Origin of the sequence: Thalassobaculum fulvum (assembly GCF_014652915.1) — a bacterium.
GTDB classification, from domain to species: Bacteria; Pseudomonadota; Alphaproteobacteria; order Thalassobaculales; family Thalassobaculaceae; genus Thalassobaculum_A; species Thalassobaculum_A fulvum.
The window spans coordinates 282,484-338,647 of record NZ_BMZS01000006.1 but is presented as its reverse complement, the minus strand read 5'-3'; the positions used below and the strand labels follow the sequence as shown (position 1 = coordinate 338,647).

Below are 56,164 nucleotides of genomic sequence, written 5' to 3'. Positions count from 1 at the left end.
CGCTTGATGAGGTTGGCTTCCTCGTAAATCAGGCAAGGCGCGGTCGACTGCAGCGTGGTCTCGCGGATGTCGTCCCACAGCCGCAGCAGGTACTCGTAGTCGCGCTTGATCTCGGTCTTGGTGCGCTCGCTGCCGGCGGTCCGCACGATCACCGCCATGCCGTCCGGCACGTCCAGGCCCTCGACGATCTGCTTCAGGCGCTTGCGGTCGCCGGCGTGGGTGATCTTGCGGCTGACGCCACCGCCGCGCGCGGTGTTCGGCATCAGCACGCAGTAGCGGCCGGCCAGCGACAGGTAGGTGGTGAGCGCCGCACCCTTGTTGCCGCGCTCCTCCTTGACGACCTGCACCAGCATGATCTGCCGGCGGGCCACCACTTCCTGGATCTTGTAGCGCCGGTTGACCGACGACTTGCGCTTGCGCCGGACCTCCTCCACCGGGTCGCCGCCGACCGTCTCGGGGCGGGCCTGGGGTTCGCCGGCGGCCTCGTCCGACTCGGCGTCCTCGCCCGAGGGCTCGTCCGGGACCTCCGGCTCGTCGGCGTCCTCGTCCAGCTCCTCGGACGCACGGGCCTTCTCCTCGCGGAGCAGCGCCTCGCGGTCCTCGATCGGGATCCGGTAGTAGTCGGGATGAATTTCCGAGAACGCCAGGAAGCCGTGCCGGTTCCCGCCGTACTCGACGAACGCGGCCTGCAGGGACGGCTCCACCCGGGTGACCCGGGCGAGGTAGATGTTACCCTTGAGCTGCTTCTTGGTGGCGGTTTCGAAGTCGAAGTCTTCGAGGCGGTTCCCGTCGACCACCACGACCCGGGTCTCTTCCGGGTGGGTGGCATCGATGAGCATGCGCTTGGTCATCGAGGCAAATCTCCGTGGCGCGCCGCCGCCCGGGGCCGATCGGCCGGGAGCGGAGGAACGCGGCGGCGCGTGAACGCGCGGCCGCGGGCGCGGTGCATAGGGTTGAAGGCAGTCCGGCCATGAGCCGGGTCCGGACCGGAGAGCGCACACCGCTCCGCGCGCCGAGATCGGTATCGATCAGGCTCGTCGGCGTCGGCGCGGGCGACGGGGTTGAGGTCGTCGCCGTCCCGGTCGGAAGTGCAGGTGTCACTCGGTTTGGCCCTGCGCCGGTGGAGCGGCGACGCCGTCCAGCCGGAGTTCGAAAAGATCTGTCGCTCGTCCCGTGGGTCTGGCGACCGCCGAGCCGACCGGTCGGGTCAACCCAGGTCGCGCAGTCTTCCGGAACGATTGCAACATACTGTCCAGTCCGCACCCGAACAACGGTTTCTTTCGCGACCGCGGCAAGCGGCTGCTGCATGGCTGCCGGTCCCGTCGACCGGGCATGGTTGAAGTGTAACCCAAAGGAGCGGCTGTAATCCAATGAAACTCAACTCTTTTCGTTGCATCACATGTCGACCGTCGGCTAAACTGCGGCGAGTTTCTGTCGGAGGAGCGGACGGGTGGCGGCAGTCGGCCGGTTTCTCGCGGTGTTCGCAGTCGCGGTAGCGATCGCGGCCGGGACGCTCGCAGTCGGGGCGCACGGCTCGGCGGCGCGGGCCGAGCCCGGCGTGACCGATCTGCGGGTCGGCGTGCACCCGGACAAGATCCGGTTCGTGCTCGATCTGTCCGAACGGCTCGACTACTTCATCTTCCAGCTGCCGGATCCGTACCGGATCGTCGTCGATCTCCCGCAGGTCGACTTCGCGCTGCCGGATGGCGGCCATTCGCGGCGGGTCGGTGCGATTACCGGTTGGCGCTACGGGCTGTTCGAGCCGGGCACCTCGCGGGTGGTGATCGACGCGGCGGCGCCGCTGGCGGTCAAGTCGTCGTTCATACTGCCGCCGTCTGGCCGCAACCGGCATCGTCTGGTCGTCGATCTGGTGCCGACCGATCGCGAGGCCTTCCTGACGGCGTCGAACGAGTCGGTCGCCAAGCGGGTGGCCCTGCGCGCCCCCTCGATCGAGGCGCCGGCGCAGGGACCGGCTTCCGCACGGTCCGCGGATCCGCGCAAGGTCATCGTCATCGACCCCGGGCACGGCGGCGTCGACCCGGGGGCCCTCGGACGCGGCGACTACGAGAAGAACATCGTGCTGGCGACCGCCAGGACCCTGGCGCGCCGGCTCGAGGAGACCGGCCGCTACAAGGTCGTGATGACCCGCGACCGCGACGTGTTCATCCGGCTGCGCGACCGGATCGCCATCGCCCGGCGCGCCGGCGCCGACCTGTTCATGTCGCTGCACGCCGACTCGATCGACGACAAGTCGCTGCGCGGGTTGTCGGTGTATACCCTGTCGGAGACCGCGTCCGACGATGAGGCGGCGGCGCTGGCCGCCAGCGAGAACAAGGTCGACATCATCGCCGGCATCGACCTGTCGGACCAGGCGCCGGAGGTCACCGACATCCTGATCGACCTGGCGCAGCGCCGGACCAAGAACCTGTCGGCCCGGCTGGCGGCCTACGTGGTCGAGGAGATGGGGCACGTCACGCCGCTGCTGCGGCGGCCGCACCGGTTCGCCGGGTTCGCGGTGCTGAAGGCCCCGGACGTGCCGGCGGTGCTGGTCGAGCTCGGCTTCCTGTCCAATCCTATCGACTACAAGAACCTGAGCAGCGCCGCCTATCGCGACCGGATCGCCGAGGGCCTGGCGCGCTCGATCGACGACTACTTCCAGGGCATCCAGGCAGCGTTCCGCTGAACGCGGTGCCCGAGCGCCCCGGCCCCGATCACCACAGCTCCGTCACAATCCTGGGATAGCGATGCGGTCGACCGTCCGATCTGCTAGATTTCCCGCGGGTGAGGACGACGGGCGGGGATCGGCGGGCCGGCGGCGACCAACCGGCAAAGGGACGTGACGCAGAATGCGGTGGCTCCTGGGACTCCTGGCGACGGTGTTCATCCTGGCGATCGCCGGTGCGGGCGCGGTCCTGTACGGCTTCTATCACTTCGGCAAGGGCCTGCCGGACTACGACTACCTGGCCGACTACGAGCCGCCGGTGGTCACCCGGGTGCACGCCGGCGACGGCCGCCTACTGGCCGAGTACGCCCGCAACGAGCGGGTGTTCGTCCCGATCGAGGCGATCCCGAAGCGGGTGATCAAGGCGTTCCTGGCGGCCGAGGACAAGAACTTCTACGAGCATCCCGGCGTCGACTTCGTGAGCCTGGCCTCGGCGATCGTCATCAACATCCGCAACTACGGAACCGGCCGCCGCCCGGTCGGGGCTTCGACGATCACCCAGCAGGTCGCGAAGAACTTCCTGCTGACCAACGAGGTCTCGCTCGACCGCAAGGCCAAGGAAGCGATCCTGGCCTTCCGGATCGAGCGGTCGCTCAGCAAGGACCGGATCCTTGAGCTGTACCTCAACGAGATCTACCTCGGGTACGGGTCCTACGGCGTGGCGGCGGCGGCCCTGAACTACTTCGACAAGCCGCTGTCGGCCCTGACGATCGGCGAGGCGGCGTTCCTCGCCGCGCTGCCCAAGGCGCCCAACAACTACCACCCGGTCCGCCGCCACAAGGCCGCGGTCGAGCGTCGCAACTGGGTGATCGAGCAGATGCGCCGCAACGGTTTCGTCAGCCAGGCCGAAGCCGATACCGCCGTGAACGAGCCGCTGGTCAGCCACGGCAACACGGCGAGCGACGTGGCGTCGGCGGACTATTTCGCCGAGGAGGTGCGCCGCGACCTGCTCCGGCGGTTCGGCGAGACCGCGCTCTACGAGGGCGGCCTGTCGGTCCGCACCAGCATCGACCCGCACCTGCAGGTGATCGCCGAGAACGCGCTGCGGCAGGGCCTCGAGGAGTACGACCGCCGGCACGGCTGGCGGGGGCCGGTCGCGACCGTGCCGGTGCAGCCCGGGTGGGGCGATGCGCTCGCCAAGGTCGAGCCCCCGAAGGGGCTCGGGGCGTGGAGGCTGGCGCTGGTCCTGAAGTCGGACGGCAAGGAGGCAAGGATCGGCTTCGCCGACGGCTCGCTTGCGAGCATTCCGTACGCCGGAATGAAGTGGGCCCGGACCTGGCTGGAGGACCAGCGTTTCGGACCGGCCCCCAGGTCGGTCGACGAGGTGCTGAAGCCGGGCGACGTGGTGCCGGTCGAGCCGGTCACCGTCGACGAGGACGGCAAGGAGGTGGCGCCCGGCAGCTACGCGCTGCGCCAGATCCCGGACGTCGGCGGCGCCATCGTCGCGCTCGACCCGCACACCGGCCGGGTGCTGGCGATGAGTGGCGGCTACGACGCCAAGATGAGCGAGTTCAACCGCGCCACCCAGGCCAAGCGGCAGCCAGGCTCGGCGTTCAAGCCGTTCGTCTACCTGGCGGCCCTTGACTCCGGCTACGCCCCGAACACGCAGATCCTCGACGCGCCGTTCGTGATCGACCAGGGCGCCGGCCTCGGCAAGTGGAAGCCGGCGAACTACACCAACAAGTTCTACGGCCCGACCCCGATGCGGATCGGCATCGAGCATTCGCGCAACCTGATGACCGTGCGGCTGGCCCAGACCATCGGCATGGAGAAGGTGGTCGATTACGCCGAGCGGTTCGGCGTGGTCGAGGGCATGCAGCCGCACCTGTCCTACTCGCTGGGCGCCGGCGAGACCACGCTGCTGCAGATGACCGCGGCCTACGGCATGCTGGTGAACGGCGGCAAGAAGATCGAGCCGAGCCTGATCGACCGCGTCGTCGACCGGCACGGCCGGACCCTGTGGAAGCACGACGACCGCCCGTGCGAGGGCTGCGGCGAGCCGGCCTGGAACGGCGGGCCGCCGCCGGCGATCCCGGATACCCGGGCGCAGCTGGTCGACCCGGCCTCGGCCTTCCAGGTGGTCTCGATGCTGGAGGGCGTCGTGCAGCGCGGCACCGGGCGGCGGATCGCCGAGCTGGGGCGGCCGCTGGCCGGCAAGACCGGCACCACCAACGACAACGTCGACACCTGGTTCGTCGGGTTCTCGCCGAACCTGGCGGTCGGGGTGTTCGTCGGCTTCGACCAGCCCCGGACGCTCGGTGCGCACGACACCGGCTCCAGCGTCGCCGCGCCGATCTTCAAGCTGTTCATGGGCGAGGCGCTGAAGGACCGGCCGATCGTGGATTTCCGGATCCCGCCCGGGATCCGGCTGGTGTGGGTCGACCACGACACCGGCATGCGCGCCGCCCCGGGGGCGCGCGGCGCGATCCTGGAGGCGTTCAAGCCGGGCACCGAGCCGACCGGCGTGCCGGCGGTCCTGGACGGCGGCGTGCCGGTCGCCGGGGGCGGCGGCGAGGCGAGCGTCGGCACCGCTCCGCGGCCGCCTGTTGCGACCGGCGGTTCCGGCCTCTATTAAGGCGTCCCTGACCAACCCGCGTGACGGAGAGCGCCATGCGCGCGGAAACCACCGCGACCGCCGAAGAGATCAAGCAGTCGATCGAGCTGCTGAGGAGGCATCTTTGACTGGGATGCCGCGGTTACCCGACTGTCCGAACTCGATGCGCTGACCCAGGACCAGTCGCTCTGGGACGACCCTGACCGGGCGCAGAAGCTGATGCAGGAGCGGACGCGCCTGGAGAAGCAGCTGGGCGAGGTCAAGGCCATGACCCAGGGCTTCGACGACGCGCTCGCGCTGATCGAGCTCGGCGAGGCCGAGGGCGACGATGCCATCGTGGCCGAGGCCGAGAAGGATCTCGAGGCGATCCGCGCCAAGGCCGAGAAGATGCAGATCGAGAGCCTGCTCTCGGGCGAGGCCGACGCCAACGACTGCTATCTCGAAGTGCACGCCGGCGCCGGCGGCACCGAGGCCCAGGACTGGGCCGAGATGCTGCTGCGTATGTACACCCGCTGGGCCGAGCGGCACGGCTACAAGGTCGAGTGGCTGGAAGAGAGCCAGGGCGAGGAGGCCGGCCTGAAGTCGGCGACCGTCAAGATCACCGGCCACAACGCCTATGGCTGGCTGAAGACCGAGAGCGGCGTGCACCGGCTGGTCCGGATCTCGCCATACGACAGCCAGGCCCGCCGGCACACCAGCTTCTCCAGCGCCTGGGTGTATCCGGTGATCGACGACTCGATCGACATCGTGATCGAGGACAAGGACCTCAAGATCGACACCTACCGCGCGTCGGGCGCCGGCGGCCAGCACGTCAACCGGACCGACTCGGCGGTGCGCATCACCCACATGCCCAGCGGCATCGTCGTGCAGTGCCAGAACGACCGGTCGCAGCACCGCAACCGCGACACCGCCATGAACATGCTGAAGGCCCGGCTGTACGAGGCCGAACTGCAGCGGCGGGAAGAGGCGGCGGCGGCGACCGAGGCCACCAAGTCCGACATCGGCTGGGGCCACCAGATCCGGTCCTACGTGCTGCAGCCCTACCAGATGGTCAAGGACCTGCGCACCAGCGTCGAGTCGGGCAACCCGACCGCGGTGCTGGACGGCGACATCGACGACTTTCTGGAAGCGTCGCTGGCGTCGAAGGTCGGCATGACCCGCGACGGTGACTCGGCCGCGGCGTCGTAGCCCCGAGCCGCATGGCGATCCTGCGAGAGGCCGGGCCCTGTGCCCGGCCTTTTTCGTCGGCGACGGGCAGGTTCCGAGTCGCCTCGCGATCGCTCGCTCCGGCCCGGCACGGGGGGATCGGTCACGGCCGGAGAAAGGCTCGCCGGGCCGGCTTTCCCGCGGGTCGCGCAATCCCATCTCGGCCAAAATCAAGTGGTGTATGATCATGCTTTCTACAAAACCTTGTGGGGAGTTTGGTCATGACCAGCCATCTCGAACTTGCTCAGCGCTACATGACGGAGTCGATCGGCCTGCTGCAGCGCTCCGGCTACCGGCTTTCCCTGAACTTCGACCTCAGCGGCTGGGCGGCGCTGCTGCGTTCCGCCCCGAAGATCGGCATCGTCAATCCCACCTTCGACCCGGCCCACAGCGACCTGAAGCCGAACGAGGCGTTCTGGCTGCAGCTCAACGACGACGTGGGGGTGGCGGCCTGCATCGCCGACCGGCTGTTCACCACCGACGACTTCATCGCCCGGGAGATCGCGACCGGCCATGTCTGGTATGCGCACCCGGGCGAGGGCGATCAGCCCGAGATGCTGCCGTCCCTGCCGGTCGGCCGCTACGCCGGCCGGGTCGGGCATGCCGGCGGCCTGTGGGTGCACCCGCGACGCCGGAAGGACGGCCTGTCCTGGCTGCTGCCGCGGCTGGTCCGGGCGCTCTCGATCATCAACTGGAGCGTCGACCGGCACTGCGGGCTGGTGTTCGAAGGCATCCACGACTCCGGCCTGTCGGCCCAGGCCTACGGGTTCCCGGAGTCGCACATGGTGGTCGAGGGCTATTTTCCACCGGTTCGCGGCAACGCGCGGGTGTTCGTCATCCACATCGACCGGGAGCAGATCGCCGCCCAGTTCGAGGAGGACCTAATCCGGATGACAGACGGCGACTGCCAGATGCGTGACGTTGCGACCATCGTCGGTCAGCGGGTACACGAGCCGGTGGTACGTCCCCGCGTAGTCCAGGTGGGTGGTGGCGATGCGTGACAGGGCCGGGGTGCCCGAGGCCTTCACCATCGAGTAGGAGTCCTGGACGAAGGAACGATAGCCGGGGCAGGGGATCTCTCCGAGGCGGCGACCGGTGAAGTCCGCCGCCTCGGCCACTTTCGCGCGGAAGCCGTAACTCTGGAAGAAGAACCGGTCGGGGGCGTCGGACTGTACGTCGACGATGTGCATGTAGCCGATCAGCTCGGCCAGCAACGCGTCCGTCAGCAGGACCTGGTTCTCGTAGAGCAGCGGTCCGCGGCGGCGGTCCTCCCAGGTCCGGAACAGCCGGATCAACGGCGTGTCGGGCCCGACCACGAAGCCGTCGGTGCCCATGAACCGCGCCCGGGTCACCTCTCCCAGACCCGAGTAGACACGCACCGACATAGGCCTCACCAGTCGAACAGCACCACCACGACCTGATGGGGATGACCGAACGGCAGCACCAGCGAATTCACGGACTGGTCGAGGCCCCATTCGTGGGTGAAGGCGATCGGCGTCGCTAGGCTCACCACTCGGAGGGTTTCGGCCGCGATCGCCTCGTGCGTCCGCGTCAAGTCGTTCCCCACGAGGATCGCCTCGTCCCACACCGTCGATCCGGACCGGGCAAACACGACGCTGCGATCGTTCACGATCTCTCGCATATCGAGGATACAGGCTTCGCGATCTTCCGGCGACCGTTTATGCAGCAGGTCGAACCAGGTCGCCAACGCCGCCTGCAGGCTCTGTCCGGCAGCTCCCATCCGCAGGAAGCTCATGCGGACCGACTCGACCCGCCGGAGAGGAACGACATTCGAAGGCATATCTGGATCGATCCCGACTGATGACCAGCGTTGGTTGTATACACGGTCGTTCGATGTCCGTCGAATCTCAATTGCGGCGAGCGGAAAGTTCCGCCGCCGAGAATGGGGTGGGCAGTGCGCGCGATCGTTGCGTTTCCCGCCTCAGGGCAGGGCCATCCGGATCATGCCGCCGTCGACCGGGACCTGGGTGCCGGTGATGTAGCCGGCGATCTCCGACGACAGGAACACCGCCAGCGCCGCCAGTTCCTCGGGTTCGCCGAACCGGCCCATCGGGATCCGCTGCTCGATCTCGGCCTGCCGTGCCTGATCGGTCGGGAACAGGCGCTCGACGATCTGCGGCGTGTTGATTCGGCCGGGCGCGATGCAGTTCACGGTGATGCCGTGCGGCGCGAGCTGGGCCGACAGGCTGCGCGACCAGCTCCACAGCGCCGCCTTCGCCGGCCCCGCGGCGTTGACGCCCGGTTGCGTCAGCGCCCCGGTCAGGGTGACGATCCGGCCCCACCCGGCAGCCTTCATGGCCGGCACCAGGCCGTCGGTGATCCGGCGGGCGGCCGTGAAGTTGAGCGCGAACGACTCCGCCCACCACTCGTCCTCGGTCAGGCCGGCGTTGGCGGAGTCCCGGGGCCGCGAGGCGCCGGCGTTGTTGATCAGGATGTCGACGGGGCCCAGTTGCCGAAGGGTTGCGTCGACTGCGCTTGCGGCTCCATCGGCGGACGCGATGTCGGCGATGACGACGACGGGGCGAGGCGCCCCGGTCGCGGCGATCTCGTCGGCGAGGGCGTTCAGCTTGGCCTCGTTGCGCGCGGAGACGGCGAGGTGCACGCCTTCGGCGGCCAGCCCCAGGGCGATAGCGCGCCCGATCCCCGTGCTCGCTCCGGTCACGAGCGCGCGACGGCCGGCGATCTTCAGGTCCATGGCATCCTCCTGTAGCGGTTCGGCGAGAAGCTAATTGTCCTCCGGCGCGGCACCAACCGGCGGCGCGGCACGACAGCCATCGCCGGTCGACGCGATGCCGACCTGCCCGGGCTCAGGTGCCGGCCAGCGAGTACCGGCCGAGCAAGGTCTCCTCGAGCGCCGGGTAACGGGTCTCCAGCACCAACCGCAATTCGTCGATCGGCCAGGTCAGGGCCGGGCCGTCGAGCCAAGTGCCGAGCGGAGCCACCGATGGCTCCGCGACCGGCTCCGCCAGCCGGGCGACGGTCGCGTGCGTAGTGGTGGCCCGAAACACCGGGGCGATGCCCGCGATGGCGAACTCGACCCGGTCGCGGATCGCTTCCAGCCGCGGATCCGGCTCCGCCTGGACGATCACCGCGTCGCCGCGCAGTCCGGCTCGGTCGAAGGCCAGCGTGAACGGCGCGGTATCGCGCGCCGTCGCCTCGAGCGCAGCGCGCACCGGATGTTCGAGGCTGGCCCAGACGGTCTCCGGCGGCGTCGGGTAGACCGCCCGGACGTAGACGATCGAGAACACCGTCAGGTGAAGCGTCTCGGCCGGCGCGAAGTGCATGGCCAGGCCGGTCGCTGCCGCCATCCGCGCCCGCAGATCGACCAGCGCGGCACGGGTGGCGTCCGGCGGCCGGATCTGCAGGTTCACGGCATAGCAGGCGGCGCCGAACGGCAGCTCCCGCGTCGGCGGCCGACCCGCCGGCATCGCCGTCAGGCCCTGGGGAAGTTCTCGCCCAGGTCCCAGAACAGTCCGGTCGCCATGCGCAGCCCGTCGCGCATCAGCGGCGCCAGAACGTGCTCGTCCGGGGCGTGCTGGGAGCAGCCGGGATAGCTGTGCGGCACCCAGATGGTCGGCATGCCGAGCAGGTCGAGGAAGATGTCGTTGGGCAGCGAGCCGCCGGAGTTCGGGATCACCCCCGGCTTGACGCCGAGGGTCTTCTCGATCGAGCGCTGCGCCCAACCGACCGCCGGATGGTCGGGATCGAGCCGCGAGGCCCGCATGATCTCCTGGCGCATGCCGTCGATCTCGATGCCTTCGTAGCCCTGGTCGGCCAGGTGCTTGCGGATCGCCGGCAGGAAGGTGTCGGGGTCGGTGTCGACCACGAAGCGGATCTGGCAGACCGCCTCGGCGAACGGCGGCACGGCGTTCTGCGGCTTGTCGGGGTTGCCGCTGATGAACGACAGCACCTCGAAGGTGTTCCAGCCGAACACCTTCTCGGCCGCGGTGAAGCCGCGCTCGCCCCACCACGGGTCGATCGCCGGATCGTCCGGTCCCGGCACCACCTCGATGTTGCCGAGCGCGGCGCGCACCGAGTTCGGCATCCGCTCCGGCTTGATCGCCTGCAGCTTCACGTGGCCGTCGCGGTCGATGATCGAGGTGATGGCGTGCATCAGCACCACGGCCGGGTTGGCCAGCAGCCCGCCCCAGTTGCCGGAGTGGTGACCGCCCTCGCGGTACTCCAGGCGCAGCCGGAAGTTCATCACCCCGCGGGTGCCGAGCTTCATGTCCGGCAGCTCGGCGCGCAGGCGCGGCCCGTCGGAGGCGATCAGCAGGTCGGCCCGCAGCGCGTCCTTGTGGGCCGTGCAGAACTCGCGCAGCCCCGGCGAGCCCATCTCCTCGGCCATCTCGATCAGGAAGGTGACGTTGTAGCCGAGCCGGCCCCGGGTCTCGAGGACGTGGCGCAGCGCTTCCATGTTGATGGCGTGCTGGCCCTTGTTGTCGGCGGTGCCGCGGCCGTACCAGCGCTCGCCCCAGCGCTCGTCGGCGGCGACGTCCAGCGTCCACGGGTCGCGGCCCTGCTTCCAGCGCCCCTCCTCGCCGGGGACGGTGTCGCCGTGGCCGTAGCAGAACAGGGTCGGCAGCGCCGGGTCCTCGACCCGCTTGGCCACCAGGAACAGCGCGCGCGGCAGCGCCGGGTTGGCGTGGATCGCGACCTCGAAGCCCATGGCCTCGAAGCGCGGCGCCATCAGCTCTTCCAGATAGGCCCGCAGGTCCTTGCCGTGCTCCTCCTCGCGGGACGAGCTCTGGACCGCCACCCGGGCGGCCAGTTCGTCGCGGAAGCCGCCGGAATCGAAATACCGCTCAACCGCCTCGATCGCCGCCTCGCGGGTGCCCATGGCCTTCTCCTCGCTGCCTGACTGCCGGGGCGGATCGCGGCCGCCAGCGCGCCCGCGGCCCCGATGGGATCACAGGCCGCGACAGTGCCGAAATCCGGCGGCGGAGGGAAGCCCGGATGCGCCCGCCCGTGACCTTGGCCCGGGCGGGCGCGAAGCCGGTCGGTGCGACCGGGCGGTCAGTGCGACATGAGGGTCAGTGCGACATGAACAGCGGCACGGTCATCGAGCGGAACATCTCGCGGGTCACGCCGCCCAGCACCATCTCGCGCAGCCGGGCGTGCCCGTAGGCGCCCATCACCACCATGTCGACGCCCTCGTCGGAGATCCGCGACAGGATGACGTCGGCCACCGACAGGTCGCGCTGGGTGTACACCTTGACGTCGACCTTCACCCCGTGGCGGGCCAGGTGGGTGCCGATGTCGGCGCCTGGCTCGGCGCCGTGCGCCGAGGCGCCGCGCTTCGGGTTGACGATCAGCACCACGACCTGGTCGGCCGCCTCCAGCAGCGGCATCGCGTCGTTGACGGCGCGGGCGGCCTCGCGGCCGGCGTCCCAGGCGACGACGATCTTCTTGCCGGGCTCCTGCATGACGCCGATGTACGGGATCATCAGCACCGGCCGGCCGCAGGCCAGGATCACGTCCTCGCTGAGCTCCGGGTCGGCCGACATCGGGTCGTCGGGGTCGGACTGCCCGAGGATCGCCAGGTCGGCGTAGCGGCTGTGGCGCGAGATCAGGTCGGCCAGCGGCTCCTGCGCCAGCTCCTTGCGGAATTCGTAGGAGATGCCGGCGGCCTTGGCCTTCTTCTCGAAGGTCGCGCCGATCTCGTCCAGGCCCTCCATCAGCGCGGCACGGGCCTGCTCGAACACCGCGGCCGGGATCTGGGCTTCGACGTAGGACGGGACCGACGGGGTCGGGGCGGCCGCCAGCGCCGTGAGGTGGGCGCCGTGCTTGGCCGCCAGGGCGACCGCGGCGTCCGCGCGCTTGGCAGACGACTTGGAGGGGTCCAGGTGGACCAGAAGGTTCTTGTAAGCCATTGAGCTCTCCCTTGTCTCGCGGACCCTGTCCGTCGGCCGCTAAGCAATCACCTTGCGTGGGAGAGTAGCATTGACATGAATCAGTGGGGGAGGGGCGGAACCGCCGGGCTGCTATGGTCCGCGACGCCGCTCCCGCGAGCCGTCGACGAAGGAGGCCACCGTCCATGCAACCCTGCCCCTGCGGTTCCGGCGCCAGCCTGGCGGCGTGCTGCGGGCCGATCCTCGCCGGTGCCCCGGCCCCGACCGCCGAGGCGCTGATGCGCTCGCGCTACACCGCCTACGTCCTGCAGGACCTCGACCACATCGAGCGGACCCAGGCCGCCGAGACGCGGCTCGGGTTCGACCGGCGGCGGGCCGAGAGCACGGCCCGGGCGGTCGAGTGGACGGGCCTGGAGATCCTGGCGACCAGCGGCGGCGGCGCCGCCGACGAGGCCGGCACCGTCGAGTTCGCGGCACATCACCGGGAGGGCGGCCGGTCGCACGTGCTCCGCGAGGTCTCCCGGTTCCGGCGCGAGCGGGGCCGCTGGGTCTACGTCGACGGGCAGGTCAGCGTCGTGGACCAGCCGCGCCGGGCCGCCAAGGTCGGCCGCAACGACCCGTGCCCTTGCGGGTCGGGGAAGAAATACAAGAAGTGCTGCGGGGCGTGAGCGGCGTGGATGCGGTCAGGCGGCGACCGTCAGGTGCCCCGGCTTGTCGTCCGAGGCGGCGTCGCCGGCCCGCTCGATCCGGACGGTCACGTCGAGCCCGAGCAGCGTGGTGAACCGCACCAGCCGGTCCAGGCTGTAGCTCGACCAGTGGCCGCGCAGCAGGGTCGACAGTTTCGGCTGCGGCAGGCCGATGATTGTCCCGGCCTCGCGCTGCGACAGGCCGCGGCGCTCGATCTCGTCGGCGATGGTCTGCACCATCCGCGCCTTCGCCAGCTCCAGCTCGGCATTCGCGAAGCCGAGGTCGGCGAACACGTTGCCGCTGGAGGCGGTGACGGTCGTGTCAGATCGGGGGCGCATACGGGATAAGGTACACGATCGGGATCGGTGGAGCCGAGGAGGATCGTTGCGCTCTACCACTTTCCCTCTCTTTCAACCGATATCAGATGGTTAGGAGTCCTCGCGTCTGCTGATTTGCGGCTTTGCTGTACCTCGGATGTACCCGGGGCTGTACCTCGACTCCTGAGGTTTGCAGGTCGCCGTCTGCTCCGAAAACCCTTGGTCTCCGTGCGAACCGTATGTCTCGGCGTGGCCGCCGTGTGCATCGGCAGGCGAGGTGGTGCATCCTTCTGCGTCTCACGCATTATCATCGGCCTGGCCGAACGAGATTTTGCTATGATTGATCAAAATTTGCGCCTGGCACATTTTTTCATTGACCAGGCGTCATATATTGTCCATTTTTCGAGCATGTGCTCGGATGGTCCGGGCCAATTTCTGAAGGAGTTGCCGGATGTCTCCGAGTGATGTCGAGGTCAATAGCTCTATTGCGCCCGAGCAGACGCTGGGCGACCTCTTCGGTGCCAGCGAGTCGCATGGCGAGCCGTTCCGGGTGATGCTGGGCCGCAATCTTGGTCACACCACGCTCAATATGACGCTGCCAATGCATCGGTTCTTTGACCTGTCCGAGGTCGCGAACGAGAGGGCGATTGCCGAGCGAGGCGGTGATAGCTCCGAGGTGGCGCAACGGAAGCTGGACATGAGCCACGCCAAGGGGATCGCGACCTATCTACTGAAGGGCCTGGTGAAGCACGCGAAGATCATGCAGGTCGAGGCCGGCAATGGGATCAGCGAAGCGCATGAGCGGCTGGTCAACGATCTGGGGGATCAGCCATATCAGGGTATGGCCGGGATCGTGGCGAACATCCGGAATTGCCGGCCGAACGGAACGGACCTTCGGGTTCGCCAGGTGGACGGCAGTGGGACCATCGTGTTCTTGAATCAGTCGCACATTCTCTGGGTCGTCGACGGTCAGCACCGTCGAGCGGCCATGGACATCGTGTTCGACTTCTTGAAGTCAGTACTGAGCACGCACCGATACCCGAAGAAGGGGCTGTTCCTGCCGGCCCACAATTCGCTCGAGGTCTCGCCACAGGAGGCCGACGTCTGGGGACTTGCACTACAGGCTGCCAAGACATCCTGCACGGTCGACATTCAGGTGCACCTCGGGTTGACCGCCAAGCAAGAACGGCAGCTCTTCCACGACCTGAACAACCTCGCGAAGCCGGTCGAACGGAGCGTCGCGCAGAAATTCGATGCCGCGAATCCGGTCAATCAGTTCGTGTCCCGAGTTCTTGAGGGCGAGGGACTCATCCGCGCGACCGTCGTTGATCACGACACGGCTCACGTCTGGAACAGAAATGATGGGAGCATCTCGCGCAAGGATCTTGTTGCAGCCAATGCCATGCTCTTTGACGGCAAGTCCGATCCCAAGAAGGTCATGGCGACGAAGGTCAACAACCATGTCGAACTCGGCCGGCGGTTCTGGAGCGCCGTAAACAATCAGCCGCACTTCGGCGAGCCTGGATCGAACACGAAGACCATCCTGGCCGCGCCAGTTGTGCTGAAGGGGCTTTGCACGCTTGTGTACACCTTCCACGACTCGCGCGAGGCTGATCCGCAGCATCTGGAGCGGCTGCTGACTGCACTGGAGAACGGCGAGATCGACTTCGCGCACACCAATCCGATGTGGCGGGTCTTCGAGATGAGCAAGGCGGAGCGCGAAGCGGTCTGCCCCGGTATCAGTGCGGCGATTACCCCGCCGGAGAGCGGCTTCGCCAACTTGACTGTCGGCACGTGGGACGAAAAAGCCAAGGTCATGCGGTTCGCCAGTAACAGCCGGGATGTTGCCCGTCACCTCGGCGACATCATCAGGTGGAAGCTCAACTTCCCGATCCGGGCCGCCTTGAAGAAGATCTTCGATCAGATCGAGGAAAATCGAACCGAAGCGGCCTAATATCAGTACTCTGGCGGAAGGGACTGCAGGGAAATCTGCAGCCCCTTCTGCTTTTTGTTCGAGCGTTCCGATCAGTTCATCGGCGTTCAGGTGCGCGTGCCGGGCTGCCTCACTTGAGGTTCTATATCGGCCTTGATTCCATGGTCCGTATCAAACAGTAAACCAACGTCACTGACCGGTACGCGTCTGCGTTCCCGCCAGGGGCGCCACGGCTGATCGTCGCGGTTGACGCCGCCGCCGCTGCGCCGCACACCCTCCCCATGGACCGTACCTCCGACATCGCCACCGCCGCCCGCGCGGTGCTGCTGACCGCCGACGCCCGGGCCAAGGCCGAGGCCGGGCGCGCGGTCGCGGCGGCGTGGCGGGCCGGCGAACTCGCCATGCCCTTGGCCGTCGACCTGCCGGACCGCCCGGCGCGGCCGGACGCGCCGCCGCTGCTGCCGCCGCGTGCAGTGAAGAAGCGCAAGATCACCGCGGCCCCGGCCGGCCGGATCGCGCTGCTGCACGCGCTCGCCCATATCGAGCTGAACGCGGTCGACCTGTCGTGGGACGCGGTGGCGCGGTTCCCGGAGGCCGGCTTCCCGCGGGCCTATGTCGACGACTGGGTGCGGGTGGCCGACGAGGAGTCCAAGCACTTCCTGCTGCTGGCCGACCGGCTGGAGCGGCTCGGCTCGCGCTACGGCGATCTCCCGGCCCATGACGGGCTGTGGCAGGCGGCGGTCGAGACCATGGACGACCCGCTGGCCCGCCACGCCGTGGTGCCGCTGGTGCTGGAGGCGCGCGGCCTCGACGTGACGCCGGCGATGATCGCGAAACTGCGCGAGGTCGGGGACGACGCCTCGGCCGACATCCTGCAGGTCATCCACGACGACGAGATCGGCCACGTGGCGGTCGGCAAGCGCTGGTTCGACCATCTGTGCGCGGCGCGCGGGCTGGCGCCGGTCGCGACCTGGCAACAGATCGTGCGGGCCCGGTTCCGCGGCGGGGTCAAGCCGCCGTTCAACGTCCCGGCCCGCGAGGCCGCCGGGTTTTCGGCGGCGTTCTACGGTCCGCTCGGCGAGGAGTACGAGGCCGAGCAGCGGCGGCGCCGCGGCTGATCGCCGGTCAGGCGGTCGCGGCCCCCCGGACGATCCGCTCGGCCGGGAATTCCACATGGACCGCGGTGCCCTCGCCCTCGACGCTCTCGATCAGCAGCGCCGCGCCGTGCAGCTCGCTCAGCAACCGGACGATGTGCAGGCCCAGGCCGATGCCCTGACGGCGGCGGCTGACATGCGGGTCGCCCTGGACGAAAGGCTCGGTGATCCGGTGGATCCGGTCGGCGGGGATGCCGCGCCCGCGGTCGCGTACGCCGAGCGCCCAGCGGCCGTCCCCGCGGGGGCCCCACGAGACCACGATCTCGCTGCCGGGCTCGCTGAACTTGGCCGAGTTGCCGATCAGGTTGGTGGCGATCTGCGACAGCGCGCGGCGTTCGGCCCGCAGGCGCGGCGCATCGGCCGGGATGTCGAGGCGGATCGCATGGCGGCCGAGCGGCGTGTCGCGATCGTAGCCGAGGCAGATCTCGGACAGCAGCGGCCGGAGCTCGATGAGCTCCTCGTCGAGCTCGTAGCTGCCGCTCTCGATCTTCGAGACGTCGAGGATGTCGTTGATCAGGTCGACGAGCTGGGCGCCGCTCTTGCGGATCGCCTCGGTGTACTCGGCGTATTTCGGATTGCCGAGCGGGCCGAGGGTCTCGTGCCGCATCATGTCGCTGAAGCCGATGATCGCGTTCAGTGGCGTCCGCAGGTCGTGGCTCATCATCGACAGGAAGTCGGACTTGGCCTGGTTGGCCTGCTCGGCCGAGCGCCGGCTCTCGCGCGCGACCTCCAGGGCGTCCTGCAGGTCCAGGTAGGGCCGGCGCAGACTGCTGGCGACGATCGCCTGGAAGATCATCCAGAACGAGAACAGCTTGAAGACGTGACCGACCAGGTTGGCGAGCCCGTACGGGTCGTCATAGACGGTGAACGCCAGTTCGGCGGCGATCGTGAGCAGCACGGACGCGATCAGGATCGTCGCCTCCTCGCGATCCAGCAGCGTCCGGCGGTAGGTCAGGAGGGCGACGACCGCGGCGATCAGCACGGCGATGATCACGTACTCGCTGTAGATCTTGAAGGGGGTGAGCCCGGTACCCTCGACATAGGTGTCCGGCATGTGGCCCGACACCACCCAGGCGCCGAGGCCGACCGCGATCACCCCGTTCGCGGCGAACAGCCACTCCTTGCGTAACGCCCGGCCGGCGAGGATCGGCGCAAGCAACAGCAGAACGGATTCGAAATACCGGGTGACGATCCAGAACTGCGAGGTTGCGTTCGTGCCAGTGTAAGGAAGGATCGCCAAGCCCTTGTAGGTCAGGGCGTGCGCCAGATCGAGCACCGCGACCCAGAAGTACCCGCTGGCCAGGAACAGCAGGAACCGGTTCCGGCTGAAGTCGCTGGTATACCAGGAGAACGAGAACATCACCAAGGCGACCGAGATCGCGAAGAACTCCGCCAGGGTGTGGAACGTCAGAAAATCGAAATAGGCGATGACCAGCAGAATGCCGGTCAGGGCGATCGGAAAGCCCCAGAGCCGGGGATTCGCCAGGGGGTCGGCGGCCAGGCGCGAGCCGAGCGCGGCCGGGCGCGACCGGCTCGCGTCGCCGACAGTCGCTGCCCCCCAGCCCTGGTTCGGCGGCCCCGACGACGGTGGTTCGTCGCTGGCCGGCGATCCGAACGCCATGGTGGTTGGAAGGATCGCTCGTCGGGCTGTCATTTCGTGGCGAGTTTCGATTTCGAAGGGCCGGGCGAGAGGGCTCGACGATGATCGAGCGGGGATCTGTCGAGTTGCGCTGACCGTCGTCCCGAAGGCTTCTGAGCATCGCAATCGCCGTAAAAGTTAGATTTCCGAGAGTAAACAAAGCATGAAGGGCCGCGTGGTCGGGGCGCCGCCGGATCGATACTCCGTGCCGGACGACCGTCCAGCAGAACCGGCGATACCTCGGCGGCTGATGCTCTGGCACTCTCTCCGCATCCGGGGCCGGCCGAAAGCCGTATCAAGGGAAGGTCTGCACCATGAGTTCAACCCCGGCGCGGGCCTGGCACGGGCCGGGTGCCCGGGCGCGAGGCGGGGACCGCGGAGGGAGGCCGGCCATGGCCGAGCATACCGTCGAGTGGGAGTTCGACCACCCGCCGTCGGCGGTGTGGCCGCTGCTGGCCGACACCGCCCGGTTCAACGAGGCCGCCGGCCTGCCGAAGCACGCGGTGCGCCGCGAGGAGCAGCCGGACGGCTCGGTCCGGTTCTTCGCCGAGGCCCGGATCGGCCTGGTCGACCTGGCCTGGGAGGAGATCCCGGTAGAGTGGGTGAGCGAGCGCTGGTTCCGGCACGAGCGGCGGTTCTCGCGCGGGCCGCTGGCACGGCTGACCGCCGTGGCCGAGCTGCGGCCGTCCGCGACCGGGACGGTGTGCCGCTACACCATGGCGGCGGAGCCGGCCGGGCCGTTCGGCCGGCTGCTGCTGGCGGCCGGTTTCCTGCGCCGGGCGGAGAGGTCGCTCGCGACGCTGGTCGACCGCGTCCGCGAGCATCTGGCCGGTCGCCGGCCGGTGGCCTACGCGCCGCCGCGGCCGCCGCTCGACGCGGCCCGGCGCCGGCGCCTCGAGCGCCTGGTCGAGACGGTCGAGGCCAGCGGCAACGGGCACGGCCTCGCCGACCGCCTGGCGGCGCTGATCGCCGACGGCCAGGACCTGGACGTCGAGAAGATCCGGCCGAGGGCGCTGGCCCGGCGCTGGGGCGTGCCGGAGCGCGAGGCCGTCGAGCTGTGCCTGCAGGCGGTCCGCGACGGCCTGCTGGAGTCGCGCTGGGATGTCCTGTGCCCGCGCTGCCGCGGTGCCCAACTGGCTGCCACCGCGCTCGACCGGCTGCCGACGAGGGCGCACTGCGACAGCTGCAACATCGGCTACGACCGCGACTTCGCCCGCAACGTCGAGCTCAGCTTCCGGCCGGCCCCCGGCATCCGGCCGCTGGCGGATGGCGAGTTCTGCCTGTTCGGGCCGATGTCGACGCCGCACGTCGCCGCCCAGCTTCGCCTGGAGGCCGGCGAGCGCCGCTCGGTGCCGGCCGGTCTGGCGCCGGGGCCGTGGCGCTACCGGACGCTGGAGCCGGGCGGGCAGGCCGACGTGACGGTCGACGATGCCGGCATGCCGGCGGTGATCGTCGGGTCCGAGGGTGTCGGGGCCGGGCCGCCGTCGCCCGGCGGGACGCTGAACCTGGAGAACCGGGACGATCGCCCGCGGCTGGTGGTGGTGGAGTCGCGACGCTGGGTCGAGGACGCCCTGACCGCCCATCGGGTCACCACCCTGCAGGCGTTCCGCGACCTGTTCGCCGGCGAGGTGCTGCGGCCGGGCGACGAGGTGGCGATCGCCCAGATCGCGCTGCTGTTCACCGATCTGTCGGGCTCGACCGCGTTGTACGAGCGGATCGGCGATGCCGCGGCCTATCACCTGGTGCGCGAGCATTTCGCGTTCCTGGCCCGCACGATCCGGGACAACGACGGGGCGATCGTGAAGACCATCGGCGACGCGGTGATGGCGGCGTTCGCCGAGCCGGCCGACGCCGTGCGCGCCGCGGTCGCCGTGCAGGCCGGGGTCGCCGAGTTCAACGGCCGGCAGGACGGCGAGGCGATCGCCATCAAGATGGGCGTGCACGCCGGTCACTGCATCGCGGTCACCCTGAACGACCGGCTCGACTATTTCGGGCAGATGGTCAACCTGGCGGCCCGGCTGCAGGGGCTGGCGCGATCGGGCGAGGTGCTGCTGTCGGAAAGCCTGGCCGACGATCCGAAGGTGCTCGAGGTCCTGGCCGACGTCGCGCCGGGGAGCGCCGAGACGGTCGCCGTCCGGGGGGTGGAACGGCCGGTCGCCGTGCTACGGTTGGCCGGGCCGTTCGACCGGCAGGAAGTCGGCGGGCGCGGAACGGGCAAGGGAACGGGGCATGAGCGACAAGCCGCTGCTGGTGCTGTGGATCGATAGCGCCGAGCCGTATCTGGAGGCCCTGGCCGCGGCCGGGCTGGCCGACGGCGTCGACGTCGCCGTGGTGCCGATGGCGGAGCCGGTGCCGGAGCCGCTGGCGGCCCGGGCGGCGGCGCTGGTCGCCTGGCGCAGCCCGCCGGGGGCGCTTGCGGCAATGCCGAACCTGCGTTGGCTGCAGGCCATGAGCGCCGGGGTCGAGATGTGGATCGGCCGGCCGGACCTGCGCGACGACATCGTGCTGACCGCCGCGCGCGGGGTCCACCGGGTGTCGATGCCGGAGAACATCCTGGCGGCGTTGTTCCACCTGACCAAGCCGATCGTCGCCGCCGCGCTCGACCAGCGCGAGGCCCGCTGGACCCGCCGGACCTCGGTGCCGCTGGCCGGCAGGACCCTCGGCATCCTCGGGATCGGCACGATCGGGGCCGAGCTGGCCCGCAAGGCCGCCGCGCTGGAGATCCGGGTGATCGGCACCCGCCGTTCCGGCGTCGCGGTGCCGGGCGTCGACCAGGTGTTCACGCCGGACCGGACCGACGACGTCCTGGCGGAGTCCGACTTCGTCCTGCTGCTGATGCCGTCGACCGGCGAGACCCGCGACTTCATGAACGCCCGGCGCCTGTCGGCGATGCGCCGCGACGCCTACCTGCTGAATTTCGGGCGCGGCGACGCCGTGGTCGACGCCGATCTGGTGGCGGCGGTGCGCGACGGCACCATCGCCGGGGCGGTGCTCGACGTGTTCCGGCAGGAGCCGCTGCCGTCCGACCATCCATTCTGGACGACGCCGGGCATCAGCGTCTGGCCGCATGTCGGCGGCCTGCACCCGTATCGCGATGCGCTGGTGGCCGAACTGGTGGTCGAGAACCTCCGGCGGTTCCTGGCCGGCGAGCCGCTGAGCCAGGCCGTCGACCGGGCGGCCGGCTACTGAGCCTCGGCGGGCGCCCGGGCCGGAGCCGCGGCTTCCGGACCGGCCGCGGGGGCCGGCAGGACGATCCTGACGACCGTGCCGGCGTCCGGCGTGCTGTGGATCCGCAGGATGCCGTCCTGACGCTCGACGAGTTCCCTGCAGATGTACAGGCCGAGCCCGGTCCCGCTTTCCCCGAGCGTGCCCGGCCGGGTGTTGCGCCGCGACAGGTCGAACAGCCCGGCCAGCGTCTCGGCGTCCATGCCGATGCCGTCGTCGGCGATCTCGATCTCGGTGCGACCGCCGGTGGCGACGGCGCCGACGCGGATCCGGCCGCCCGGCGGGCTGAACTTCACCGCGTTGACGACGGCGTTTCGAAGGACGGTGACCAGGGCGGTCTGGTCGGCGACGACCTCGAGCGCGGGCTCGATTCCGGCCTCGATCGCGATGTCCTTGGCATCGGCGTCCCGTCGGCACTGCCCGATCGCCTCGGCGACCACGGCGGACACCGACAAGGTGGTGGTGTGGAAGCTCACCGCGTTCATCTGCAGCCGCGACCAGTCGAGCAGGTTGTTCAGGAGATCGAACAGCGTCTTGCTGCTCTCGTGGATGTGCGTCGCGAACAGCTTCAGCTTCTCCGGATCCGCCCGGTCGGCACGCTCCATCAGAATGGCCGAGAACCCGAGGATGCTGTTGAACGGCCCCCGCAGATCGTGGGCGACGATCGAGAAGAACCGGTCCTTCTGGGCGTTGATCTGCCGTAGCTCGTCGGTCCGCTGGGCGACCACGGCCTCCAGGTTGTCGCGGTGCGCACGCAGTTCGGCCTCGACCGCCTTGAGGGCGCCGATGTCGGTGTTGATCGTCCCGATCGCGAACATCGCGCCCGTGTCGTCGCGGATCGGGAACCGGGTCGTCAGCAGGTCCATCGCCGTGCCGTCGCGGCGGGTGGCCCGTACCTCGTTCTGGGTGGTGGCGCCGGCGGCCAGCATGCGGCGGTCCTGCTCCTGGAAGAAGCGGACCTTTTCGGGCGGGTACAGGGCGGCGATCTCGGTTCCGGCGAGCTGCTCGGGCGTCAGGCCGTGGATCTCCGCGAACTTGTCGTTCGTCAGCACGAACCGACCGTTCAAATCTTTGACCGCCACCGGGCCGGTGGCGTTGCGCAGGAATTCGCGCAGGATCGTGAGCGCGGTGTCCGCCGGAACGCCCGGAAGCGGTGCGGCCGCCGGTCCGTCGCCGGTCTTGCGGCGGCGGCCGAGCAGGTAGCCGGTCAGCAGTCCCGCGACGGCAGCGCCGACGGCGATGCCGACGGTCACGAGGATGCTGCCTGGATCGAGGGATGGGACCATGGTGATGAGCCTGCCGGTCGGGCGCTCGCCGTCGTTGTCCGGTGCTCCCCTCCGCCGCGACGACTCGCTCGACGACGGACTATCGGCCGACAACCCCAAGAAATGGTTAATACCGCCCAGGGCCCGCGGGGTTTCCTTCTCGGGCGGCTTCGCGCACCATGGCCGGGGGCGAGAAGCTGCAGCCGAAACCTTCGCGGTAGGGGCGGGGCATCGGGAATGCGGTCGTTTATGCCCTGGCGAGACTGGGGGCGAGACCGGGGGGAATGGCCGTGCCCGAGATCTTCAACTGCTTTCCGCTGACCGTCTTCAAGGACAGGCTCGGCCTGCCGCAGGCGTACCGGCACCGCCTGGGCGAACGCGTGGTCGAGGCCTGGCAGGCGGGCCCGAAGGCCGGCCAGGACCGGCGCAACGCGTGGACCGGCGACCGCAACGGTGCCGAATGCCTGCACCACGACCCGGAGTTCCGGGACCTGTTCCAGGCGCTGCACCTGAGGCTTCGCCAGTACCTCGACGCCCTGTCCGTGGACAACAGTCGGCTCGACCTGTTCTACACCCGGGCCTGGGGCACCCTCAGCGAGCGCGGCCAGAGCATCCGCCGGCACCGCCACAACCAGTCCCACATTTCGCTGGTCTACTATCCGCTCAAGGGGCCGGGGACCGGCAACCTGGTGTTTCACGACGCCGAGCCGGCCAACGAGTTCACGCCCGGCCTGTTCGAACCGCACGCCCAGTCGGCGGGCCTGCTGACCGCCAGCAGCATCCTGAACTCCGAGATGGTCAATCTGCCGGTCGCCGAGGACGACGTGGTCATCTTCCCGTCCAAGGCCTATCACGCCACCGAACCGAACGAGACCGAGCTGCCGCGGGTGTCGATCTCGACCGACGTCGTGGTGGCGCTCAAGGATGCGGCCGGCATCGAGTACGTGATGCCGCCGGTCCGGCACTGGCGAAGCGCCGCGGCCTTGTGAGCCCACCGTTTGCGCGGCTCTTCCCGCAGGCATGCGTGCCATGCCGCCGGACGGATTGACAGACCGCCCCTCCGGCAGGGAAATGTGACCTTCGGTAACGAAACGTTAACCAGCCTCCGAGGGAGAGACGCGAGATGTTCCTGACCAAGCTCGGCCGAGCGGTCGGCCTGGCCGCGGTGGCCCTGCCGCTGATGGCCTTCACACCGGAAAACACCGAGTGCATCGCCCCGGCCAACCCCGGCGGCGGATGGGACTTCACCTGCCGGACCGTGGGCAAGCTGCTCGTCGAGGAGAAGCTGCTCGCCAACCCGATGCAGGTCACCAACATGCCGGGCGGCGTCGGGGCGGTGGCCTTCGCCAACGTTGCCGGCAAGCGCAGCGACGACCCGAACCTGATCGTCGCCGCCAGCACCGTCGGCATCACCCAGATCGCCCAGAATAAGTACCCGGCCGGTGTCGACACCATGCGCTGGGTCGCCATGCTCGGCGCCGATGTCGGCATCGTCATGGTGAACAAGGAGTCCGAGATCAAGGACCTGAAGACCCTGCTCGAGATGCTGAAGAAGGACCCGACCTCGGTGGTCGCCGGCGGGTCGTCGGGCGTCGGCGGCTGGGACCACCTGCGGCTGCTGCTGCTGGCCAAGAAGGCCGGTATGCCGACCGACGACCTGAAGAAGATCCGCTGGGTCCAGTACTCCGGCGGCTCCGACGCCGTCACCCAGCTCATGGGCAAGCACATCGGCGTCGTGCTGACCGACATCGGCGAGATCGCCGGGTTCCTGGAGTCGGGTGACGTCCGCCCGCTGGCGACCATGTCCGACGAGCGCCTGCCGGCGTTCAAGGACCTGCCGACCGCCAAGGAGCAGGGCTACGACGTGACCGGCTACAACTGGCGCGGCTTCTACATGCCCGGCAAGGTCAGCGACGAGCAGTACCAGGCCTGGGTCGACATGCTCGGCAAGCTGTACAAGTCCGACGCCTGGCAGCAGGAAGCCACCGCCAAGGGGCTGACCCTGATCTGGCGCGGCGGCAAGGAGTTCGACGGCTTCGTGCGCCAGTCCGAGGCGGACATGCGCGACGTCTCGAAGGCGATCGGGGTGATCAAGTGAGCGACCGGCTGACCGGCCTGCTGATCGCGGCGCTCGCGATCTGGTACGGCTGGACGGCCAACAACTTCGAGGAGGGGTTCGGCGATCCGGTCGGCCCCTCCGCCTTCCCGAAGCTGCTGGCGGTCCCGATGGGGCTGTTCGCCCTGTACCTCGTGATCCGCCCGGACGCCGATCCGGATTGGCCGCGGGGCAACCCGCTGATCCGCCAGGGCGTCATGCTGGCGGCGCTGGTCGTCTACCCGCTGATCCTCGAGCCGCTCGGCTTTCCGCTGGCCACCGCCCTCGCGATCTTCATCATGGCGGTGCTGCTGCGCGGCACCCGAAGGGCGGCAGGGGTCGCCGCCGTGGCGATCTCGCTGGGGCTGTTCGTGACCTTCGATCAAATCCTCGGCCTGCATCTACCGATGCTGCCGTCGCTGCAGTAGGCTGCCGTGGAAATCCTCTCGTTCCTCGCCCATGGCCTGACGGTCGCGCTGACGCCGACCAATCTGGGCCTCGCCGTGTTCGGCTGCGTGGCCGGCACGATCGTCGGCGCGTTGCCCGGCCTCGGCCCGGTGAACGGCGTCGCCATCCTGATCCCGCTGGCGTTCACCCTCGGGCTCGACCCGGCCTCGGCGCTGATCCTGCTGGCCTGCGTGTACTACGGCACCATGTACGGCGGCCGGATCTCGTCGATCATGCTGAACATCCCGGGCGACGAGCCGGCGATGATGACCTGCCTCGACGGCTATCCGATGGCGCGCAAGGGCAAGGCCGCCGAGGCGCTGGCGATCTCGGCCGTCGCGTCGTTCGTCGGCGCCACCCTGTCGACCATCGGCCTGACCCTGTTCGCACCGCTGCTGGTCAAGGTGGCGATCCATTTCGGTCCGGCCGAGTATTTCGCGCTGTACGTCCTGGCGTTCGCCACCATCGGCGGCGTCACCGGCGCCAACCCGGCGAAGACCCTGATGGCCGCCGCCTTCGGGCTGGCGCTGGGGACCGTCGGCCTCGACCCGGTCAGCGGCACCGCCCGCTACACCTTCGGGATCTTCCACCTGTTCGACGGCTTCCACCCGATCGTCGCGATCGTCGGGCTGTTCGCGATCAGCGAGATCCTGGTGTACCTGGAGCATGCCCACGGCACCCACCCGGGGGCGGTCGCTGTCCACCGCGCCTATGCCCGGCTGTCCGACCTCGCGAAGGCGGGCGGCGCCATGGTCCGCGGCTCGCTGATCGGCTTCGTCTCCGGCGTGCTGCCGGGGGCCGGGGCCTCGCTCGGCAGCTTCCTGGCGTATGCCATGGAGAAGCGGGTCTCCGACAAGCAGGGCAGCTTCGGCCACGGCGACCCGCGCGGGGTCGCCGCCCCCGAGGCCGGCAACAACGCGGCGGCCGGCGGCGCGCTGATCCCGATGCTCAGCCTCGGGGTGCCGGGCAGCGGCACCACGGCGGTGCTGCTGGCGCTGCTGATCTCGCTGAACATCACGCCGGGCCCGCTGCTGTTCCAGAAGCAGCCGGACGTGGTGTGGGGGCTGATCGCCTCGCTGTACATCGCCAACGTCGTGCTGCTGCTGCTGAACGTGCCGCTGGTCGGCCTGTTCACCCGGCTGCTCACCCTGCCGATGTGGTTGCTGCTGCCGACCGTGGTGATGGTCAGTTTCGTCGGCGTGTACTCGATCAACCACTCGACCTTCGACCTGCTGGTGATGGTCGGGTTCGGCGTGCTCGGCTACCTTCTGCGCAAGCTCGACATCCCGCTGGTGCCGATCGTGCTCGGCCTGCTGCTGGGCGCCGAGATGGAGAACAACTACCGGCGCGCCCTCAGCATTTCCGGCGGCGACGCGTCGATCCTGTTCGACAGCACGATCGCGGTGTCGCTGTACGCGGCGACCGCGGCGCTGCTGGCTATCGCGGTGGTCTCGGCGATCCGCCGCCACCGCCGCCGCTGAACCCGTTGGCGGCCGGCGCCCGCCTGTTCAAGGCGCCGGCCGGACCCTAACCTGTCGATGCCGTCCCGGCCGGGCCGATCCGGCCGGGGCGTCGTGGTGACCGTCTCCGGAGAAAGGAGCCGCTGACATGTCCGACCTGCCGAGCCGAGTCGACATCAACGAGGAGGGCCCGCGCGAGGGCTTCCAGATCGAGCCCGGCCCGGTCGCGACCGCGGACAAGATCGCGCTGATCGACGCGCTGTCCGCCACCGGGATCCGGCACATCCAGGTCTGCTCCTTCGTGTCGCCGAAGCTGGTGCCGGGCTGGGCCGACGCCGAGGCCGTGGTGGCCGGCTTCGCGCCGCGGGCCGGCGTCGACTACACCGCCCTCTGGTTCAACGCCAAGGGGCTGGAGCGGGCGCTGGCGTTCCGCGACCGCCTGCAGGTCACCGGCTCGATCGCGCTGGCGGCGTCCGAGCTGTTCTCGCAGAAGAACCTGAACCGCGACCGCCAGGGCAACATCGAGGCCATGCGCAAGCAGACAGAGGCGCATCTGGCGGCCGGGGTGCCGGTCACCCGGATCGGCGTGATGGCGGCCTTCGGCTGCAACTTCGCCGGCGACATTCCGGTCGCGCGGGTGCTGGAGACCGTGCATGACGGGCTCGGCATCGCCGCCGAGGCCGGCGTGACGATCACCGATCTCGGGCTCGCCGACACCATGGGATGGGCGACGCCGGACCGCATCGAGCGGGTCGTCGGCGCGGTCCGGAGCCGCTGGCCGGAGCTGCGGCTGACCCTGCACCTGCACGATACCCGGGGTCTGGGCATCGCCAACGCCCATGCCGGCCTGCGGATGGGAGTGGCTAGTTTCGACACCACGGTCGGCGGGCTCGGCGGCTGCCCGTTCGCCGCCCACAAGGGCGCGCCCGGCAACATCGCCACCGAGGAACTGGTGCTGCTGTGCGAGGAGATGGGGATCGCGACCGGGGTCGACCTCGACGCCCTGATCGACGTCGGGCACCTGGCCGAGCGGATCGTCGGCCACCCGCTGCCCAGCGCCGCGCTGCGCGGCGGCAGCCTCACCGGTTTCCGGAACCGCGCCGCATGACCGGGCCGAATCCGCTCCAGGGCCTGAAGGTCCTGGAGTTCAGCCACACCATCATGGGGCCGTGCGCCGGCCTGGTCCTGGCCGACATGGGCGCCGACGTGATCAAGGTCGAGCCGGCTCCCGGCGGCGACCACACCCGCCGGCTGCCCGGCTTCGCCGCCGGGTTCTTCGCGACCTTCAACCGCAACAAGCGAAGCCTGGCGATCGACCTGAAGAGCCCGGACGGCCGGGCGACCGTGCACCGGCTGGTCCGTGATGCCGACGTCGTGCTGGAGAACTATGGCCCCGGGACCATGGAGCGGCTCGGCTGCGGTTGGGAACAGCTCAGCGCGATCAACCCTCGGCTGGTGTACCTGGCGCTGAAGGGATTCCTGGCCGGCCCGTACGAGGACCGGCCGGCGCTCGACGAGGTGGTGCAGTTCCAGTCCGGCCTCGCCCACATGACCGGGCCGCCGGGGCAGCCGCTGCGGGCCGGGGCTTCGATCATCGACATCCTGGGCGCGGTGTTCGGCGTGACCGGCGTGCTGGCGGCCCTGCGCGAGCGCGACGGCACCGGCAAGGGCCAGCGGGTCGGCAGCGCGCTGTTCGAATCGGCGGTGTTCCTGGTCGGCTCGCACATGGCCGGCACCGCGGCCACCGGCGAGGCGCCGCCGCCGATGCCGGCGCGGCGCGGCGCCTGGGGCATCTACGACCTGTTCGAGACGCAGGACCACCGGCAGCTGTTCGTCGGGGTGACCAGCGACCAGCAGTGGAAGCGGTTTTGCGCCGAGTTCGAACTGGCCGGGATGGCGGCCGACCCGGAGCTGGCGACCAACGCCCTGCGCGCCAAGCACCGGCCGACGCTGATCCCGCATCTGCGCGAGCTGATCGGGGGCATGGCGTACGAGGACGTCCGGGCGCGCTGCAACGCCGCCAACATCTCGTGGGCGCCGGTCGGCCGGCCGGCCGACATGTTCGACGATCCCCACCTGCTGGCCGGCGGCGGGCTGCTGCAGACCGCGATCTCGGCGATCGGTGGCGGCGACCTGGTGCCGCTGCCGGCCCTGCCGCTGGAGTTCGGCGGCGACCGGCAGCGGGCCCCGCTGCTGCGCCAGCCGCCGCGGATCGGCGAGCACAACCGCGAGGTCCTGGCGGCCGCCGGGCTGGATGCCGCCGGCATCGATTCCCTGTACGCCGCCGGAATCCTGGTCGAGGGCTGACGCCCGCGTCGCCCGTCGACCGCGAACCACCGGGCCATAAACCGAAACCTCCCCGCATCGGGGCGATGCGGGGAGGTCGGCAGGGTGTCGCGTCGGCTTCCGTCAGCGGGCGGTCGGCCGGCCGGTCACTCCGGGCCCTTCCAGGCGTCCAGCTTGTCCAGCTTCATCTGGCGCTTCTCGCCGTCCGAGAGCTTCCAGTTGAAGCCGAACGCCGCGCCTTCCCACGAGCCGTAGGTCGGGTTGGCGATCATGATCCACTGCTTGCCCCACATGTCCTGGTGCTTCTTGTAGACCGCGAGGCGCTCGTCCGGCGTGCCGTCCGACTCGTCGGTGAAGTCGCCCAGGTTGTCGCCGATGTTCAGCAGCACCCGGTGGGTGGCGCCGACCGCCATGCGCCGCGGGCTCTTCGCCGACTTCTTCCACTCCTCCTTCTCGCCGCGCACCAGCACGTTGCTGCCGTCGTCGGCGACCGGATAGCCGAGGCTCTTCAGGTTGGCGATCGTGGCCTTCTCCTCGATGTCCTTGCGGTTCGAGACGTAGAAGATCGCCACGCCCTTCGACTGGGCGTACTTGATGAACTCGAGCGAGCCGGGGACGGCACCGGAGGTCTCGGTGTTCACATAGGCGGTCCAGGTCTTCGAGCTGAAGCCGTTGCCGCTCTTCACGGTCCAGGCCTGATAGCCCGAGTTGTCCATCACGGTCTCGTCGAGGTCGAGGATGACCGCCGTCGGCAGGCTCTCGTAGCCGGACGCCTGCTCGCCCGGCAGCGCCGTCCAGCTGTTGTCGGCCAGGGCCTGGTCGAGGCGCAGCTCCGCCAGCTTGTAGAGCCCGTAGGCGTTGGCCTTGAACTCGACGGCCCGCTGCGTCCAGTAGGTCGCGTTCAGGCCGTCGTTCGGCGCCGGGTCGGCGGCGAGGGCCGACGTGGACCCCGCCGCGGTCAGCGCGAACAGTCCAGCCGCGACCAGCCCGGCGAGCGGGCGGCGGTGCATGGTGTCGAACATGGTGTGCCTCTCTGTTTCCCTGTGATCCCGAACGCACTGCTGGCGGCGGCCCGATGCGCCCCCCTGTGCACCCTTCGGGCCGCGACTCATGTTCGGTTCCGAACATGTTGCCGGCGGTCGGCCCGCCGGCCAAGCGCAATCGCGCCCGGCCCGTCGCGGCATCCCCTCTTTGCGGTATGCGCGCGATGCTGGTGCGCGGCTAGGGTCGACCCCGCAATGCACGTGTCGCAACGGAGGTGGCCATGGGCGTGCTCGACAGCTTGCCGCAACCCGAGCTGATGGCGATCGGGGACTCGATCTACAACGGCGTCCGCTCGCTCTCGATCAACAACGAGCTGTCGCAACTCAGCGCACCGTCGCTGGTCGCCGAGGGGCTGGGAATCCGCCGGCGCTTCGCCTGCCCGGACTACGGCCGGCCGATGCTGATCGACTTCGAGAAGTACGTGCACATGCTGCCCGACGTCGGCGGCATCAAGGCGGACATCCTGGACAACTTCCGTTACTGGCTGCCGGCCCCGGCGCCGCGCTCCGGCCTGCCGGTGTTCGACAACCTGTCGATCGCCTCGACGGTGTACCGGGACCTCATCGAACGGACCGCCGAGACCGCCGAGGTCGAGCTGCACGCCATGAACGCCGGGCAGATCGACGATGCCGACGGGGTGATCGCCCGGCTCGCCGGCCTGTACTTCGCGCTGAACACGCGCTTCGTGCTCAACCCGCGCGGCCTGGACGAGCTGATGGGGAAGACCGCCGTGGAGATCGCGGCGATCCGCAGGCCGAAGGCCCTGCTGGTGAACATCGGCAGCAACGACGGCCTGTACGCCATGGCGTTCGACGCCCGCGCCGACATCCGCTACGCGAACGCCCGGCCGGCGCTGCGGGACCTGGTCGACGCGCTGGCCGCCCTGCCGGCGGAGACCGAGATCTACTTCAACGGCCTGGTGCTGCCGAGCACGGTCTCCAACCTGATGCCGGTCGACTACTACGCCACCAACAACCGGCCGCCGGAGGGCGGCTACTACGCCGAGTACGAGAACGCCTTCAGCCTCGGCAGCTACGGAACCATCAGCGCGGCCCAGATGGCGGTTCTCGACCAGGACGTCGCCGAGCACAACGCCTACACCCTCGACTACATCCGCTCGAAGAACCAGGCGCGGTTCCATTTCGTCGACGTCGCCGCGGTGCTGAAGCGGCTGAACGCCAAGCATGAACCCGACACCCCGACCAACGGGTTGCGCATGGCCGACCGCAAGCGCTTCACCAACACCATCCTCGAGGCCGCGCCGTTCCCGTTCCCGGCGTTCCGGAGCGGCGGGCTGCAGAGCCTGGACGGCATGCATCTGAGCACCCTCGGCTACGGGGTGCTGGCACAGAGCGTGCTCGACGCCATGGGCAGCGGCCGCCGGCTGAACCTGGAGGGTGTGTACCAGCGCGACACCCTGCTGCAGCAGATGCCGCGGATCTGGAGCGTGGCGCTGTGGCTGTGGCTCGACATCCGCCGGGCGCGGTTGCTGGACCAGCCCGATCCGGCGGCGGCCGGCCACGAGGAGGCCGCGGTCGCCGGCCTCATGGACGCCGCCGCCAAGTTCAAGATCGACTGAACGCCCGAGCGCGGCGGCGGCGCGCGGACGCTCAGGCGGTCGCCCGCCGCACGATGGTGAAGCCGAGGTCGAGGATCGGCGTCTCGACCGGCTCGCCGCTCTTGCGCGCCAGCAGCATGCGCCCGGCCTCGGCGCCGATCGCGCGGCCGGGGATGCTGACGGTGGTCAGGCCGAGGCCGAGCTCGCCGGCGAACTCGAAGTCGCCGAAACCGGCGATCGCCAGCCGGTCGGGCACCGCGATGCCGCGGCGCCGGGCCTCGCTGACGGCGCCCAGCGCCGCGGAATCGCTGGAGCAGAACACCGCGTCGGTGTCGGGCCAGCACTCCAGCAGGGCGGCGAGGTCGCGGGCGCCGCGCTCGACCATCGAGCCGTCGGCCGGCTCCGGGACCACGCGCGGCGCGCCGAGGCCGAGCTCGGCGAGTGCTGCCTCGTAGCCCCGGCGGCGCAGCCTGCCGCGGCGATCCCCGTCGGCGGCACCGCCGCCGGCGGCTGGCCGGCCACCACCCCTGCCGGCTTGCCGGCCACCACCCACGAAGCCGATGCGCCGGCGGCCGGTGGCGTGCAGGTGCCGGGTCATCGCCCGGCCGGCCTCCTGGTTGGAGAACCCGACCGCCATGTCGACCGGGTCCTCGGGCAGTTCCCAGACCTCGACCACCGGGATGCCGGCGCCGGCCAGCATGCTGCGGGCGGCCGTGGTGTGGTCGCCGCTGGTCAGCACGATGCCGTCCGGCCGGCGGCTCAGCGCCGTGGCGACCAGCGCCTCCTCGGTGGCGCTCGAGTACTCGGTGGTGCCGAGCAGCAGCTGGTGGCCGGCCTCGCGCAGGCTCTGCGCCAACCCGTCGACGGTCGAGGCGAAGATCGAGCCGGACAGGGTCGAGACCAGGGCGGCGACCAGCCGGCTCTCGCGCGACGACAGGGCGCCCGCCCCCTGGTCCGGGACGTAGCCGAGCTCGCGCACCGCCGCTACTACGCGCGCGCGGGTCGCTGCCTTGACCTTCTCGGGCGTGCGCAGCACCCGCGACACCGTGATGGTCGACACCCCGGCGGCCCGCGCGACGTCCTGCATGGTCACCCAGCGGTGCGGTGGGGGAGCAGCGTCGTTCATCGTTCAACCGTCGCAAAGACCGAGAATGACATCGATAACATTCCGCGTTGACTCCTCGATGTTATCGATAACATAGTGACGCCGGTTGGAGAAGCCGGGCTGACGCTGCCGTACGATCATGGCGCGGGCGGACCCGCTGCCAGGAGGAGCCGCCATGAACGTCCAGGCCGCCGCCGCCGCGTTGACCGACGACCAGATCACGTTCTACCGCGACAACGGCTACCTGCTGGTCGAGAACGCCATCACCCCGGCCCAGCTCGACGCGATGCGCAAGGTCACCTACGACCTGATCGACCGGTCGCGCGCCGTGACCGAGAGCGACGACGTCTTCGACCTGGACGAGGGGCACACCGCCGAGAACCCCCGGCTGACCCGCATCAAGCTGCCGCACAAGCAGCACCCGATCTACTGGGACACCCTGGTCAACAGCCGCATCACCGACGTGCTGAAGGCGCTGCTCGGCCCGAACATCGCGCTCAGCACCGCCAAGCTGAACACCAAGGCGCCCGGCGGCGGTGCTGCGGTCGAGTGGCACCAGGACTGGGCGTTCTACCCGCACACCAACGACGACCTGCTGGCGGTCGGGCTGATGCTCGAGGACGTCGACGAGGCCAACGGCCCGCTGCAGGTCATACCCGGTTCCCACAAGGGCCCGGTACTGGCGCACACCAACAAGGACGGCGTGTTCTGCGGCGCGGTCGACCCGGACGACGCCGACTTCCACCAGGACAGGATCGTCACCCTGACCGGCAAGGCCGGCTCGATGACCGTCCACCACGTCCGGCTGCTGCACGGCTCGGCCCCGAACATGAGCGACCGCGCCCGGCTGATCCTGTTCTACGAGTGCCTGGCGGCCGACGCCTGGCCGCTGGTCGGCGGTGCCTCCTACTATCAGCGCCTGCCGCAGCGCCAGCTCTGGGAGGATCTGGTGCAGAACCGGATGATCTGCGGCCAGCCGACCACGCAGCCGCGGGTGGTGGCCAATCCGGTCCGCATCCCGCTGCCGCCGGCACCGGATGCCGGGTCGATCTTCAAGACCCAGAAGACCGGCGGTGCTCGCAGCGCTTTCGCCTCGATGATGGGGTGAACGCCGTGGCGACTGTCAGGGCGGCCGCGGCGAAGGCGCTGCCGATCGGCATCCAGACCAACGGCATCAAGCACACCCATGCCGAGGCGATGCCGGACGTCGACACCCGGTTCCGCATGGTCCGCGACGCCGGCGTGTTCGACTACGTCGACAAGACCCCGGACCCGGACCAGATCGAGGATTTCGCGCGGGCCAGCGAGAAGTACGGCATCCCGGTGCGCTGCGGCGGCTGGTTCTACGCCCTCGGCGAGGACGAGCCGCTGCTGCTGAAGAACCTGGACACCGCCCGCCGGCTCGGCTCGACGATCCACAACGTCCAGGTCAAGACCCTGCGCGCCGACGGCCGGCCGGCGACCGACGAGGACGTCGCCGAGTTCTACGCCTTCGCCTTCGAGGAGGGCGCCAAGCGCGGGGTCGAGCCGTGCTTCGAGATCCACGTCAACATGTGGTCGGAGGATTTCCGGCGGGTCGAGACGGTCGCCCGCCTGGTCGAGGGGCGCGGCCTGCCGTTCCGCATGACCCTCGACCACAGCCACGTGATCTTCAAGATCGACCATCCCGACGAGCAGGACGTCTCCGGCATCCGCGAGGACGTCGCGGCCGGCCGGCTGGTGCTGGACCCGTATCGGCCGGGCCACGTCTGCGGGACCTGGATCGAGGCCGGCTGGGTCCGGCACTGCCACGCCCGCGCGGCGGTGCCGAACAACCCGCGCAACACCGCGGCGACCGGCCCGGACGGCAAGCCGGGCCGCGGCATCCAGTACCCGTTCGTCGATCCCGGTCCGGGCAACTACGACGCCGCCTGGGACGGCGCCCTGCTGGAGCCGTGGAAGGAAGTGGTGCGCCAGCTGATGCGCCACCACGCCGCCGACCCGGAAAGCCGGCTCGGCCAGATCAGCACCGAGTTCATCCCCAACCTCGACTACGGCGAGGGCTGCCGCTACTCGCTGTTCGAGCAGTCGATCGCCTGCGCCGGGTGGCTGCGCGAGACCTGGGCCGAGATATCGGCTTCCCGGAACGGCTGACCGCTACCCGGCGGCCGCCGCCCGCTCGATGGCCGGCCGCCAGCCGGGCTCGACCGGCAGGCCGAACGTCTCGACCAGGGTGCGCTCGATGCCGCCGGCGTCGAGCTGGTGCTGTTCCTGCGCCCGGCCCGGCCGGCGTACCGTGTAGCGGGAGTTGAACAGGGTGTGGCGCGCCTCCGGCGTGACCCGTGTCACCAGCAGGTTGCGCCGGAAGTTCGACTCCGGATGGGTCGAGGTGAACCAGTTGGCGGCTTCCAGGTCGGCGTCCTGCACGGCGTCCTGCGAGATCTGGTAGACCGACAGCCACACGCCGTCGCGCCGCGCCTGCAGCAGCAACTCGGTGCCGAACGGGATGACCCGGAAGGTCTCGTGCCGGGTCTCCTGCGCCTCCTCGGTGTCGAGGCGCAACGGCTCGGTCGGGACCACGCTGCCGAAGCCGACGTCGACCAGCCAGGGCACGCCGTCCAGCTCGGTCCGCAGCACCTGGTGGGTGCGCGGCTGCGGGCGCGCACCCGGCGGCATGTTCCAGAGCACCCGGCCCATCATCGGCGTCACCGGGTAGCCCAGCGTGGTCAGGACGCGGCGGAACAGGCTGTTCTGCTCGAAGCAGTAGCCGCCGCGGGTCGAGCCCAGCAGCTTGCGGTCGACTGCGCCGGGGGTCAGGTCGATGCCGCGGCCGAGCAGGGCGTCGATCCCCTCGAACGGGATCGCCGCCGGCTGCAGCTCGTGCAGCGCCTTGAGGGTGGCGAGGTCGGCGGTCCGCGGTCCGCGGTAGCCGACCCGCGCGAAGTACTGGTCCAGGTCGACCGCCGGCGCCGCCTCCGTCCCGGCCAGGGCCGCCAGGATCTGCCGGACCGCGACCGGGGCCTGGACGTCGACCAGCCGGATCGACGGGTGGCGTGCGGCGAAGGCCTGCTTGACGGCGGCCCGGGTCGCGCCGTCGACGCTGCCGCCGATCGCCACCAGGTCGAATGCGGCCGGATCGAAGTCGGCGGCCGCCTGCTCGGGCCGGCTCGACCCCTGGGCCGCGTGGCCGAGCTGGGCCAGTCCGTGCAGCACCGTGTCGATGGCGTTCTGCGAGCGGCCGAGGACCAGGATACGGGCCGGCGAGGCGGCCGGGGCTTCGGGTTGTCGGGTCATGCCACGGCCTTCGCATAGGGGGTGAACTCGCGGGCCCGGCGCAGGGCGCTCGCCCACCAGGACAGGCGGGCCAGCATGGTCGCCGCCGCCTTCTCGGCACCTTCCGGGTTGCGCAGCCGGCCGTCGCCGAACTGGCCGGCCGCGTTGGCGAAGGCCACGCCGTCGCGAGTGCCGACCGCATGCAGTTCGGCGAACACGTGCCGCAGGTGCTCGACCGCCCGCAGGCCGCCGGATACCCCTCCGTAGGACACGAACGCCACCGGCTTGGCCTCCCATTCCTGCTTGGCGGAGTCGATCAGCGCCTTCAGCGGCGCCGGGAAGGAGTGATTGTACTCCGGGCTGACCACCACGTAGGCGTCGGCCCGGGCGATCCGCGCGCGCAGGGTGGCCCGCGCCGCCGGGTCCTTGCCGTCGATCCCGCGGGCCACGTCGGCGTCGGCCGGGTCCAGGACATCGACGGCGAAGCCGCCGGCCGCCTCGATGCGGGCGATGGTCCAGCCGGCGACGGTGTCGCAGAGCCGCCCTTCGCGGGCGCTGCCGTAGATGACCGCCACATCGATTGGCGCCACGTCGATTGGCGCCGCGTCGATGGTCGCGCCGGCGGGACTGGGGGATGGGTTCATGCGTGCACTCCTGGTGTTCCGATACCATGAGTGCGAGGATATGGAACCTCAAGTAAAGTTCAGGTCAAGAGGCATGGCGAAGAAATTTCAGGGGCCGGCCGATCGGCAGCTCACCGTCGGCGAAGTCGCCGCGCGCAGCGGTGTGGCGGTGTCGGCGCTGCACTTCTACGAGACCAAGGGGCTGATCCGCAGCCAGCGTACCGCCGGCAACCAGCGCCGCTATCCGCGCGCGGTGCTGCGGCGGGTTGCGGTGATCAAGACGGCCCAGCGGGTCGGCATCCCGCTGGCCGAGATCCGCGAGGCCTTGAGCGGCCTGCCGGAGGACGCGACGCCGACCACCGAGGACTGGCGGCGGCTGTCGACCCATTGGCGCGGCGACCTGGACGACCGGATCCGCCGGCTGACGCGCCTGCGCGACCTGCTGGACCTGTGCATCGGCTGCGGCTGCCTGTCGGTCGGCGCCTGCCCGCTGTGCAACCCGGACGACGTGCTGGCCGGCCAGGGGGCGGGGGCGCGGCTGCTCGATCCGGACTAGCGGGGTTTCCGGGGGCGGAACGCCTTGCGGCCCTTCCCCGGCGGCCTAATATGCCGGTCCTTCCGAACGCCAGCCGACTGGAGCACCCGATGACCGACGCGGCCGCACCCCGCGAGAACGAGCCCCGTATCGACGCCGAGGAGATCCTCGAGGGCATCCTCGACTGGGTCGAGGTCGAGACCCCGACCTACCACGGCGCCGAGGTCAACAAGCTGGCCGACAAGGTGCAGACGGTCTGGTCTGACGTCGGCTGCACGGTCGAGCGGATTCCGGGGCGCGACGGGTTCGGCGACCACGTGCTGGTGCGCTCGCCCGACTGGAAGGAGGGCGAGCCGTCGATCCTGGTGCTGTCGCACATGGACACGGTGCACCCGCTGGGCACCAAGGACGCCGCCAACCCGATCCGGCGCGAGGGCGATTCGGTCTTCGGCCCCGGCATCTACGACATGAAGGCGGGCGCCTACCTGCCGTACTACGCTTGGCGCCACCTGAAGCGGCTCGGCCGGGCCAACGGCCTGCCGGTGACCTTCCTGTACGTCTCGGAGGAGGAGGTCGGCAGCCCGACCAGCCGCGAGGTCATCGAGCGCGAGGGCCGCAGGGCGAAGTACGTGCTGGTCACCGAGCCGGCCCGCGACGGCGGCAAGATCGTGACGGCGCGCAAGGGCGTCGGGCGGTTCGAGCTGAAGATCACCGGCCGGCCGGCGCATGCCGGCGCCCAGCACCAGGACGGCCGCAGCGCGGTCAGGGAACTGGCCCACCACATCCTGGAGATCGAGGGCTATACCGACTACGAGCGCGGCGTGACCACCAATGTCGGGATGATCCAGGGCGGCACCGGGGTCAACGTGGTGCCGCGCGAGGCGAGCGCCGAGATCGACCTGCGGGTGGTCACCGCGGCCGACGGCGAGGAGCTGACGGCGAAGATCCTGAACCGGGTGGCGCGCGACCCGGACGTCGAGGTCGAGATCTCCGGCGGCATGAACCGGCCGCCCTACGAGCGCTCGGAGGCGATCGACGCGCTGTTCGAGCAGGCCCGGGAGCTGGCCGCCAAGACCGGGCTCGAGCTGGTGTCGACGCCGCTGACCGGCGGCGGGTCGGACGGCAACTTCACCGCCGCCCTCGGCATTCCGACGCTGGACGGCCTCGGGGCCGACGGCAAGGGCGCGCATACCCTGCACGAGCAGATCTACGTGTCGTCGCTGGAACCGCGCGCGGCCATGTGGGTCGAGCTGCTGGGAGGCCTGAAATGACGGTGGAATTTGCCGCGCGCGGCAGCCATGCCGAGATCGAGGAGGGCACGGCACTCGCCCCGAAGTTCGACGCCGACGGGCTGATCCCGGCGATCGCCTCCGATGCCGGGGACGGCACGGTGCTGATGATGGCCTGGATGAACGCCGAGGCGCTGAAGGCCACGATCGAGACCGGCGAGGCCCACTACTGGTCGCGCTCGCGCCGCGAGATGTGGCGCAAGGGCGGCACCAGCGGCCATGTCCAGAAGGTCCGGGAGGTCCGGCTGGACTGCGACCAGGACGCGGTGCTGCTGCTGGTCGAGCAGGAAGGCCCGGGGGCCTGCCATGTCGGCTACCGGTCGTGCTTCTTCCGGCGGGTCGCGCCCGACGGCGCCGGCGGGGTGCGGCTGGAGACGACGGGCCCGAAGGCGTACGATCCCAAGGCGGTCTACAAGACCAAGCCTTGAGGAGCGAGTTGTGAGCGGAACGGTCGAGGTGACGTTGCCGGCGGTGGCCAGGACGGCGGCGGTGACGGAAACGCCGCTTGGCCGGCTGACGGTGCCGTCGCGGGCGATCCCGGAGCGCCGGGTGTCGGTCGACCCCGAGGAACTGGCCCGGCTGCGCGACGCGGCCCGCGGCGCGGCGGCCAACGCCCACGCGCCGTACTCGGGGTTCGCGGTCGGCGCCGCCCTGGTCATGGCCGACGACCCGGAGCGCCGGGTGTTCGTCGGCACCAACGTCGAGAACGCCAGCTATGGCGGCACCATCTGTGCCGAGCGCACGGCCCTGACCCAGGCGTCCTCGGCCGGGTTCCGCAGGCTCTCGGTGCTGGCGGTGTCGTGCGCCCGGGCGCTGCACGCCCGCCTGGCCGACCGGTCGCCCTGCGGGATCTGCCGGCAGTTCATCGCCGAGTTCGCGACCGACGAGCCGCCGAGCCTGGTGCTGATCGATTCCGGCGAGGACGGCTCGCTCGGCGAGATCCTCGATCTCGAGCGGCTGCTGCCCTACCCGTTCCGGCTGGACCGGTAGCGTCTTTCGGCGTCGCGGCGGCGGGTGGGTTCCGGAGCCGGGCGCCTACGCGCCCTCTCCGGAATGACGAAGGGAGAGGGGATAGCTGTATAATTTCCGTCATCCCGGAGGGTCCGCGCGAGCGGGCGGCTCCGGGACCCACCGGCCGCTCCTACCGTGGACGCGTCAGGGCCATCCCGCGGTCTGGCGCAGCGCCTCGGCGACGACGATCCCGGCGCTGACTGCGACGTTCAGCGAGCGCGCGCCGGCGACCATGGGAATCCGGACCGCCAGGTCGGCGGCGGCGTGGACGGCGTCCGGCACGCCGGCGCTTTCGCGGCCGAGAAGCAGGCGGTCGTCCGGCGCGAATCGCACATCCGGCAGCGCGACCGACCCGCGGGTCGACAGCACGACCAGCCGCCCCGGCTGGCGCGCCGCCAGGTATGTGCTCCAGGAGCTGTGACGCCGCACCTCGGCGAACTCCAGGTAGTCCATGCCGGCCCGCCGCAGCCGCGGCTCGGACCACACGAAGCCGCAGGGTTCCACGATGTCGACTCCGACGCCGAGACAGGCGGCCAGCCGGAGTATGGTTCCGGTGTTCTGCGGAATGTCGGGTTCGAACAGCACGAGACGCATGCGCGGCTAATAACCGCGGCGCGACGCTTTGCAAACCTCCGGGGCCTGCGGTATAGCGAAGCGGCACGGGGCGGGAACGCCGGCCGGATTGCGACAGCGCGTCGCGTTGGTCCGGCCGCCCGGTCCGTATAGTGAAATGAGTCACGGGTCGTCCGGGGGCGACCGTTTGAGGGCTGGAGGACCATGGCTGACACCCATCAGGGCGAGACCCGCCGCGACTTCCTGTATGTCGCGACGGCCGCGGTCGGCGCCGTCGGGGCGGCGTGCGTGGCTTGGCCGTTCATCGACCAGATGAACCCGGCGGCGGACACGCTGGCGCTCGCATCCATCGAGTTCGACACGTCGACGGTCGCCGAGGGCATGGCGGTGACCGTCAAGTGGCGCGGCAAGCCGGTGTTCGTGCGGCACCGGACGCAGCAGGAGATCGACGAGGCCCGGGCGGTACCGCTTGCGGACCTGCGCGACCCGCAGACCGACGCCGAGCGCGCGACCAAGCCGGAGCAGCTGATCGTGGTCGGCGTGTGCACGCACCTCGGCTGCGTCCCGCTCGGCCAGAAGCCCTCGGATCCGAAGGGCGAGTTCGGCGGCTGGTTCTGCCCGTGCCACGGCTCGCACTACGACACGTCCGGGCGCATTCGGAAGGGTCCCGCGCCGCGGAACCTCGAGGTCCCGGAGTATCAGTACATCTCCGATACCGTCGTCCGGATCGGCTGAGGGAGGGCGACGCGTCATGGCCGCGAAATTCGACAACTCGATCGTGCGCTGGATCGACCATCGGCTGCCGATCTTCAGCTTCATGCATCACGAGATGCACGAGTACCCGACCCCGAAGAACCTGAGCTACTGGTGGAACTTCGGGTCGCTCGCCGGGATCGCCCTGGTCGTCATGCTGGTGACCGGCATCACCCTGGCGATGCACTACACCCCGCACGTGGACTACGCGTTCAGCTCCGTCGAGCGCATCATGCGCGACGTCAACTACGGCTGGCTGATCCGCTACATCCACATGAACGGGGCCAGCTTCTTCTTCATCGTGGTCTACATCCACATCTTCCGCGGCCTGTACTACGGGTCGTACAAGGCGCCGCGCGAGCTGCTGTGGATGCTCGGCGTGGTCATCCTGCTGCTGATGATGGCGACCGCGTTCATGGGCTACGTGCTCCCCTGGGGCCAGATGAGCTTCTGGGGCGCCACCGTGATCACCAACCTGTTCTCGGCCATCCCGGTGGTCGGCGACAGCATCGTGACCTGGCTGTGGGGCGGCTTCGCGGTCGACAACGCGACCCTGAACCGCTTCTTCTCGCTGCACTACCTGCTGCCGTTCGTGATCGTCGGCGTGGTGGTGCTGCACCTGGTGGCGCTGCACCGGTTCGGCTCGAACAACCCGCTCGGCATCGACGTCAAGGGCCCGAAGGATCAGATCCCCTTCCACCCGTACTACACCGCGAAGGACGCCTTCGGCCTCGGCGTGTACCTGATCATCTTCTCGGCGTTCGTGTTCTTCGCGCCGAACTACATGGGGCACCCGGACAACTACATCCCGGCCGACCCGCTGGTGACCCCGGCGCACATCGTGCCGGAATGGTACTTCCTGCCGTTCTACGCGATCCTGCGCGCGATCCCGGACAAGCTCGGCGGCGTGCTGTTCATGTTCGGCGCCATCGCGGTGCTGTTCATCCTGCCCTGGCTCGACCGCTCGCCGGTCCGCAGCGGCCAGTTCCGCCCGATCTTCAAGATCTTCTTCTGGATCCTGGTGATCGACGTGGTGGCGCTGACCTATCTCGGCGGCAAGCCGCCGGAGGGCTGGTACGTGATCGCGTCGCGACTGGCGACCGCCTACTACTTCATCCACTTCCTGGTGATCCTGCCGCTGCTCTCGGTGTTCGAGACCCCGCGGCAGTTGCCGAAATCGATCAGCGAGCCGGTGACCGGCGGCGGCGCAGGGTTCGCCGGCGCGACCGCGACCCCGAGGGAGAAGGTCTGATGATCGCGCGCATCAAGACGCTGGCGGCGGCCGGATTGGTCGCGGCCAGCCTCGCGGCCCCGGCGGCGATGGCCGCCGAGGGCGTGGCCATCCCGTCGCAGGAGTGGTCGTTCGGGGGGATCTTCGGCACCTTCGACAGGGCCGCCCTGCAGCGCGGCTTCCAGGTCTACCAGAACGTCTGCGCCAGCTGCCACGGGCTGGACTACGTCGCGTACCGCAACCTCGAGCAGCTCGGCTACAACGAGGACGAGATCAAGGCGATCGCGGCCGAGAAGCAGGTGACCGACGGACCGAACGACGAGGGCGAGATGTTCGAGCGTCCCGCCAAGCCGTCGGACCGCTTCGTCAGCCCGTTCCCGAACGACGCGGCGGCGCGGGCCGCCAACGGCGGCGCCCTTCCGCCCGAGCTGTCGCTGATCGTCGACGCCCGCGCCGGCGGTGCCGACTACATCTACGCGGTGCTGACCGGCTACCAGGACGCGCCGTCCGGCGTCACCGTTCCCGACGGCATGTACTACAACGCCTATTTCCCGGGGCACCAGATCGCCATGCCGCCGCCGCTGTTCCCGGACGGCGTGACCTACGGCGACGGCACCGCCGCGACGATCGCCCAGCAGGCCAAGGACGTGACCACGTTTCTGGCGTGGGCGTCCGAGCCGAACCTGGAGGAGCGCAAGCGGGCCGGTCTGATGACCATCCTGTTCCTGCTGGTGTTCACCGGCCTGCTCTACGCGACCAAGCGGAAGATCTGGGCCGACGTGCACTGACCGTCCGTCACGGACGTACCGGGCAGGGCCGGAAGGGAAACCTTCCGGCCCTTTCCGTTTGACGGCGACGGCCGTCGAGGTCGTGGATGGTGCGCTGGACGGTCGGGAATGGGGGGGGGCCCCGGGATCGATCGGCGATATTTGATCTGCATTGCGTGTGTCGTGATCGGCGCACGGGTGGTACAAATAACGGATGCAACCATACGGGCTTCTGGGTCTCGGGAGACGCCTGATCGGCCGCGCCGCGGTGGTCGCCGGCGTCTACGCCGTTGTGGCAACGGTCTACATCGTCCTGTCCGATCGACTGCTGGGCCTTCTCGTCAAGGATTCGAGCCGCCTCGTCGAGTACGGCACGATCAAGGGCACCGTCTTCGTCCTGGTCACCGCCCTCGGGCTGTTCGCGACGTGGACGTATCTCGCCCGCCGCGAGGAGGGCGAACGCCGGCGGCGGATCACCGCGCAGCAGCGGCTCGGCGAACTGGCGAACGCGATCCCCAATCCGCTGCTGGTGCTGTCGCCCGAGGGCCGGCACCTCGAATGGAACGGCGCCCTGGAGACCCTGACCGGGCTTGGCCCGGAACGGCTGTCCGAGGCGACGATCGCCGACCTGGCGCATGCCGACGACCTCGCCGCCGCGGCGGCGGCGCTCGGGCGCGTGGTCCAGACCGGCCGGCCGGACAGCGTGGATGCCCGGATCATCACCGCCGACGGCTCGGCCCGCCTGTACCGCTGGCACGGTGCCGCCGGCCGCGACGCGGACGGGCGGATCGACAGGGTCGCCGTGGTCGGCGTCGACCTGACCGACCTCAAGGCGATCCAGGACGAGTTGCAGCAGTCGGTGCTGCGCGCGCAGCACCTGCTCCGGCAGACGGTCGCGGCGCTGACCGTCGCGGTCGAGAAGCGCGGCGCCTACACGGCCGGTCACGAGCAGCGGGTGACCGCCCTGTCGCTGGCGATCGCCGACGAGATGGGGCTGCCCCCGGAGGAGCGCGAGGGGCTCCAGTACGCCGCCAGCCTGCACGACATCGGCGAACTGGCGGTGCCGGCGGACATCCTGGTCCGGCCGGCCCTGCTGACGCCCAGCGAGCGCGAGATCGTGAAGTCACACTCGGACCACGGCTACGAGATCCTGCGATCGGTCTCGTTCCCGTGGCCGGTCGCCGACATCATCCGGCAGCACCACGAGCGGCTCGACGGCTCCGGCTACCCGTGCGGCCTGAAGGGCGGGGAGATCCGCCGCGAGGCCCGGATCATCGCGGTCGCCGATGTCGTCGAGGCGATGTGCAGCCACCGGCCGTACCGGCCCGCGCTCGGGAAGGACGCGGCACTGGCCGAGATCCGGGACGGCCGGGCGACCCGATACGACCCCGCCGTCGTCGATGCCTGCCTGACGGTCTGGCGCGAGGGCTTCGAGTTCCCGGCGGTGAATGTGTGATCGACCGGGGCCGGGTCGGCCCGAGATCCGCTTCGGCAGAGCGGGCGCGGCGCCGCACGCCCTTTCGCTCGGCCGCTGCCCCGCGCTATAGGTCTTGTGAAGAACGAACAGCGGAAAGACGGACCATGGCGGACGATACCCGGGAGGCCCTAGTCGGCGTAATCGGCGGCAGCGGCGTCTATCAGATCGACGGCCTCGAGAACACGCGCTGGGAAACCGTGCCGTCGTCGTTCGGTGAACCGTCCGACCAGCTGCTGTTCGGCGAACTCGACGGCCAGCGGCTGGTATTCCTGCCGCGCCACGGCCGCGGCCACCGCTACAGCCCGACCGACATCAACTATCGGGCCAACATCGACGCCCTCAAGCGCGCCGGGGTCACCGACATCATCTCGGTCTCGGCGGTCGGCTCGCTGAAGCACGAATACGCGCCGGGCCACCTGGTCCTGGTCGACCAGTTCATCGACCGGACGTTCGCCCGCGAGAAGAGCTTCTTCGGCAAGGGCTGCGTGGCGCACGTGTCGATGGCGCACCCGGTCAGTACCCGGATTGGCGACGCGCTGGAGGCGGCCTGCAAGGAACTCGGCCTCGCGCACACCCGCGGCGGTACCTACCTGACCATGGAAGGGCCGCAGTTCTCGAGCCTGGCCGAGTCCAACCTGTACCGGTCCTGGGGCTGCGACGTCATCGGCATGACCAACATGCCGGAGGCCAAGCTGGCGCGCGAGGCGGAGATCCCGTATGCGACGGTCGCCATGGTCACCGACTACGACTGCTGGCATCCGGACCACGACCACGTCACGGTCGAGATGGTGGTCAAGGTCCTGCTGTCGAACGCCGAGCACGCCCGGTCGCTGATCAAGACTGCGGCGCCCAAGCTGCGGCGTCGGCCGCTGGTCGACGAGCAGGGCGGCGACCACGCCCTGGAGTACGCGCTGATCACCCATGCCGAGGCGCGCGATCCGGAGGTCGTCGCCCGCCTCGACGCGGTTGCCGGCCGGGTGCTCGGCGGTCCGGTGCAGGGTTAGAGGCCGGCCCGGTGCGCGGTCCCGGACGCGGCAGGGGGCGGGGCGGTATCGGCGGCCTGGAGGGCCTGTACCGCAAGGTCACCGCGTCGCGTCCGGACGACGCCCGCACGCTCAACGTCAAGTCGGTGCTGGCGCTGGAGAACGGCCGGGTGGCCGAGGCGGCCGAGCTGATTGGCCGGGCGCTGGTGATCGAACCGGCGGAGCGCACCTACCTGTTCCACATGGCGAAGGTGTGCGCCCGTGGCGGCTGGTGGCACGAGGCCGCCGACGCGCTGCGCCACGCGATCTACGTCAACCCGCGCGACGCCGAGTGCTGGTACGGGCTCGGCGTCGCCTTCAAGGAGCTCGGCGAGCCCGACCAGGCGGCCGTGTGCTGGCAGCAGTGCCTGCTGTTCGAGCCCGGCCACGCCGGCGCCCAGGAGGCGCTGGCGCAGGGGCAACGCTAGGCTCGGGGGCGGTTGCCCGGCCGTTCGGGTCGCGCGGTCGGGGGCTCCGACGTCCGCTCGCCCCGTCCGCCGGTCAGCACCAGCCCGTACATGCCGGCGGCGATCAGCGCCATGGCGAGCAGCTGGTAGGTCTGCAGGCTGTCGCCGAGCACCAGTACCGCCAGCAGCATCGTCACCGCCGGGGCGGGAACCGTGACGGAGCTGGCCAGCGACACGTCGATGTGCCGCATGGCGTGGAACCAGAGGATCAGCTCCAGGTAGTAGGCGACGCCCATGACGATCGCCGCCCGCTGAAACGACGGGTCGATGCCGGCCGCCAGCAGCCCCGCGCCGTCCCCGATGACCATCGCCAGCACCAGGAGGCAGCCGCCGGACACCACGAGGCGGGAGACCGTCACCTGGTTCGGCGTCGCCGGCGTCGTCTCGAGCACCCGCTTCAGCATGATGTGCGCGACGCTCCACAGCAGCGGGATGCCGAGGGCGAACACGGTCCACCAGGAGATGTCGGCGACCCGGAAGGTCCCCTCGGTCGTCAGGTAGACCAGCGCCGCGATCATCAGGGCCGTGAAGAACAGTTCGGCGCCCGACTTGCGCTTGCCGAGGAACAGCCGCTCGACCAGCGTCGCGAAGACCGGATAGGCCTGCAGGGCGATGGCGAGGCTGACGGGGCCCGCCCGTTCCGCCGCAACCACGTACATGTAGGTCGATCCGCCGAACATCGCGCCGGTGACGAGGGCGATCAGCCCGGATCGTCCCCGGCAGGCTTGCACCAGACGCCCGAGCGGATCCGCGCTACGGGCGCGCAGGATCTCGGCTCCGAACAGCGGCAGGGAGGCGACGAGCTGCCAGAACGTCAGCCAGACCGCGAACGTCAGGCCGGCACTCCCGGCGGGACGGGCGTTGGCCAGGATCGGCAGCGCGCCGAGGATCCCGAGGCACAGCAGAGCGAAGCCGATGCCGGTTCGGGGTGACCTGTCCATGGGATCGGGCTCCAGTGTGCGTATCGATGCATTTTGCATCGATATTCTTGTCTCGCTGTCGTTGCAATGAGAGTATTGCGCTGATGACAATGTGGTGCCCCGACCTCTCCCGGCATGCCGGTCCGGCCTACTGCGCGATCGCCGATGCGGTCGGCGCTGCCGTGGCGAGCGGCCGGCTGGCGCCCGGCGACCGCCTGCCGCCGCAGCGCGATCTCGCCTACCGTCTGGGGCTGTCCCTCAACACGGTGACCCGTGGCTATGCGGAAGCGATCCGACGCGGCTACCTGGACGGCGCGGTCGGGCGGGGAACCTATGTCCGGACGCCGCCCGCCGACCGACCGGCGGCCGAAGGAGCTCGGGCGGCGCTGACCCGGCCGGTCGCCGGGCCGATCGACTTCGCCAACAATCTGCCGTTCCGCGGCTCCGCCGCGGACGCGCTCGCCCGGACCCTCGCAGGGCTCGCCGCCGACACCGCCCTGGGCGCGCTCCTGGACCACAAGCCCGACGTCGCGCTGGACCGTCACGCCGAAGCGGGGCGCCGCTGGATCGCCACGCTGGGCCTGGACGGGAGCGGACGTCGCGTCGTGCTCACCAGCGGCGCGCAGCATGGGCTGTTGGTGACGCTTCTGGCCCTGACCCGGCCGGGCGACGCCATCCTGGTCGAGGAACTGACCTATCCGCCCCTGCTGGCGATCGCGCGCCGTCTCGGACTGCACGTGTTCCCGGTCGCCCTGGACGGCGAGGGCGTCGCGCCCGCGGCGCTGGACGAGCTGTGCCGGACCACGGCGGCGCGGGTCCTGTGCTGCACACCGACCCTGCAGACGCCGACCGCGGTCACGATGGGCGCCGAGCGTCGCCGGGCGATCGCCGATCTGGCCGAGCGCCACCGCCTGACCGTCGTCGAGGACGACGTCTTCGGCTTTCTGCCTGCCGCGCGCCCGGCGCCGCTGGCCGCGTACGCGCCGGACCGGACGGTCCTGGTGGCGAGCACGTCGAAGAGCCTGGCACCGGGCCTCCGGGTCGGGTACCTGCACGCGCCGGAGCGTCTGGAGGCCGCCCTGCGGTCGGCGGTCGCCCTGTCGTCCTGGATGCCGCCGCCACTGATGGCCGAGGTCGCGACGCGCTGGATCGAGGACGGCACCGCCGAGCGGCTGAACGCCGAACAGCGGGCCGAGGCCCGGCACCGCCGGGAAATGGCGCGGGCGATGCTGGCCGGCGGTGTCCTGGCCGGGTCGCCGGACGGATTCCATCTCTGGCTGCCCCTGCCGGATCCCTGGTCGCCGGACGGGTTCGAGGCCGCCGCCCGCCGGCTCGGTGTCGAGGTCCGGGGCGGCCCGCGTTTCGCGGTGGACGCGCGGGCGCGCCCGGCAGCCGTCCGCCTGTGCCTCAGCCACGAGATCGACCGGGAGCGCGTCGAGATCGGCCTGCGGACGATCGCCCGCCTGCTGGACGGCGGCTACGACGCCGACGCGTTCCTGGTGTGAGGTTCGGGGGCGTGTTGTGAGAGGAGGGCCGGCGTGCCAGGGCTACCGCGCGTTTGACCGTCCCGGCGCGGGTGCCTACCTTTCCCCGGTACCCACCGGCGCGGAGCTTCACGGCCTGTGAGCACCCTCGACCTCGGACTGATCGGCAACTGCTGCTTCGGCGCGCTCGTCGACCCCTACGCAAAGATCGTGTGGTGCTGCCTGCCGCGCTTCGACGGCGAGCCGGTGTTCGACGCCCTGCTGCGCGTCGACGACGAGGCGACGCCGGCCGACCGCGGGTTCTTCGCGATCGACCTGGCCGGCGCGACCCACGCCGAGCGCCACTACGTGCCCAACACGCCGGTACTGGTGACCCGGATCACCGCCGAGAACGGGGCGGCGATCGAGATCACCGACTTCGCGCCCCGCTTCAACCGGCACGACCGGATGTTCCGGCCGACCACGATCGTCCGCCACGTCCGCCCGGTCGCCGGCCTGCCGCGGATCCGGGTTCGGATACGCCCGGCGTTCGGCTGGGGCGCGGTCGAGCCGCAGGTGACGCGCGGCTCGAACCACATCCGCTGGGTCGGCCCGTCGCAGACCGTCCGGCTGACCACCGACGCGGTGCCTTCCTACATCATCGACGAGGCATGGTTCCTGCTCGATGGGCCGGCGACCTTCCTGCTGGGCGCCGACGAGAGCCTGCAGGACTCGATCCGGGACACCGCCCGGGTGTTCTTCGACGACACCGTGGCGTACTGGCGCAACTGGACGCGCTCGCTGAACATCCCGTTCGAGTGGCAGGCCGAGGTGATCCGCGCCGCCATCACCCTGAAGCTGTGCACCTTCGAGGAGACTGGGGCGGTGATCGCCGCCATGACCACCTCGATCCCCGAGGCGCCGCACAGCCAGCGCAACTGGGACTACCGCTACTGCTGGCTGCGCGACGCCTATTTCGTGGTCCACACCCTGAACCGGCTGTCGGCCACCCGGACGCTGGAGCACTACCTCCGCTACATCCAGAACGTGGTCGCCAAGGGGACCGAGGGCGAGATCCTGCAGCCGCTGTACTCGCTGACGCTGGAGGACCGGGTCGAGGAGCGGATCGTCGACACCCTGCCCGGCTATCGCGGCATGGGGCCGGTGCGGGTCGGCAACCAGGCCTACCGGCAGGTCCAGCACGACGTGTTCGGTGCGATCATCCTGGCGGTCACCCAGAGCTTCTTCGACTCCCGGCTGGTCCGGAAGGGCGACGAGGCCCTGTACCGCCAGCTCACGCCGCTCGGGCATGCCGCGATCGAGCGCTTCGAGGTGCCCGACGCCGGGATCTGGGAGCTGCGGACCCGCGCCTCGGTCCACACCTTCTCTGCCATGATGTGCTGGGCGGCGGCCGACCGGCTGGCCCGGATCGCCTTCCAGCTCGGGTTCGCCGAGGAGGCGGCCGAGTGGCGCGGCCATGCCGACACCATGCACGCCCGGCTGTGCGAGCGCGGCTGGAGCGAGAAGCTCGGCGGGTTCGCCGCGACCTTCGGCGGCGACGACCTCGACGCCAGCCTGCTGCTGATGCACGAGCTGGGTTTCCTGAAGGCCGACGACCCGCGGTTCGTCGGCACGGTCGAGGCGATCGAGCGCGGCCTCAAGCGCGGCAGCCACGTGTTCCGCTACGACGCGCCCGACGATTTCGGAACCCCGGAGGTCGCGTTCACGGTGTGTACCTTCTGGTTCATCGAGGCGCTGGCGGCGATCGGCCGGAAGGATGAGGCCCGGCGGATGTTCGAGGAGGTCCTGGCCTGCCGCAACACCCTCGGCCTGCTGTCCGAGGACGTCGACCCGGTGACCGGCGAACTGTGGGGCAACTTCCCGCAGACCTACTCGATGGTCGGCCTGATCAAGTGCGCCATGCGGCTGTCGCGGCCGTGGGAGGAGGTGGTGTGAGCCGTCTGGTCGTCGTATCGAACCGCGTCGCCCCGATCCAGGAGGGCAAGCAGTCCTCGGGCGGCCTGGCAGTCGCGGTCCAGGAAGCGCTGTCGGAGGTCGGCGGCGTCTGGTTCGGCTGGTCCGGCGAGATCTACACCAGCGGCTCGTCCCGGGTGAAGACCGAGACCAAGGGCCGGATCACCTATGCGACCATGCCGCTGGCCCGGCGCGACTACGACGCGTTCTACAAGGGCTACGCCAACGCCACCCTGTGGCCGCTGTTCCACTACCGCATGGAGTTCGTCGAATACCAGCGCAGCTACGTCGCGGGGTATCGGCGGGTCAACGAGGAGTTCGCCGGGCGGCTGTCGTCGATGCTGGAGCCGGACGACCTGATCTGGGTGCACGACTACCACCTGATCCCGCTCGGCCGCGACCTGCGGATGATGGGGCACCGCAACCGGATCGGGTTCTTCCTGCACATCCCGTTCCCGCCGCCGGACCTGCTGACCGCCTGCTCCGACCACGCCTACCTGGTGCAGTCGCTGTGCGCCTACGACGTCGTCGGGTTCCAGACCGAGAACGACGTGCGGAACTTCCTCGCCTACATCCGGACGATCGCCGGCGGCAGCGTCGGGCGGAACGGCCGCTTCGAGGCCTATGGCGAACGCTCGCGGGCGTGCGCGTTCCCGATCGGCATCTACCCGGACCAGCTGGCGTCGCAGGCGGCGGCCTCGGCACGCTCGCGGCAGACCCGGCGGCTGGTCGAATCGCTCGCCGGCAAGGACCTGATCGTCGGTGTCGACCGGCTCGACTACTCCAAGGGACTGGACCGCCGGTTCGACGCCTACGAGACCCTGCTGGAAGCCGCGCCCGGCCTGCGCGGCCATGTTTCCTACATGCAGATCGCGCCGCCGTCGCGCTCCGACGTGCAGAGCTACCGGGCGATCCGGGAGGTATTGGAAGGCAAGGCCGGGCGCATCAACGGCCGGTTTGCCGAGTTCGACTGGGTGCCGCTGCGCTACCTGAACAAGTCGTTCCAGCGCGACCAGCTGACCGGGTTCTTCCGGGCGGCCCGGGTCGGCTTCGTGACGCCGCTGCGCGACGGCATGAACCTGGTGGCCAAGGAGTACGTGGCCTGTCAGGACCCGGAGGATCCGGGCGTGCTGGTGCTGTCGCAGTTCGCCGGCGCGGCGGCCGAGCTGGACGGCGCGGTGACGGTCAACCCGTACGACCACGAATACGTCGCCGACGGCCTGCAACGGGCGCTGGCGATGCCGGTGGAGGAGCGGCGCGCGCGCTGGACCTCGATGATGTCGGCCTTGCGCGCCAACAACCTCGGCGTCTGGCGGCGCAGCTTCCTGCGCGCGCTCCAGGGGCGGTGAGGCGGACGATGGTGGAGCCGCTGCCCGCCCTTCTGGCCGATGTCGGCGGCACCCACACCCGGTTCGCGCTGTCCGACGCGGCCGGCCGCTTCCGCTCGGTCGAGATCGTCCATACCGCCGACTTCGACAGCGTCGAGCAGGCGATCGCCGACTACCTCGCCACCAAGGCCGGGCAGACCCGGCCGGACCGTGCGATCCTGGCGGTCGCCGGCCCGGTGAGCGGCAACCGGGTGCAGCTGACCAATGCCGACTGGGACATCGACGGGGCGGCGGTGGCCCGCCGTTTCGGGCTCGACACGGTCAGGCTGGTCAACGACTTCGCCGCGGTGGCGCGGGCTCTGCCGCTGCTCGGGCCGGCGGACCGGCACGTCGTCGGCGACTGGCATCCCGAGCCACGCGGTCCGATGGTCGCGATCGGCCCCGGCACCGGGCTGGGCGTGGCCGGGCTGGTGCCGGTCGGCCCGCGCGGCTGGCTGGCCGTGCCGGGCGAGGGCGGGCACGTCACCCTGCCGGCGATGACCGACGCCGAGAGCGCCGTCCTGGCCGTCCTGCGACGGCGGGTCGACCACGTTTCGGCGGAACGGGTGCTGTCCGGGATCGGCCTGCCGGCGCTGGACGCGGCGATCGCCGTGGTCGAGGGGGCGGCGCCGCGGCCGGACCGCGAATCCGAGTCGGTGCTGGCGGCGGCCCGCGGTGGCGAGGCACAAGCGCTGCGGGCGGTCGCGATGTTCGTCGATCTGCTGGCGACGGTCGCCGGCGACCTCGCCCTGACGTTCGGGGCGACCGGCGGCGTCTACCTTGCCGGCGGCATGCCGCTCTATCTCGGCGAGCTGTTCGATCCGGAGCGGTTCCGCGCGCGGTTCGAGGCCAAGGGCCGGTCCAGCGCCTACCTGCGCCGGATCCCGACGGCGGTGGTGACGCACGCCCAGCCGGGCCTGCTCGGGCTGAGCGCCATCGCCGCCGAGTAGGGGGCGTGGCCGAGCAGGGGCGTGCCCGAGCAGGGGCGTGGCTCGACGGGGTCGCCCGGCCGGGATACCGTGGCCGTCGAGCGAAACTGGCGTGACGTCGATCCCGGAATGAGCCGGCCCGCCCCATCTGCGATCCGTTCGCCCCGTCCGGGCCGCCCATGAGCGGCGACGGCGACCTCGCGGCGGTCCTGCGGGGCTTCCTGCACGCGCGCGGACCGTCGCTCGGCGTCGACCTGGTCTCGCACACCGGCGAGAACGTGCTGACCCTGGCGCGCGTCCTCGGGACCGATCCCGCGGTCGGCCGTCGCGCGCTGCGGACCAGCTACCTGCGGATCGACGCCGACTCGCCCGGCTGCGCGCGCATCAGCCCCTCGTTCCTGCGCAAGTTCATCAGCTTCACGCTGTTCGGGCTGGAGGGGGCGGCGCAAGACGGGGCGGCGCTCGACGCGGCGTTCGCGGCGCTGGTCGACAAGCACCGGACCATCAGCCGGCGCAAGCGCGAGCTGGCGCAGGACCTGGTGCGGGAGCTGCACGACCTCTGCGCGGCCGAGCTGACCGGCGACTTCGCGGTGCTGATCTGCGGCGACGTTGTCTACGACCTGGCCCACGACGCCCGCCGGCGCGAGCACTCGACCGGAATACCGGTGCGGGGCTCGGACATCGACCTGGTGATCCTGCTGGACGAGCCGGACCTGCACCTGAAGGACCGGCTCGAAACCGAGTTGCTCAAGCACAAGTACTTCTGGCTGCGTCACCCGACCATCCAGGAGGAACTCGATTTCATCATCAAGACGCCGGGCGACGTCCGCCGGCAGGCCGGGCTGGAGACGGTGAAGGACAAGATCGCGGTCAAGGTGATGATGGAGAGCCGGGTGCTGTTCGAGGCCGGCGACATCGCCCGGCGCTGCGCGGCGATCGTGCAGGACCCGGGCGTGCGCGGCTGGTTCGACGAGGCCGAGCGCGAGGCCCGGACCCGGCACGAGCAGCTCGAAGCCGACGTGTACGCCGGGCTCGTCACCGACCTGTCGGCCGAGGACCGCAGCATCTTCTTCTCGGCCGAGCTTGACGAGCTGGGGGAGTTCTGTGAGAGCCGGCATGCGCTGACGGCGCTCAAGCCGTAGGGTTCGGTCGCAAGGATGACGGGACGATAGGCGGATGGGTTCGACGGTTCTGCTCCTCGATCGCGACACGGCGGCGTCCCGGCACGTCAGCCGGGTCTGGACGGTGTTCGGCAGCCGTAACGGCCTCCACGCGCCGGTCGAGCGGCTCCGGCTCGCGAGCCCGGACGCGGAGATCGCCTACTTTCACCCCGAGGCGGAGTACGAACGGCAGGCCGCCGCCATCCTTGGCGCCGCGCCGTTCCGGTCGCTGCATCCGGAGCACCTGGCGCTTCGCTACCTCGCCGGCGAGACCGACGAGATCGCCTCGGCCTTCGAGGCCGTGATCGATTCCGGCGAGTTCGCCGCCGGCCGGTTGCTGGACGATTTGGGCGGGCGGATCGTCGACGACATCGCGGCGGCCGTGGCGCGCGGCGGCTTCGTGGCGATGGCGCAGCCCGGCGACGGCGTGCACGTCGTCGGCACGCCGTCCGAGGTGTTCCTGCACCCTGAGGCGGCGCTGTATCCCGGCACCATCCTCGATACCCGCGACGGCCCGATCGCCATCGATGCCCGGGCCAGCGTCGGGCAGTTCTCCTACATCGCCGGGCCGGCCTATGTCGGGCCGGACGCCCGGGTCGACAACTGCCGTCTGCTCGGGCCGGTGGCGATCGGCCGGCACTGCCGGGTCGGCGGCGAGATCGAATGCAGCATCCTCGGCGACTTCTCGAACAAGCATCACGAGGGATTCCTCGGCCACAGCATCGTCGGGCGCTGGGTCAACCTCGGCGCGCTGGTCACCACCTCGGACCTGAAGAACAACTACGGCGAGGTCCGGCTGTCGGTGCCGACGGATTTCCTTCCTGGGCGTGGCGGCGAGCCGGTGCCGGTTCCGCTCGGCCGCATGAAGTTCGGCTCGATCGTCGGCGACTGCGTGAAGATCGCGATCGGCACATGCCTGAACACCGGCACCGTCATCGACGTCGGCTGCAACGTGTTCGCCGGCGACCCGCCGAAATACCTGCCGCCGTTCGCCTGGGGGCCGTCCGGCGCCCGCTACGAGCTCGACCGGTTCCTGAAGGACTGCGAGACCATCTTCGTCCGGCGGCAGCAGACCGTCGGGGCGGCGTTCCGGGACATGGCGGCGTACCTGTGGCGGGCCACCGCCGACGCCGGGCCGGAAGCCGCCCGATGACGCCCGCCGTTACGGTCGACTGCGGGGCCGTGCTGTTCGACATGGACGGGGTGCTGGTCGACTCCTCCGGCGTGGTGGAGCGCAGCTGGCGGTCCTGGGCGCGGCGTCACGGCATCGCCGAGTCGGTGGTGATGCCGCTGATCCATGGCCGGCGGGCGCTCGAGACCATCGCGCTGGTGGCGCCGCATCTGGACGCCCAGGCGGAGTGGCAGGTGCTGATCCGCCAGGAGCTGGAGGACACCGAGGGATTCCGCGCGTTTCCGGGGGCGGCCGCCCTGGCGGGATCGCTGCCGCTCGACCGCTACGCGATCGTGACCTCGGCGCCGCGCAGCATTGCCGTCGACCGGCTGCGGCGCGGGGCGATCCGGGTGCCTGCGGTCATGGTGTGCGCCGAGGACGTCAGCCGCGGCAAGCCGGCGCCCGACGGCTACCTGCTGGCGGCCGAGCGGCTCGGCGTGCCGGCCGGCGACTGCGTCGTCGTCGAGGACGCGGCCCCGGGCGTGCAGGCCGGGCTGGCGGCCGGCATGCGGGTCCTCGGCTTCACCACCACCCAGCCCGCCGAAGCCATGGGCGCGGCGACCTGGCTGGTGCCGGACATCTCCTGCGTCCGGGCCGGCGAGCCCGTGGCCGACGGTGTCCGGCTGACGCTGACGACGCCGCGGCGATAGCGCCGCCGGGACTCCGCGAGCCGGCGCCGGGCGCCTATGTTGAGCGGTAGCACGCCGTCACGGAGGAAGCCCGGTCATGCCGGTCCGGCGCATCGTCGAATGGTTCGAGCACCGCATCGACCCGCTGCGGCCGGCCGGCGACCCGCATCCGCTGACCCCGCCGACGTCGACCTGGCGGATCCTGTTCGGCCTGGTGCGCGAGATCGGCTGGCCGCTGGGCCTGCTGGTGGCGGCCTCGGCGGCGGTCAGCGCCGTCGAGGTGGCGATTCCGTGGTCGATCGGCCGGGTCGTCGACCTGGTCGCCGGCGATCCGGCCAACGTCGCGAACCCGTGGCGCGAGGTCGGCGTCCTGGTCGTGCTGCTGGTGCTGGTGCGCCCGGCGATCACGGTGCTCGCCTCGCTGCTGCGCAACCAGACCATCGCCCGCAACGTCAGCTCGCTGGTCCGCTGGCGGTTCCACGAATACGTCGCCGGGCACGACGTCGGGTTCTTCCAGAACGACTTCGTCGGCCGCATCGCCTCGCGCGTGGTGCAGACCGGGCGCTCGATCCGCACGCTGCTTCGGGTGCTGACCGACCAGCTGCTGTACGCCGTGCTGTTCCTGGCCGGCACCGTGATCTTCCTGGTCTATCGCAGCCCGCTGTTCGCGCTGCCGGTGCTGTGCTGGATCGTGCTGTACGCGCTGTCGCTCCGGCTTTACCTGCCGCGCAACCGGCGAGCCGCCCGGCGGGTCGCCGAGGCGGCCTCGGTGTTCACCGGGCGGATCGTCGACGGCTATTCCAACTACCTCACCGTGCGCCTGTTCTCCGGCCACGCCCGGGAGGACGCGCACGTCCGCCGGTCGCTGGAGCAGGCGGTCGAGCGGATGGGCGAGCAGGCCCGCTACACCACCGTCCAGATATCCTGGCTGTCGCTGCTCAACGGGGCGCTGATCGCCAGCGGCGGCATCGTCGGCGTGCT

The 56,164-nt window shown here is 70.3% G+C and carries 52 protein-coding genes (2 of these 52 running past the window's edge); 36 read left to right on the top strand and 16 right to left on the bottom strand.

What is annotated here, in order from left to right:
• Nucleotides 1–851 carry the start of a ribonuclease E/G gene (locus IE246_RS14940; protein ID WP_189990967.1) on the bottom strand. Its footprint begins 1,891 nt before the window's first position, so the window shows 851 of its 2,742 coding nt (coding positions 1–851); it begins with the start codon at nt 849–851; the stop codon falls past the left edge of the window.
• 599 nt (nt 852–1,450) lie between these two features.
• Here IE246_RS14940 and IE246_RS14935 point away from each other — a divergent pair.
• From IE246_RS14935 to IE246_RS14920, 4 genes are all read left to right on the top strand, one after another.
• Entirely contained in the window at nt 1,451–2,683 is a 1,233-nt protein-coding gene (locus IE246_RS14935) for an N-acetylmuramoyl-L-alanine amidase (RefSeq protein ID WP_189990965.1), read from the top strand.
• Between the two features lie 163 nt (nt 2,684–2,846).
• Nucleotides 2,847–5,297, top strand: coding sequence for a penicillin-binding protein 1A (locus IE246_RS14930; RefSeq protein ID WP_189990964.1), 2,451 nt, complete (start codon nt 2,847–2,849; stop codon nt 5,295–5,297).
• A gap of 35 nt (nt 5,298–5,332) precedes the next feature.
• Nucleotides 5,333–6,464 (top strand): peptide chain release factor 2 gene (prfB, locus tag IE246_RS14925; protein ID WP_189990962.1). Its coding sequence is split into 2 segments (ribosomal slippage): nt 5,333–5,401 and nt 5,403–6,464, totalling 1,131 coding nucleotides; the frame shifts between segments, so codons are not numbered across the junction.
• Between the two features lie 239 nt (nt 6,465–6,703).
• Entirely contained in the window at nt 6,704–7,483 is a 780-nt protein-coding gene (locus IE246_RS14920; RefSeq protein WP_189990960.1) for a hypothetical protein, read from the top strand.
• Here IE246_RS14920 and IE246_RS14915 read toward each other — a convergent pair.
• The 6 genes from IE246_RS14915 to IE246_RS14890 all read right to left on the bottom strand — a co-directional run bounded on the left by IE246_RS14915 (nt 7,364) and on the right by IE246_RS14890 (nt 12,376).
• A complete protein-coding gene (locus IE246_RS14915; RefSeq protein ID WP_189990959.1) occupies nt 7,364–7,867 on the bottom strand; it encodes a hypothetical protein in 504 nt (167 codons plus the stop codon). The genes IE246_RS14920 and IE246_RS14915 overlap by 120 nt on opposite strands.
• Before the next feature lie 5 nt (nt 7,868–7,872).
• Nucleotides 7,873–8,238, bottom strand: a complete 366-nt coding sequence (locus IE246_RS14910) for a hypothetical protein (RefSeq protein WP_189990957.1) — start codon at nt 8,236–8,238, stop codon at nt 7,873–7,875.
• Between the two features lie 186 nt (nt 8,239–8,424).
• On the bottom strand, nt 8,425–9,198 hold the full coding sequence (locus tag IE246_RS14905; RefSeq protein ID WP_189990955.1) for an SDR family NAD(P)-dependent oxidoreductase: 774 nt from the start codon (nt 9,196–9,198) through the stop codon (nt 8,425–8,427).
• A 112-nt stretch (nt 9,199–9,310) separates the two neighbouring features.
• Nucleotides 9,311–9,931, bottom strand: a complete 621-nt coding sequence (locus IE246_RS14900) for a 2'-5' RNA ligase family protein (protein WP_189990952.1) — start codon at nt 9,929–9,931, stop codon at nt 9,311–9,313.
• A gap of 5 nt (nt 9,932–9,936) precedes the next feature.
• Nucleotides 9,937–11,343, bottom strand: a complete 1,407-nt coding sequence (locus IE246_RS14895; protein ID WP_189990950.1) for a M20/M25/M40 family metallo-hydrolase — start codon at nt 11,341–11,343, stop codon at nt 9,937–9,939.
• A gap of 193 nt (nt 11,344–11,536) precedes the next feature.
• Nucleotides 11,537–12,376, bottom strand: coding sequence for a universal stress protein (locus tag IE246_RS14890; protein WP_189990948.1), 840 nt, complete (start codon nt 12,374–12,376; stop codon nt 11,537–11,539).
• Nucleotides 12,377–12,540: 164 nt separating this feature from the next.
• On the opposite strand from IE246_RS14890, the gene IE246_RS14885 reads away from it, so the two are divergent.
• Nucleotides 12,541–13,023 (top strand): YchJ family protein, encoded by a 483-nt coding sequence (locus IE246_RS14885; protein ID WP_189990946.1) that lies wholly within the window; start codon nt 12,541–12,543, stop codon nt 13,021–13,023.
• A 15-nt stretch (nt 13,024–13,038) separates the two neighbouring features.
• On the opposite strand, the gene IE246_RS14880 is transcribed toward IE246_RS14885, so the two are convergent.
• On the bottom strand, nt 13,039–13,380 hold the full coding sequence (locus IE246_RS14880; protein WP_189990945.1) for a helix-turn-helix domain-containing protein: 342 nt from the start codon (nt 13,378–13,380) through the stop codon (nt 13,039–13,041).
• Between the two features lie 430 nt (nt 13,381–13,810).
• Between IE246_RS14880 and IE246_RS14875 the strand changes: the two genes are divergently transcribed.
• A complete protein-coding gene (locus IE246_RS14875; protein ID WP_189990943.1) occupies nt 13,811–15,313 on the top strand; it encodes a DNA sulfur modification protein DndB in 1,503 nt (500 codons plus the stop codon).
• A 260-nt stretch (nt 15,314–15,573) separates the two neighbouring features.
• On the top strand, nt 15,574–16,410 hold the full coding sequence (locus tag IE246_RS14870) for a ferritin-like domain-containing protein (RefSeq protein ID WP_189990941.1): 837 nt from the start codon (nt 15,574–15,576) through the stop codon (nt 16,408–16,410).
• Between the two features lie 7 nt (nt 16,411–16,417).
• Here IE246_RS14870 and IE246_RS14865 read toward each other — a convergent pair whose 3' ends face one another.
• Nucleotides 16,418–18,067, bottom strand: a complete 1,650-nt coding sequence (locus tag IE246_RS14865; protein WP_189990939.1) for a sensor histidine kinase — start codon at nt 18,065–18,067, stop codon at nt 16,418–16,420.
• A gap of 410 nt (nt 18,068–18,477) precedes the next feature.
• Between IE246_RS14865 and IE246_RS14860 the strand changes: the two genes are divergently transcribed.
• Nucleotides 18,478–20,352 (top strand): adenylate/guanylate cyclase domain-containing protein, encoded by a 1,875-nt coding sequence (locus tag IE246_RS14860; RefSeq protein ID WP_189990937.1) that lies wholly within the window; start codon nt 18,478–18,480, stop codon nt 20,350–20,352.
• Complete coding sequence (locus IE246_RS14855; RefSeq protein WP_189990935.1) at nt 20,315–21,274, top strand: D-2-hydroxyacid dehydrogenase; 960 nt, start codon at nt 20,315–20,317, stop codon at nt 21,272–21,274. The genes IE246_RS14860 and IE246_RS14855 overlap by 38 nt, the downstream gene beginning before the upstream one ends.
• On the opposite strand, the gene IE246_RS14850 is transcribed toward IE246_RS14855, so the two are convergent.
• Nucleotides 21,268–22,596, bottom strand: a complete 1,329-nt coding sequence (locus tag IE246_RS14850) for a PAS domain-containing sensor histidine kinase (RefSeq protein WP_189990933.1) — start codon at nt 22,594–22,596, stop codon at nt 21,268–21,270. The genes IE246_RS14855 and IE246_RS14850 overlap by 7 nt on opposite strands.
• 263 nt (nt 22,597–22,859) lie before the next feature.
• On the opposite strand from IE246_RS14850, the gene IE246_RS14845 reads away from it, so the two are divergent.
• The 6 genes from IE246_RS14845 (at nt 22,860) to IE246_RS14820 (ending at nt 28,884) form a co-directional block, all read left to right on the top strand.
• Nucleotides 22,860–23,564 (top strand): putative 2OG-Fe(II) oxygenase, encoded by a 705-nt coding sequence (locus tag IE246_RS14845; RefSeq protein ID WP_189990931.1) that lies wholly within the window; start codon nt 22,860–22,862, stop codon nt 23,562–23,564.
• Nucleotides 23,565–23,698: 134 nt separating this feature from the next.
• On the top strand, nt 23,699–24,673 hold the full coding sequence (locus IE246_RS14840; RefSeq protein WP_189990929.1) for a Bug family tripartite tricarboxylate transporter substrate binding protein: 975 nt from the start codon (nt 23,699–23,701) through the stop codon (nt 24,671–24,673).
• Nucleotides 24,670–25,098, top strand: a complete 429-nt coding sequence (locus IE246_RS14835; protein WP_189990928.1) for a tripartite tricarboxylate transporter TctB family protein — start codon at nt 24,670–24,672, stop codon at nt 25,096–25,098. The genes IE246_RS14840 and IE246_RS14835 overlap by 4 nt, the downstream gene beginning before the upstream one ends.
• Before the next feature lie 6 nt (nt 25,099–25,104).
• On the top strand, nt 25,105–26,598 hold the full coding sequence (locus tag IE246_RS14830; protein WP_189990926.1) for a tripartite tricarboxylate transporter permease: 1,494 nt from the start codon (nt 25,105–25,107) through the stop codon (nt 26,596–26,598).
• Nucleotides 26,599–26,725: 127 nt separating this feature from the next.
• Nucleotides 26,726–27,685 carry a hydroxymethylglutaryl-CoA lyase gene (locus IE246_RS14825; RefSeq protein ID WP_189990925.1) on the top strand — a complete coding sequence of 320 codons (960 nt, stop codon included), beginning with the start codon at nt 26,726–26,728 and terminating at the stop codon, nt 27,683–27,685.
• The gene (locus IE246_RS14820) at nt 27,682–28,884 is read left to right on the top strand and encodes a CaiB/BaiF CoA transferase family protein (RefSeq protein ID WP_189990924.1); all 1,203 of its coding nucleotides are present in this window, start codon (nt 27,682–27,684) and stop codon (nt 28,882–28,884) included. Before IE246_RS14825 ends, IE246_RS14820 begins: the two co-directional genes overlap by 4 nt.
• Before the next feature lie 125 nt (nt 28,885–29,009).
• Here IE246_RS14820 and IE246_RS14815 read toward each other — a convergent pair whose 3' ends face one another.
• Nucleotides 29,010–29,885 (bottom strand): HAD family acid phosphatase, encoded by an 876-nt coding sequence (locus IE246_RS14815; protein WP_189990922.1) that lies wholly within the window; start codon nt 29,883–29,885, stop codon nt 29,010–29,012.
• 242 nt (nt 29,886–30,127) lie between these two features.
• Here IE246_RS14815 and IE246_RS14810 point away from each other — a divergent pair, with 242 nt between their 5' ends.
• Nucleotides 30,128–31,486, top strand: coding sequence for an SGNH/GDSL hydrolase family protein (locus IE246_RS14810; protein WP_189990920.1), 1,359 nt, complete (start codon nt 30,128–30,130; stop codon nt 31,484–31,486).
• Nucleotides 31,487–31,517: 31 nt separating this feature from the next.
• Here IE246_RS14810 and IE246_RS14805 read toward each other — a convergent pair whose 3' ends face one another.
• Complete coding sequence (locus IE246_RS14805) at nt 31,518–32,591, bottom strand: LacI family DNA-binding transcriptional regulator (protein WP_229837144.1); 1,074 nt, start codon at nt 32,589–32,591, stop codon at nt 31,518–31,520.
• A 154-nt stretch (nt 32,592–32,745) separates the two neighbouring features.
• Between IE246_RS14805 and IE246_RS14800 the strand changes: the two genes are divergently transcribed.
• Entirely contained in the window at nt 32,746–33,678 is a 933-nt protein-coding gene (locus IE246_RS14800; protein ID WP_189990918.1) for a phytanoyl-CoA dioxygenase family protein, read from the top strand.
• A gap of 5 nt (nt 33,679–33,683) precedes the next feature.
• Nucleotides 33,684–34,703 (top strand): sugar phosphate isomerase/epimerase family protein, encoded by a 1,020-nt coding sequence (locus IE246_RS14795; protein WP_229837142.1) that lies wholly within the window; start codon nt 33,684–33,686, stop codon nt 34,701–34,703.
• Between the two features lie 3 nt (nt 34,704–34,706).
• Here the strand turns inward: IE246_RS14795 and IE246_RS14790 are convergent, their stop codons facing one another.
• The gene (locus IE246_RS14790; RefSeq protein WP_189990916.1) at nt 34,707–35,843 is read right to left on the bottom strand and encodes an arylamine N-acetyltransferase family protein; all 1,137 of its coding nucleotides are present in this window, start codon (nt 35,841–35,843) and stop codon (nt 34,707–34,709) included.
• Nucleotides 35,840–36,466 carry an NADPH-dependent FMN reductase gene (locus IE246_RS14785; protein ID WP_189990914.1) on the bottom strand — a complete coding sequence of 209 codons (627 nt, stop codon included), beginning with the start codon at nt 36,464–36,466 and terminating at the stop codon, nt 35,840–35,842. The genes IE246_RS14790 and IE246_RS14785 overlap by 4 nt, the downstream gene beginning before the upstream one ends.
• A 73-nt stretch (nt 36,467–36,539) precedes the next feature.
• Between IE246_RS14785 and soxR the strand changes: the two genes are divergently transcribed.
• The 4 genes from soxR (at nt 36,540) to IE246_RS14765 (ending at nt 39,259) form a co-directional block, all read left to right on the top strand.
• Nucleotides 36,540–37,001, top strand: coding sequence for a redox-sensitive transcriptional activator SoxR (gene soxR / locus IE246_RS14780; protein WP_189990912.1), 462 nt, complete (start codon nt 36,540–36,542; stop codon nt 36,999–37,001).
• Nucleotides 37,002–37,090: 89 nt separating this feature from the next.
• Nucleotides 37,091–38,251, top strand: coding sequence for a M20 family metallopeptidase (locus IE246_RS14775; RefSeq protein ID WP_189990910.1), 1,161 nt, complete (start codon nt 37,091–37,093; stop codon nt 38,249–38,251).
• Nucleotides 38,248–38,697, top strand: coding sequence for a phosphoribosyl-AMP cyclohydrolase (gene hisI, locus IE246_RS14770; protein ID WP_189990908.1), 450 nt, complete (start codon nt 38,248–38,250; stop codon nt 38,695–38,697). Before IE246_RS14775 ends, hisI begins: the two co-directional genes overlap by 4 nt.
• 10 nt (nt 38,698–38,707) lie before the next feature.
• Entirely contained in the window at nt 38,708–39,259 is a 552-nt protein-coding gene (locus IE246_RS14765) for a cytidine deaminase (protein ID WP_189991023.1), read from the top strand.
• A gap of 165 nt (nt 39,260–39,424) precedes the next feature.
• Here the strand turns inward: IE246_RS14765 and IE246_RS14760 are convergent, their stop codons facing one another.
• Nucleotides 39,425–39,874 (bottom strand): tRNA (cytidine(34)-2'-O)-methyltransferase, encoded by a 450-nt coding sequence (locus tag IE246_RS14760; RefSeq protein ID WP_189990906.1) that lies wholly within the window; start codon nt 39,872–39,874, stop codon nt 39,425–39,427.
• Between the two features lie 183 nt (nt 39,875–40,057).
• Here IE246_RS14760 and petA point away from each other — a divergent pair, with 183 nt between their 5' ends.
• The 6 genes from petA (at nt 40,058) to IE246_RS14730 (ending at nt 45,531) form a co-directional block, all read left to right on the top strand.
• Entirely contained in the window at nt 40,058–40,588 is a 531-nt protein-coding gene (gene petA / locus IE246_RS14755; RefSeq protein ID WP_189990904.1) for a ubiquinol-cytochrome c reductase iron-sulfur subunit, read from the top strand.
• 16 nt (nt 40,589–40,604) lie between these two features.
• Nucleotides 40,605–41,858 (top strand): cytochrome b, encoded by a 1,254-nt coding sequence (locus tag IE246_RS14750; protein ID WP_189990902.1) that lies wholly within the window; start codon nt 40,605–40,607, stop codon nt 41,856–41,858.
• A complete protein-coding gene (locus IE246_RS14745) occupies nt 41,858–42,625 on the top strand; it encodes a cytochrome c1 (protein WP_189990900.1) in 768 nt (255 codons plus the stop codon). The genes IE246_RS14750 and IE246_RS14745 overlap by 1 nt, the downstream gene beginning before the upstream one ends.
• Nucleotides 42,626–42,818: 193 nt before the next feature.
• A complete protein-coding gene (locus IE246_RS14740; protein WP_189990898.1) occupies nt 42,819–44,060 on the top strand; it encodes an HD domain-containing phosphohydrolase in 1,242 nt (413 codons plus the stop codon).
• Nucleotides 44,061–44,185: 125 nt separating this feature from the next.
• The gene (locus IE246_RS14735) at nt 44,186–45,085 is read left to right on the top strand and encodes an S-methyl-5'-thioadenosine phosphorylase (RefSeq protein WP_189990896.1); all 900 of its coding nucleotides are present in this window, start codon (nt 44,186–44,188) and stop codon (nt 45,083–45,085) included.
• 11 nt (nt 45,086–45,096) lie between these two features.
• Complete coding sequence (locus IE246_RS14730; RefSeq protein ID WP_189990894.1) at nt 45,097–45,531, top strand: tetratricopeptide repeat protein; 435 nt, start codon at nt 45,097–45,099, stop codon at nt 45,529–45,531.
• Here IE246_RS14730 and IE246_RS14725 read toward each other — a convergent pair.
• Entirely contained in the window at nt 45,528–46,511 is a 984-nt protein-coding gene (locus IE246_RS14725; protein WP_189990892.1) for a DMT family transporter, read from the bottom strand. The genes IE246_RS14730 and IE246_RS14725 overlap by 4 nt on opposite strands.
• An 83-nt stretch (nt 46,512–46,594) precedes the next feature.
• On the opposite strand from IE246_RS14725, the gene IE246_RS14720 reads away from it, so the two are divergent.
• The 8 genes from IE246_RS14720 to IE246_RS14685 form a co-directional block, all read left to right on the top strand.
• A complete protein-coding gene (locus IE246_RS14720) occupies nt 46,595–47,995 on the top strand; it encodes an aminotransferase-like domain-containing protein (RefSeq protein WP_189990890.1) in 1,401 nt (466 codons plus the stop codon).
• A 117-nt stretch (nt 47,996–48,112) separates the two neighbouring features.
• On the top strand, nt 48,113–49,909 hold the full coding sequence (locus IE246_RS14715) for a glycoside hydrolase family 15 protein (RefSeq protein WP_189990888.1): 1,797 nt from the start codon (nt 48,113–48,115) through the stop codon (nt 49,907–49,909).
• Nucleotides 49,906–51,276, top strand: a complete 1,371-nt coding sequence (locus IE246_RS14710) for an alpha,alpha-trehalose-phosphate synthase (UDP-forming) (protein WP_189990886.1) — start codon at nt 49,906–49,908, stop codon at nt 51,274–51,276. Before IE246_RS14715 ends, IE246_RS14710 begins: the two co-directional genes overlap by 4 nt.
• Before the next feature lie 8 nt (nt 51,277–51,284).
• A complete protein-coding gene (gene glk / locus IE246_RS14705; RefSeq protein WP_189990884.1) occupies nt 51,285–52,244 on the top strand; it encodes a glucokinase in 960 nt (319 codons plus the stop codon).
• 158 nt (nt 52,245–52,402) lie between these two features.
• Nucleotides 52,403–53,365: a hypothetical protein gene (locus IE246_RS14700; protein WP_189990882.1), complete on the top strand. Its 963-nt coding sequence runs from the start codon at nt 52,403–52,405 to the stop codon at nt 53,363–53,365.
• 34 nt (nt 53,366–53,399) lie between these two features.
• Nucleotides 53,400–54,536 carry a hypothetical protein gene (locus tag IE246_RS14695; protein ID WP_189990880.1) on the top strand — a complete coding sequence of 379 codons (1,137 nt, stop codon included), beginning with the start codon at nt 53,400–53,402 and terminating at the stop codon, nt 54,534–54,536.
• Nucleotides 54,533–55,204 carry an HAD-IA family hydrolase gene (locus tag IE246_RS14690; RefSeq protein ID WP_189990879.1) on the top strand — a complete coding sequence of 224 codons (672 nt, stop codon included), beginning with the start codon at nt 54,533–54,535 and terminating at the stop codon, nt 55,202–55,204. Before IE246_RS14695 ends, IE246_RS14690 begins: the two co-directional genes overlap by 4 nt.
• Nucleotides 55,205–55,280: 76 nt before the next feature.
• Nucleotides 55,281–56,164: the beginning of an ABC transporter ATP-binding protein gene (locus IE246_RS14685; RefSeq protein ID WP_229837139.1), read on the top strand. 1,045 nt of this gene lie beyond the right edge of the window; only the first 884 of its 1,929 coding nucleotides appear in the window; the start codon lies at nt 55,281–55,283; its stop codon lies off the right edge, out of view.

What these genes read in the sequence shown, in the direction of transcription:
- IE246_RS14735 (WP_189990896.1), top strand. Translation starts at nt 44,186, where the DNA reads ATGGCGGACGATACCCGGGAGGCCCTAGTCGGCGTAATCGGCGGCAGC.
- IE246_RS14760 (WP_189990906.1), bottom strand. Translation starts at nt 39,874, where the DNA reads ATGCGTCTCGTGCTGTTCGAACCCGACATTCCGCAGAACACCGGAACC.
- IE246_RS14890 (WP_189990948.1), bottom strand. Translation starts at nt 12,376, where the DNA reads ATGGCTTACAAGAACCTTCTGGTCCACCTGGACCCCTCCAAGTCGTCT.
- IE246_RS14905 (WP_189990955.1), bottom strand. Translation starts at nt 9,198, where the DNA reads ATGGACCTGAAGATCGCCGGCCGTCGCGCGCTCGTGACCGGAGCGAGC.
- IE246_RS14790 (WP_189990916.1), bottom strand. Translation starts at nt 35,843, where the DNA reads ATGACCCGACAACCCGAAGCCCCGGCCGCCTCGCCGGCCCGTATCCTG.
- IE246_RS14740 (WP_189990898.1), top strand. Translation starts at nt 42,819, where the DNA reads ATGCAACCATACGGGCTTCTGGGTCTCGGGAGACGCCTGATCGGCCGC.
- IE246_RS14865 (WP_189990939.1), bottom strand. Translation starts at nt 18,067, where the DNA reads ATGGCGTTCGGATCGCCGGCCAGCGACGAACCACCGTCGTCGGGGCCG.
- soxR (WP_189990912.1), top strand. Translation starts at nt 36,540, where the DNA reads ATGGCGAAGAAATTTCAGGGGCCGGCCGATCGGCAGCTCACCGTCGGC.
- IE246_RS14810 (WP_189990920.1), top strand. Translation starts at nt 30,128, where the DNA reads ATGGGCGTGCTCGACAGCTTGCCGCAACCCGAGCTGATGGCGATCGGG.
- IE246_RS14700 (WP_189990882.1), top strand. Translation starts at nt 52,403, where the DNA reads ATGAGCGGCGACGGCGACCTCGCGGCGGTCCTGCGGGGCTTCCTGCAC.
- IE246_RS14860 (WP_189990937.1), top strand. Translation starts at nt 18,478, where the DNA reads ATGGCCGAGCATACCGTCGAGTGGGAGTTCGACCACCCGCCGTCGGCG.
- IE246_RS14775 (WP_189990910.1), top strand. Translation starts at nt 37,091, where the DNA reads ATGACCGACGCGGCCGCACCCCGCGAGAACGAGCCCCGTATCGACGCC.
- IE246_RS14930 (WP_189990964.1), top strand. Translation starts at nt 2,847, where the DNA reads ATGCGGTGGCTCCTGGGACTCCTGGCGACGGTGTTCATCCTGGCGATC.
- IE246_RS14800 (WP_189990918.1), top strand. Translation starts at nt 32,746, where the DNA reads ATGAACGTCCAGGCCGCCGCCGCCGCGTTGACCGACGACCAGATCACG.
- IE246_RS14895 (WP_189990950.1), bottom strand. Translation starts at nt 11,343, where the DNA reads ATGGGCACCCGCGAGGCGGCGATCGAGGCGGTTGAGCGGTATTTCGAT.
- petA (WP_189990904.1), top strand. Translation starts at nt 40,058, where the DNA reads ATGGCTGACACCCATCAGGGCGAGACCCGCCGCGACTTCCTGTATGTC.
- IE246_RS14825 (WP_189990925.1), top strand. Translation starts at nt 26,726, where the DNA reads ATGTCCGACCTGCCGAGCCGAGTCGACATCAACGAGGAGGGCCCGCGC.
- IE246_RS14805 (WP_229837144.1), bottom strand. Translation starts at nt 32,591, where the DNA reads ATGAACGACGCTGCTCCCCCACCGCACCGCTGGGTGACCATGCAGGAC.
- IE246_RS14720 (WP_189990890.1), top strand. Translation starts at nt 46,595, where the DNA reads ATGACAATGTGGTGCCCCGACCTCTCCCGGCATGCCGGTCCGGCCTAC.
- IE246_RS14885 (WP_189990946.1), top strand. Translation starts at nt 12,541, where the DNA reads ATGCAACCCTGCCCCTGCGGTTCCGGCGCCAGCCTGGCGGCGTGCTGC.
- IE246_RS14725 (WP_189990892.1), bottom strand. Translation starts at nt 46,511, where the DNA reads ATGGACAGGTCACCCCGAACCGGCATCGGCTTCGCTCTGCTGTGCCTC.
- IE246_RS14870 (WP_189990941.1), top strand. Translation starts at nt 15,574, where the DNA reads ATGGACCGTACCTCCGACATCGCCACCGCCGCCCGCGCGGTGCTGCTG.
- IE246_RS14850 (WP_189990933.1), bottom strand. Translation starts at nt 22,596, where the DNA reads ATGGTCCCATCCCTCGATCCAGGCAGCATCCTCGTGACCGTCGGCATC.
- IE246_RS14840 (WP_189990929.1), top strand. Translation starts at nt 23,699, where the DNA reads ATGTTCCTGACCAAGCTCGGCCGAGCGGTCGGCCTGGCCGCGGTGGCC.
- IE246_RS14750 (WP_189990902.1), top strand. Translation starts at nt 40,605, where the DNA reads ATGGCCGCGAAATTCGACAACTCGATCGTGCGCTGGATCGACCATCGG.
- IE246_RS14875 (WP_189990943.1), top strand. Translation starts at nt 13,811, where the DNA reads ATGTCTCCGAGTGATGTCGAGGTCAATAGCTCTATTGCGCCCGAGCAG.
- IE246_RS14880 (WP_189990945.1), bottom strand. Translation starts at nt 13,380, where the DNA reads ATGCGCCCCCGATCTGACACGACCGTCACCGCCTCCAGCGGCAACGTG.
- IE246_RS14910 (WP_189990957.1), bottom strand. Translation starts at nt 8,238, where the DNA reads ATGAGCTTCCTGCGGATGGGAGCTGCCGGACAGAGCCTGCAGGCGGCG.
- IE246_RS14690 (WP_189990879.1), top strand. Translation starts at nt 54,533, where the DNA reads ATGACGCCCGCCGTTACGGTCGACTGCGGGGCCGTGCTGTTCGACATG.
- IE246_RS14845 (WP_189990931.1), top strand. Translation starts at nt 22,860, where the DNA reads ATGGCCGTGCCCGAGATCTTCAACTGCTTTCCGCTGACCGTCTTCAAG.
- IE246_RS14745 (WP_189990900.1), top strand. Translation starts at nt 41,858, where the DNA reads ATGATCGCGCGCATCAAGACGCTGGCGGCGGCCGGATTGGTCGCGGCC.
- glk (WP_189990884.1), top strand. Translation starts at nt 51,285, where the DNA reads ATGGTGGAGCCGCTGCCCGCCCTTCTGGCCGATGTCGGCGGCACCCAC.
- IE246_RS14920 (WP_189990960.1), top strand. Translation starts at nt 6,704, where the DNA reads ATGACCAGCCATCTCGAACTTGCTCAGCGCTACATGACGGAGTCGATC.
- IE246_RS14900 (WP_189990952.1), bottom strand. Translation starts at nt 9,931, where the DNA reads ATGCCGGCGGGTCGGCCGCCGACGCGGGAGCTGCCGTTCGGCGCCGCC.
- IE246_RS14815 (WP_189990922.1), bottom strand. Translation starts at nt 29,885, where the DNA reads ATGTTCGACACCATGCACCGCCGCCCGCTCGCCGGGCTGGTCGCGGCT.
- IE246_RS14785 (WP_189990914.1), bottom strand. Translation starts at nt 36,466, where the DNA reads ATGAACCCATCCCCCAGTCCCGCCGGCGCGACCATCGACGCGGCGCCA.
- IE246_RS14820 (WP_189990924.1), top strand. Translation starts at nt 27,682, where the DNA reads ATGACCGGGCCGAATCCGCTCCAGGGCCTGAAGGTCCTGGAGTTCAGC.
- hisI (WP_189990908.1), top strand. Translation starts at nt 38,248, where the DNA reads ATGACGGTGGAATTTGCCGCGCGCGGCAGCCATGCCGAGATCGAGGAG.
- IE246_RS14855 (WP_189990935.1), top strand. Translation starts at nt 20,315, where the DNA reads ATGAGCGACAAGCCGCTGCTGGTGCTGTGGATCGATAGCGCCGAGCCG.
- IE246_RS14695 (WP_189990880.1), top strand. Translation starts at nt 53,400, where the DNA reads ATGGGTTCGACGGTTCTGCTCCTCGATCGCGACACGGCGGCGTCCCGG.
- IE246_RS14915 (WP_189990959.1), bottom strand. Translation starts at nt 7,867, where the DNA reads ATGTCGGTGCGTGTCTACTCGGGTCTGGGAGAGGTGACCCGGGCGCGG.